Source organism: Steroidobacter sp. (assembly GCF_036402275.1).
GTDB lineage: Bacteria > Pseudomonadota > Gammaproteobacteria > Steroidobacterales > Steroidobacteraceae > Steroidobacter.
Genome location: NZ_DASWTF010000011.1, coordinates 1 through 55,553, shown reverse-complemented (window position 1 = coordinate 55,553; position 55,553 = coordinate 1). Strand labels below are relative to the sequence as shown.

The 55,553-nt window shown below is 62.6% G+C and carries 55 protein-coding genes and 1 pseudogene (1 of these 56 running past the window's edge); 22 read left to right on the top strand and 34 right to left on the bottom strand.

All coding sequences use genetic code 11. From position 1 onward, the window contains the following. The 3 genes in view from VGD45_RS04155 to VGD45_RS04145 are tightly spaced (at most 8 nt apart) and all read right to left on the bottom strand, a layout consistent with a single transcriptional unit that may run on beyond the window. On the bottom strand, positions 1-535 hold the 5' portion of the coding sequence (locus VGD45_RS04155) for an ABC transporter permease (protein WP_331154005.1). Its footprint begins 623 nt before the window's first position; only the first 535 of its 1,158 coding nucleotides appear in the window; the start codon lies at positions 533-535; its stop codon lies off the left edge, out of view. An 8-nt stretch (positions 536-543) separates the two neighbouring features. Beyond that, on the bottom strand, positions 544-1,236 hold the full coding sequence (locus VGD45_RS04150; RefSeq protein WP_331154004.1) for an ABC transporter ATP-binding protein: 693 nt from the start codon (positions 1,234-1,236) through the stop codon (positions 544-546). Positions 1,237-1,240: 4 nt separating this feature from the next. After that, a complete protein-coding gene (locus VGD45_RS04145) occupies positions 1,241-2,482 on the bottom strand; it encodes an efflux RND transporter periplasmic adaptor subunit (protein WP_331154003.1) in 1,242 nt (413 codons plus the stop codon). Between the two features lie 256 nt (positions 2,483-2,738). On the opposite strand from VGD45_RS04145, the gene VGD45_RS04140 reads away from it, so the two are divergent. From VGD45_RS04140 to VGD45_RS04125, 4 genes are read left to right on the top strand one after another with little or no spacing between them, the layout of a single operon-like run. Further along, positions 2,739-3,890, top strand: a complete 1,152-nt coding sequence (locus VGD45_RS04140) for an efflux RND transporter periplasmic adaptor subunit (RefSeq protein ID WP_331154002.1) — start codon at positions 2,739-2,741, stop codon at positions 3,888-3,890. Then, entirely contained in the window at positions 3,887-4,567 is a 681-nt protein-coding gene (locus VGD45_RS04135; protein ID WP_331154001.1) for an ABC transporter ATP-binding protein, read from the top strand. Before VGD45_RS04140 ends, VGD45_RS04135 begins: the two co-directional genes overlap by 4 nt. Positions 4,568-4,594: 27 nt before the next feature. Then, the gene (locus VGD45_RS04130; protein WP_331154000.1) at positions 4,595-5,806 is read left to right on the top strand and encodes an ABC transporter permease; all 1,212 of its coding nucleotides are present in this window, start codon (positions 4,595-4,597) and stop codon (positions 5,804-5,806) included. Continuing rightward, a complete protein-coding gene (locus VGD45_RS04125) occupies positions 5,806-7,005 on the top strand; it encodes an ABC transporter permease (protein WP_331153999.1) in 1,200 nt (399 codons plus the stop codon). The genes VGD45_RS04130 and VGD45_RS04125 overlap by 1 nt, the downstream gene beginning before the upstream one ends. Before the next feature lie 33 nt (positions 7,006-7,038). Here the strand turns inward: VGD45_RS04125 and VGD45_RS04120 are convergent, their stop codons facing one another. Beyond that, positions 7,039-8,163 carry a sensor histidine kinase gene (locus VGD45_RS04120; protein ID WP_331153998.1) on the bottom strand — a complete coding sequence of 375 codons (1,125 nt, stop codon included), beginning with the start codon at positions 8,161-8,163 and terminating at the stop codon, positions 7,039-7,041. Positions 8,164-8,289: 126 nt separating this feature from the next. Here VGD45_RS04120 and VGD45_RS04115 point away from each other — a divergent pair, with 126 nt between their 5' ends. The 4 genes from VGD45_RS04115 to VGD45_RS04100 all read left to right on the top strand — a co-directional run bounded on the left by VGD45_RS04115 (position 8,290) and on the right by VGD45_RS04100 (position 15,215). Next, a complete protein-coding gene (locus tag VGD45_RS04115) occupies positions 8,290-9,216 on the top strand; it encodes a TetR/AcrR family transcriptional regulator (protein ID WP_331153997.1) in 927 nt (308 codons plus the stop codon). Between the two features lie 132 nt (positions 9,217-9,348). Next, on the top strand, positions 9,349-10,536 hold the full coding sequence (locus VGD45_RS04110) for an efflux RND transporter periplasmic adaptor subunit (RefSeq protein WP_331153996.1): 1,188 nt from the start codon (positions 9,349-9,351) through the stop codon (positions 10,534-10,536). Continuing rightward, complete coding sequence (locus VGD45_RS04105) at positions 10,533-13,706, top strand: multidrug efflux RND transporter permease subunit (RefSeq protein WP_331153995.1); 3,174 nt, start codon at positions 10,533-10,535, stop codon at positions 13,704-13,706. Before VGD45_RS04110 ends, VGD45_RS04105 begins: the two co-directional genes overlap by 4 nt. 12 nt (positions 13,707-13,718) lie before the next feature. Further along, complete coding sequence (locus tag VGD45_RS04100; protein ID WP_331153994.1) at positions 13,719-15,215, top strand: efflux transporter outer membrane subunit; 1,497 nt, start codon at positions 13,719-13,721, stop codon at positions 15,213-15,215. Here the strand turns inward: VGD45_RS04100 and VGD45_RS04095 are convergent. Further along, positions 15,212-17,623: a putative bifunctional diguanylate cyclase/phosphodiesterase gene (locus tag VGD45_RS04095; RefSeq protein WP_331153993.1), complete on the bottom strand. Its 2,412-nt coding sequence runs from the start codon at positions 17,621-17,623 to the stop codon at positions 15,212-15,214. The two genes, VGD45_RS04100 and VGD45_RS04095, sit on opposite strands and share 4 nt — an antisense overlap. A gap of 201 nt (positions 17,624-17,824) precedes the next feature. Between VGD45_RS04095 and VGD45_RS04090 the strand changes: the two genes are divergently transcribed. Then, entirely contained in the window at positions 17,825-19,597 is a 1,773-nt protein-coding gene (locus tag VGD45_RS04090) for a serine hydrolase domain-containing protein (protein WP_331153992.1), read from the top strand. Between the two features lie 116 nt (positions 19,598-19,713). Further along, a complete protein-coding gene (locus tag VGD45_RS04085) occupies positions 19,714-20,040 on the top strand; it encodes a hypothetical protein (RefSeq protein WP_331153991.1) in 327 nt (108 codons plus the stop codon). Between the two features lie 5 nt (positions 20,041-20,045). Here the strand turns inward: VGD45_RS04085 and VGD45_RS04080 are convergent, their stop codons facing one another. The 4 genes from VGD45_RS04080 to VGD45_RS04065 all read right to left on the bottom strand — a co-directional run bounded on the left by VGD45_RS04080 (position 20,046) and on the right by VGD45_RS04065 (position 23,610). Beyond that, entirely contained in the window at positions 20,046-21,137 is a 1,092-nt protein-coding gene (locus VGD45_RS04080) for a serine hydrolase domain-containing protein (protein WP_331153990.1), read from the bottom strand. Positions 21,138-21,184: 47 nt separating this feature from the next. Further along, complete coding sequence (locus VGD45_RS04075; protein WP_331153989.1) at positions 21,185-22,216, bottom strand: LacI family DNA-binding transcriptional regulator; 1,032 nt, start codon at positions 22,214-22,216, stop codon at positions 21,185-21,187. A 32-nt stretch (positions 22,217-22,248) separates the two neighbouring features. Next, the gene (locus VGD45_RS04070) at positions 22,249-23,160 is read right to left on the bottom strand and encodes an alpha/beta hydrolase (RefSeq protein ID WP_331153988.1); all 912 of its coding nucleotides are present in this window, start codon (positions 23,158-23,160) and stop codon (positions 22,249-22,251) included. A gap of 84 nt (positions 23,161-23,244) precedes the next feature. Beyond that, positions 23,245-23,610, bottom strand: coding sequence for a cupin domain-containing protein (locus VGD45_RS04065; RefSeq protein ID WP_331153987.1), 366 nt, complete (start codon positions 23,608-23,610; stop codon positions 23,245-23,247). 163 nt (positions 23,611-23,773) lie between these two features. Between VGD45_RS04065 and VGD45_RS04060 the strand changes: the two genes are divergently transcribed. Next, on the top strand, positions 23,774-24,502 hold the full coding sequence (locus tag VGD45_RS04060; protein WP_331153986.1) for a YceI family protein: 729 nt from the start codon (positions 23,774-23,776) through the stop codon (positions 24,500-24,502). 97 nt (positions 24,503-24,599) lie between these two features. Next, a complete protein-coding gene (locus VGD45_RS04055) occupies positions 24,600-25,373 on the top strand; it encodes an outer membrane beta-barrel protein (protein ID WP_331153985.1) in 774 nt (257 codons plus the stop codon). A gap of 1 nt (position 25,374) precedes the next feature. Here VGD45_RS04055 and VGD45_RS04050 read toward each other — a convergent pair whose 3' ends face one another. The 6 genes from VGD45_RS04050 to VGD45_RS04025 all read right to left on the bottom strand — a co-directional run bounded on the left by VGD45_RS04050 (position 25,375) and on the right by VGD45_RS04025 (position 30,254). Further along, on the bottom strand, positions 25,375-26,508 hold the full coding sequence (locus tag VGD45_RS04050) for a dipeptidase (RefSeq protein ID WP_331153984.1): 1,134 nt from the start codon (positions 26,506-26,508) through the stop codon (positions 25,375-25,377). Between the two features lie 30 nt (positions 26,509-26,538). After that, entirely contained in the window at positions 26,539-27,021 is a 483-nt protein-coding gene (locus VGD45_RS04045; protein WP_331153983.1) for a GNAT family N-acetyltransferase, read from the bottom strand. 5 nt (positions 27,022-27,026) lie between these two features. Next, the gene (locus VGD45_RS04040; RefSeq protein WP_331153982.1) at positions 27,027-27,545 is read right to left on the bottom strand and encodes a GNAT family N-acetyltransferase; all 519 of its coding nucleotides are present in this window, start codon (positions 27,543-27,545) and stop codon (positions 27,027-27,029) included. Positions 27,546-27,548: 3 nt separating this feature from the next. Further along, positions 27,549-28,310, bottom strand: coding sequence for an ABC transporter permease (locus VGD45_RS04035; RefSeq protein ID WP_331153981.1), 762 nt, complete (start codon positions 28,308-28,310; stop codon positions 27,549-27,551). Then, complete coding sequence (locus tag VGD45_RS04030; RefSeq protein WP_331153980.1) at positions 28,307-29,230, bottom strand: ABC transporter ATP-binding protein; 924 nt, start codon at positions 29,228-29,230, stop codon at positions 28,307-28,309. Before VGD45_RS04030 ends, VGD45_RS04035 begins: the two co-directional genes overlap by 4 nt. A gap of 109 nt (positions 29,231-29,339) precedes the next feature. Next, entirely contained in the window at positions 29,340-30,254 is a 915-nt protein-coding gene (locus tag VGD45_RS04025) for a DMT family transporter (protein WP_331153979.1), read from the bottom strand. A 109-nt stretch (positions 30,255-30,363) separates the two neighbouring features. Between VGD45_RS04025 and rocF the strand changes: the two genes are divergently transcribed. Further along, positions 30,364-31,296: an arginase gene (gene rocF, locus VGD45_RS04020; RefSeq protein ID WP_349263211.1), complete on the top strand. Its 933-nt coding sequence runs from the start codon at positions 30,364-30,366 to the stop codon at positions 31,294-31,296. Positions 31,297-31,306: 10 nt separating this feature from the next. Next, positions 31,307-32,347 (top strand): cytochrome D1 domain-containing protein, encoded by a 1,041-nt coding sequence (locus VGD45_RS04015; protein WP_331153977.1) that lies wholly within the window; start codon positions 31,307-31,309, stop codon positions 32,345-32,347. Here the strand turns inward: VGD45_RS04015 and VGD45_RS04010 are convergent, their stop codons facing one another. The 5 genes from VGD45_RS04010 to VGD45_RS03990 form a co-directional block, all read right to left on the bottom strand. Next, positions 32,348-33,028, bottom strand: coding sequence for an SOS response-associated peptidase (locus VGD45_RS04010; protein WP_331153976.1), 681 nt, complete (start codon positions 33,026-33,028; stop codon positions 32,348-32,350). It lies immediately after the preceding gene. A 144-nt stretch (positions 33,029-33,172) separates the two neighbouring features. Then, complete coding sequence (locus tag VGD45_RS04005; RefSeq protein WP_331153975.1) at positions 33,173-33,673, bottom strand: metallophosphoesterase family protein; 501 nt, start codon at positions 33,671-33,673, stop codon at positions 33,173-33,175. 145 nt (positions 33,674-33,818) lie between these two features. Then, positions 33,819-35,423: an RDD family protein gene (locus tag VGD45_RS04000; protein ID WP_331153974.1), complete on the bottom strand. Its 1,605-nt coding sequence runs from the start codon at positions 35,421-35,423 to the stop codon at positions 33,819-33,821. Positions 35,424-35,442: 19 nt separating this feature from the next. Beyond that, the gene (locus VGD45_RS03995) at positions 35,443-35,904 is read right to left on the bottom strand and encodes a hypothetical protein (protein WP_331153973.1); all 462 of its coding nucleotides are present in this window, start codon (positions 35,902-35,904) and stop codon (positions 35,443-35,445) included. Between the two features lie 11 nt (positions 35,905-35,915). Beyond that, positions 35,916-36,482: a sigma-70 family RNA polymerase sigma factor gene (locus tag VGD45_RS03990; RefSeq protein WP_331153972.1), complete on the bottom strand. Its 567-nt coding sequence runs from the start codon at positions 36,480-36,482 to the stop codon at positions 35,916-35,918. Positions 36,483-36,640: 158 nt separating this feature from the next. Between VGD45_RS03990 and VGD45_RS03985 the strand changes: the two genes are divergently transcribed. Next, positions 36,641-37,921, top strand: a complete 1,281-nt coding sequence (locus VGD45_RS03985; RefSeq protein WP_331153971.1) for a fimbria/pilus outer membrane usher protein — start codon at positions 36,641-36,643, stop codon at positions 37,919-37,921. Between the two features lie 13 nt (positions 37,922-37,934). On the opposite strand, the gene VGD45_RS03980 is transcribed toward VGD45_RS03985, so the two are convergent. Continuing rightward, the gene (locus tag VGD45_RS03980; protein WP_331153970.1) at positions 37,935-38,675 is read right to left on the bottom strand and encodes a DUF4159 domain-containing protein; all 741 of its coding nucleotides are present in this window, start codon (positions 38,673-38,675) and stop codon (positions 37,935-37,937) included. A 208-nt stretch (positions 38,676-38,883) separates the two neighbouring features. Here VGD45_RS03980 and VGD45_RS03975 point away from each other — a divergent pair, with 208 nt between their 5' ends. Beyond that, on the top strand, positions 38,884-39,762 hold the full coding sequence (locus VGD45_RS03975; RefSeq protein ID WP_331153969.1) for an acyltransferase: 879 nt from the start codon (positions 38,884-38,886) through the stop codon (positions 39,760-39,762). A 1-nt stretch (position 39,763) separates the two neighbouring features. Here the strand turns inward: VGD45_RS03975 and VGD45_RS03970 are convergent, their stop codons facing one another. Next, the gene (locus VGD45_RS03970; RefSeq protein ID WP_331153968.1) at positions 39,764-40,048 is read right to left on the bottom strand and encodes a UBP-type zinc finger domain-containing protein; all 285 of its coding nucleotides are present in this window, start codon (positions 40,046-40,048) and stop codon (positions 39,764-39,766) included. 49 nt (positions 40,049-40,097) lie between these two features. Between VGD45_RS03970 and VGD45_RS03965 the strand changes: the two genes are divergently transcribed. After that, the gene (locus VGD45_RS03965) at positions 40,098-40,493 is read left to right on the top strand and encodes a GFA family protein (RefSeq protein ID WP_331153967.1); all 396 of its coding nucleotides are present in this window, start codon (positions 40,098-40,100) and stop codon (positions 40,491-40,493) included. Here the strand turns inward: VGD45_RS03965 and VGD45_RS03960 are convergent. From VGD45_RS03960 to VGD45_RS03935, 6 genes and pseudogenes are all read right to left on the bottom strand, one after another. Next, positions 40,490-40,831: an NIPSNAP family protein gene (locus VGD45_RS03960; protein ID WP_331153966.1), complete on the bottom strand. Its 342-nt coding sequence runs from the start codon at positions 40,829-40,831 to the stop codon at positions 40,490-40,492. The genes VGD45_RS03965 and VGD45_RS03960 overlap by 4 nt on opposite strands. A gap of 128 nt (positions 40,832-40,959) precedes the next feature. Beyond that, a complete protein-coding gene (locus tag VGD45_RS03955) occupies positions 40,960-41,535 on the bottom strand; it encodes an RT0821/Lpp0805 family surface protein (protein ID WP_331153965.1) in 576 nt (191 codons plus the stop codon). A 174-nt stretch (positions 41,536-41,709) separates the two neighbouring features. Beyond that, positions 41,710-42,579: a formylglycine-generating enzyme family protein gene (locus VGD45_RS03950; protein WP_331153964.1), complete on the bottom strand. Its 870-nt coding sequence runs from the start codon at positions 42,577-42,579 to the stop codon at positions 41,710-41,712. A gap of 106 nt (positions 42,580-42,685) precedes the next feature. Beyond that, a complete protein-coding gene (locus tag VGD45_RS03945) occupies positions 42,686-43,141 on the bottom strand; it encodes a PEP-CTERM sorting domain-containing protein (protein WP_331153963.1) in 456 nt (151 codons plus the stop codon). A gap of 273 nt (positions 43,142-43,414) precedes the next feature. Next, positions 43,415-43,498 (bottom strand): annotated as a pseudogene (locus VGD45_RS34045) (PEP-CTERM sorting domain-containing protein); the annotation flags it as partial. Positions 43,499-44,182: 684 nt separating this feature from the next. After that, on the bottom strand, positions 44,183-44,866 hold the full coding sequence (locus VGD45_RS03935; RefSeq protein ID WP_331153961.1) for a GNAT family N-acetyltransferase: 684 nt from the start codon (positions 44,864-44,866) through the stop codon (positions 44,183-44,185). 62 nt (positions 44,867-44,928) lie between these two features. Here VGD45_RS03935 and VGD45_RS03930 point away from each other — a divergent pair, with 62 nt between their 5' ends. Next, a complete protein-coding gene (locus VGD45_RS03930; RefSeq protein ID WP_331153960.1) occupies positions 44,929-45,390 on the top strand; it encodes a Rid family detoxifying hydrolase in 462 nt (153 codons plus the stop codon). A gap of 55 nt (positions 45,391-45,445) precedes the next feature. Here VGD45_RS03930 and VGD45_RS03925 read toward each other — a convergent pair whose 3' ends face one another. Further along, complete coding sequence (locus VGD45_RS03925) at positions 45,446-48,673, bottom strand: amidohydrolase family protein (RefSeq protein ID WP_331153959.1); 3,228 nt, start codon at positions 48,671-48,673, stop codon at positions 45,446-45,448. Positions 48,674-48,814: 141 nt separating this feature from the next. Between VGD45_RS03925 and purT the strand changes: the two genes are divergently transcribed. After that, positions 48,815-50,005, top strand: coding sequence for a formate-dependent phosphoribosylglycinamide formyltransferase (gene purT / locus VGD45_RS03920; protein ID WP_331153958.1), 1,191 nt, complete (start codon positions 48,815-48,817; stop codon positions 50,003-50,005). Here the strand turns inward: purT and VGD45_RS03915 are convergent. Beyond that, the gene (locus tag VGD45_RS03915; RefSeq protein WP_331153957.1) at positions 50,002-50,742 is read right to left on the bottom strand and encodes an EcsC family protein; all 741 of its coding nucleotides are present in this window, start codon (positions 50,740-50,742) and stop codon (positions 50,002-50,004) included. The genes purT and VGD45_RS03915 overlap by 4 nt on opposite strands. 131 nt (positions 50,743-50,873) lie before the next feature. On the opposite strand from VGD45_RS03915, the gene VGD45_RS03910 reads away from it, so the two are divergent. The 3 genes from VGD45_RS03910 to VGD45_RS03900 all read left to right on the top strand — a co-directional run bounded on the left by VGD45_RS03910 (position 50,874) and on the right by VGD45_RS03900 (position 52,506). Further along, positions 50,874-51,356, top strand: a complete 483-nt coding sequence (locus VGD45_RS03910) for a nuclear transport factor 2 family protein (protein WP_331153956.1) — start codon at positions 50,874-50,876, stop codon at positions 51,354-51,356. Positions 51,357-51,454: 98 nt separating this feature from the next. Continuing rightward, on the top strand, positions 51,455-52,015 hold the full coding sequence (locus VGD45_RS03905) for a DUF6644 family protein (RefSeq protein ID WP_331153955.1): 561 nt from the start codon (positions 51,455-51,457) through the stop codon (positions 52,013-52,015). Positions 52,016-52,029: 14 nt separating this feature from the next. Continuing rightward, complete coding sequence (locus VGD45_RS03900) at positions 52,030-52,506, top strand: DUF6644 family protein (protein ID WP_331153954.1); 477 nt, start codon at positions 52,030-52,032, stop codon at positions 52,504-52,506. A gap of 100 nt (positions 52,507-52,606) precedes the next feature. On the opposite strand, the gene VGD45_RS03895 is transcribed toward VGD45_RS03900, so the two are convergent. The 4 genes from VGD45_RS03895 to VGD45_RS03880 form a co-directional block, all read right to left on the bottom strand. After that, entirely contained in the window at positions 52,607-52,744 is a 138-nt protein-coding gene (locus tag VGD45_RS03895; protein WP_331153953.1) for a hypothetical protein, read from the bottom strand. Between the two features lie 3 nt (positions 52,745-52,747). After that, positions 52,748-53,191 carry a DUF6152 family protein gene (locus VGD45_RS03890; protein WP_331153952.1) on the bottom strand — a complete coding sequence of 148 codons (444 nt, stop codon included), beginning with the start codon at positions 53,189-53,191 and terminating at the stop codon, positions 52,748-52,750. A 40-nt stretch (positions 53,192-53,231) separates the two neighbouring features. After that, positions 53,232-54,119, bottom strand: a complete 888-nt coding sequence (locus VGD45_RS03885; RefSeq protein ID WP_331153951.1) for a hypothetical protein — start codon at positions 54,117-54,119, stop codon at positions 53,232-53,234. A gap of 374 nt (positions 54,120-54,493) precedes the next feature. Further along, on the bottom strand, positions 54,494-55,553 hold a 1,060-nt coding region (locus VGD45_RS03880; protein ID WP_331153950.1), incomplete at its 5' end, for an aldose epimerase family protein.

The window sequence follows — 55,553 nt, the reverse complement described above, 5'->3', positions numbered from 1 at the left end:
CGTAGATGCCGGCGATCTTCATCGGCCAGACGTTGCCGCCGTTGTCCTTCCGGGTCCATACGTTGGAGCGCATCGGAACGGTGTCGCCCACCTTCCAGTTGAAGCGCTGGGCGACCAACTTGCCCACGATGGCGCTGCCACGATCCTGCAGAAACGCTTGTTTCTGTTCCGGCGGCAGCTTGTATTCGCTGTACACCTCGAAGAAGGTCGGCGCTTCGATGGCGAAGGTCGCCAGCTGATTGCGATCTTCCTGATACACGCCGCCGAACCAGTCCTGCGACGAGGCGACCACCACGCCGTCGACGCCCTTGATGCGGTTCAAATAGGCGAGCGGCAACGATTGCACAAACGAAGTCTTGTGCATGGTGATCAAGCGATCGAGGCCGGCCAGCTCGGGGCTGCCCGTCAGCGCGATGCGCAGCGTCTGCATCAGGCCGAACAGTAGAAACGCGACGACGATCGAAGCCAACGTGAGACTGGTGCGCAAGCGCTTGCGCCCCAGGTTGGCCCACAGCAAGGGTAGATATTTGAACATGGGATCCCCTAGGCCGCGGCTTCCTGGCCGAGCTGACCCTTGTTCAGATGCAGAACGTGCTTGGCGCGAGCCGCGGCGTGCGGATCGTGCGTCACCATGATGATGGTCTTGCCCTGCTGCTGATTCAAAGCCTGCAACAGATCCAGAATCTCGTCGCCCGACTTGCGATCGAGATCGCCGGTGGGCTCGTCACACAGCAGCAGCGTGGGATCGGAAACGATGGCGCGTGCGATGCCGACGCGTTGTTCCTGACCGCCCGACAACTCGCGCGGCTTGTGATGAGCGCGTTCGCTGAGGCCGACCAGCTTCAGCGCGGCGTTCGCGCGTTTCTTGCGTTCCGCCGCCGGCAGCTTGGTCAGCAGTAACGGCAGCTCGACGTTGCGTTCGGCAGTCAACACCGGCAGCAAGTTGTACATCTGGAACACGAACCCGACATGGTTCGCGCGCCACCGGCCCAGATCGCCATCGGTCATCGAGTCCGTACGCTGACCCGCGATCTCGATGCTGCCCGCCGTCGGCCGGTCGATGCCGCCGATCAGATTGAGCAGGGTGGACTTGCCGGAGCCCGACGGGCCCATCAACGCCAGAAAATCTCCCTTGGGAATGTCCAGGTCGAGGGCGTGCAGCACGTGCACCGTCTCCGCGCCTCGCTTGTAATCCTTCGCTACTCCGCGCAGTCGAACCAATGCTTCATCGGCCATCGTGTTACTCCACTTTTTTCTTGACCGGCGCGCCCTCGGCGAGCCCGTCGACCGGTTTCCCCACAAGGACGTCGCCGCCGGCGATTCCCGACAATACTTCCGTCTGTCCGTTACGTTCGCCGCCGGTGCGGACCGCGACCCGTTCCACTGAATCGTCGCGCACACGCCAGACGAAGGTCGTGTCGCCGTCTTTCATGATCGCTTCGGTCGGCACCCGCACCGCCGGCTGCGCGGCCGCCGTCTGAGGCTGGCCGGCGCGATCGTCCAGGAAGCTCACCTTCACACCCATGTCCGGCAGGATGCGCGGATCCAGCTGATCGAAGCCGATGCGCACGCGCACCGTGGCCTTCTGGCGATCGGCGGTGGGCACGATGTTGATGACGTGACAGGGGATGGTCCAATCCGGATACGCATCCAGCACGGCTTCGGCTTTTTGTCCGGCTTTGACGCGATTGATGAAAGCCTCGTTCACGTCCACTTCAATCTCTCGCGAATCCATGTCAACCACTGTCGCGATTCCGGTGCGCGTGAAGCCGCCGCCAGCGGAAATGGGTGAAATCATTTCGCCGGGCTGCGCATCTTTCGAAACCACGACGCCGTCGAACGGCGCGCGCACCACCAAATCGTCCAGATCCTGCTTGCGAACGCGCACGCTGCTCTGTGCGACTTTCACTTCGCTCCTCAGTGCTTCCAGTCGCGCCTTGAGCGCGCCCACTTCGGCGTCCGCCGCATCCAGGGCCTGCTCGCTGACGAGCTTGTCGGCGCGCAATTGCTGCGTCCTTCGCAAGTTGCGTTCAGCTTCCGCCAGACGCACTTCGACTTCCTGCAGATTCTTGGTGGTCGCCTCCAACTGGCGTTCGGCGAGATCGAGCTGGGGACGCGTGGTCGTCTCGTCCAGGCGCGCCAGCAGCTGACCTTCCTTGACCTCCATGCCTTCCTCGATCAGCACTTCGGCGACCTTGCCCGTGACTTTGGCCGACACCGTGGCCTGGCGTCGCGCCACGACATAACCGGAAGCATTCAGCACCGCGCCGGCGGAGCTGCCGCCGCCAGCAGTGGCCGCAGCGGTGACTGTTTCCACTTCGATGGCGTTATCACGCAACAGGGCGTATGCCGCCGCCACTGCCGCCAGCACCAGGACGGCGGCAATGAACCATTTGTACACGCCACCTTGGCGATTGTTACGAGCGGGTTCCGGGCTGCGTTCGATACGGAGGCTGTCGAGTGCGTTCTGATCGAATGACATGGAAGCCTTCAGTCCTTTAGCAACGGCGCGCGTAGCGAACGACGGCGCAGTCATTGATATATGCGTGATAGCCGATGCCGGAGGCCGGCAGGCGAAGGGATTCTAATCCCCCGGGCGGGTGGAAGTAAGGCGCGTCGGTGAAAAGCCGTGGGACGCCGGTGAGTTGGGACCGGGACTTGGCTAGTATCGCCGGGTGACTGCGATATCTGCGCTACGTGGCGAGCTTGACCTCGATGCGTGACAGGGACCTGTACATATGAAACGACGCACCTCTTATATCTTGGGTGTCGTCGTGCTGGTGGCGATCGCGATCGGCGTGCTGGCCAGTCGGCCCGATCCCGTGGCCGTGGAAACTGCAACCGTGACCCGCGGCCGCGTGGCCGAAACAGTGACCAACACGCGGGCCGGCACCATCAAGGCTTGCCAGCGCGCGCGGCTCGCGCCGCCATCCGGTGGGCAGATTGCGAAACTGCCGGTAAAAAAAGGCGATCGCGTGCAGGCCGGCCAGGTGCTGCTCGAGCTGTGGAACGAGGATGTCCGCGCTGAATTGAGTCTGGCTGAACGTGATGCCGTGGCCGCGCATGCTCGCGCCGAAGAGGCTTGTGTCGCCGCGGCGGTTGCGAAAAAAGAGTCCGAGCGGTTGTCGGCTCTGGTGGATCGCAGCCTGGTCGCCATCGACACCGCCGAAAAAGCCCAAGGCGAAGCCGACAGTCGTGCGGCGGCCTGCCGCGCGGCCACGCAAAACATCAAAGTCTCGCAGGCGCGGATCGAGCAGGCGAAGGCGTCGATGGAGCGCACGCTGTTGCGCGCGCCGTTCGCCGGCATCGTTGCCGAAATCAATGGTGAGATCGGCGAGTTTGTCACGCCGTCGCCTGTCGGTATTCCGACACCGCCCGCGGTCGACGTTGTCGATACCAGCTGTATCTATGTGACAGCACCCATCGACGAGGTCGATGCGCCTCGCATTCGCGAAGGAATGCCCGCACGAGTGTCGCTCGATGCCTTCCGGGATCGAACCTTTTCTGCGCGCGTGCGTCGAGTGGCTCCCTATGTATTAGATGTGGAGAAACAGGCGCGCACCGTCGAGATCGAAGCCGAACTCCAAGACATCCAATCGGCCACGCTGCTGCCTGGGTACAGCGCGGATGTGGAAGTGATTCTGCAGGAACGGCCCGACGCGCTGAGAATTCCCGCGCGCGCGCTCATCGATGGCAAGCGAGTCTTCGTTTATGACGCCGGTGACGAACGCGTGCTCGCACGCGACGTACAAACCGGCCTGCGAAATTGGGAGTACGTCGAGATCACGGGTGGGTTGCAGGAGGGCGATCAGGTGGTCACCACGATCGATCGCGAAGGACTGACGGACGGCGCGCGGGCCGACATGGTCCGTTCGGCGGCGAGGCCATGATCGAGCTGAGAAACATCTGCCGTCACTTTCAGATGGGCGACCAGGAGGTGCGTGCGCTCGACGAGGTGAGCGCGCGTATCGATCCCGGCGAGTACGTGTCGATCATGGGGCCGTCGGGGTCGGGCAAGTCCACTCTGTTGAATGTGCTTGGGCTGCTCGATCGCCCTACGTCCGGGACTTATCTGCTGGACGGTCGCGAGACCACGTCGTTGAACGACGAGGAACTGGCTCATACGCGGGCGCGCAAGATCGGGTTCATCTTTCAATCGTTTCATCTGATCCCGCGGCTGACGGCGTTCGAGAATGTCGAACTGCCGCTGGTGCTGGCCGGTGTCGCGCCTGACGTTCGGCGGCCGCGAGTACAGGAGTTGCTCGAGAGTTTGAGTCTGGAGAGTCGCGCGAGGCATCGGCCGAATGAGCTGTCCGGCGGGCAACGGCAGCGTGTCGCCATCGCGCGCGCGATGGTCATGCAGCCAGCGGTGCTGCTCGCCGACGAGCCGACTGGCAATCTGGATCACGTGTCGGGTGCGGAAGTGCTGGCCGCGATCGAGGGGTTGAATGCCAGGGGCATCACGTTGCTGGTGGTCACGCACGACGCCGAGGTAGCGGATCGCGCACGCCGGCATATAAGGATGAGAGACGGAAGAGTGGTTGAGGACATTAACGGCGCTGCGTAGACATGATGAGGTAGTGGCGATCAAGCCATGCGCTTTCGCGATTTGATTCAGCTGTCGCTCGATTCCGCACTTCGCGCTCGCATGCGAAGCATCATGCTGCTGCTTGCGATGAGCATCGGCGTGGCGGCGGTCATCGCGCTCACTTCCTTGGGCGAAGGAGCGCGACGTTATGTAGCAGGTGAGTTCCAGTCGCTGGGAACGCGGCTGGTCGTGGTCATTCCCGGGCGTTCCGAAACCGGCGGCGTAGCGCCTGGTCTGCTCGCCGGCGAAACGCCGCGAGATCTCACATTGTCGGATGCGCTCGCCGTGCAACGCCTTCCCGGCGTCGAGCGCGTTGCGCCGCTCGTCATTGGATCAGCGCCGGTATCTTCCGGGGCACTGGAGCGTGAGGCGCCCGTGATGGGGTCGAGCGCGGATCTGTTGCCCGTGCATGGCTTTCGCCTTGCGAGAGGTCAGTTCCTCCCGCCGGGCGAGTTGAGCCGCGACACAGCCGTCGCCGTCATCGGCGCCAACATCGCTCGCGAATTGTTTCCAGGGCGCGACGCCATCGGCGGGAACGTCCGCATCGGCGATCGACGCTTCCGAGTCATCGGCGTGCTCGGCGATCAAGGCCGCATGATCGGCATGGACTCGCAAGAGTTGGTGATCATTCCGGTGAGCGCGGCTCAAGCACTCTTCAACTCAGAATCGTTGTTCCGTTTGTTGATTCAGGCGCGAACGCGGGACGACATGTTTCGCGTGCGGTCTGCGACCATCGAAGCCATCAAGCTGCGGCATCAGGGTGAAGAGGACGTGACCGTCATCACGCAGGATGCGCTGCTCGCGACGTTCGATCGCATCTTCACCGCGCTGACGCTCACATTGGCGGGCATCGCATCCATCAGCCTCGCCGTGGCGGGCGTGCTGATCATGAACGTGATGCTCGTGTCCGTGAGTCAGCGCACCAGCGAAGTGGGCTTGCTCAAGGCCATCGGCGCAACGCGCCGCCAAATTACCGCGCTGTTTCTAACGGAGGCGATTCTTTTGTCCGTAGCGGGCGCGGCGGCTGGTCTGCTCGTGGGACTTGGGGTGGATTGGATCGTAGGAAACATCTACCCGGCGCTGCCTTTGAGTCCGCCCGTGTGGGCGATCGTGCTGGCCCTTGTGGTCGCCATCCTCAGCGGCGTGGTGTTTGGATTGATGCCAGCGCGGCGCGCCGCGCGTCTTGATCCAGTGGCTGCCTTGGCGGGGCGACGCTAATGCGTTTCGCGGATCTGGTGCGGCTCACGACGGGCTCGGTACGAGCCCACCGGTTGCGTGCCGCGCTGACCGCGTTGGGAATCGGTATCGGCGTGACGGCCGTCGTGCTGCTCACGTCGATTGGCGAAGGCGTGCATCGGTTCGTCGTGTCCGAATTCACCCAGTTCGGGACGAACATTATCAGTGTCACCCCTGGCAAGACGCAGACCATGGGCGGTTCGATTGGCTCGCTCGGCAATGTGCGGCCACTGACGGTCGAAGATGCAGAGGCGCTGCGCCGTGCCCCGCATGTGCTGACGACGAATGCGATGATGCAGGGGAATGCGGAAGTGGAGGCGCTGGGGCGCAAGCGGCGGACCACGGTGTATGGTGTCGGTTCGTCGTTCGCGGAGGCGTTTCGTTTCGAAGTGGCGATCGGAGAGTTTCTGCCACCGGATGATCCGCGTGCGCCGCGCAGCCTTTCTGTGCTTGGAAGCAAGATGAATCGCGAGTTGTTTCGAGGCGAGAGCGCGTTGGGGAAGACGATTCGCGTCGGCGGGCAGCGTTATCGAGTGGCGGGTGTGATGAAGCCGAAGGGCACGACGCTCGGGTTCGATCTGGATGACACGGTTTACATTCCCACAGCGAAGTCGCTGGAGTTGTTCGATCGGGATAGCGTGTTCGAGATTCAGTTGCGGCACGCGGAAGGCGTGTCGGTGGAGGAAGTGGTCACTGGCGTACGGCGCATCATGATTGCGCGGCATGGCGATGAGGATTTCACGATCACGACGCAGCAGCAGATGCTGGATACGCTCGGCTCGGTCCTGGGTGTTCTTACATTCGCGGTCGGGGCGCTCGGGAGCATTTCTTTGCTGGTCGGTGGCGTGGGGATATTCACGATCATGACGATCGGCGTGAGTGAGCGGACGGCGGAGATCGGATTGCTTCGCGCGCTCGGGGCACAAAAGAATCAGGTGTTGCGGGTGTTTCTTTCCGAAGCGGTGGTGTTGTCGGCGCTCGGCGGCGTCGCCGGGCTCGCCGCGGGGCTGGGTATCGCGGCGGCGCTCGATATCGCCGTGCCGGCGCTGCCGGTGAGTTATTCGCCGATGTTTATTATTGCGTCGGAGTCGCTGGCGATCGCGGTCGGGCTGGTGGCTGGAATATTGCCGGCGATACGAGCAGCGGGACTAGAGCCGGTTGAGGCGCTTAGAACGGACTGAAGACCCTCACCCCTAGCGCCCGCCGAGCAATGCTTACGCCAGCGCCCGCTGCATCAAGAGAAACTGCTCCGTGATCGGTGACGTGGGCATGGTGAAGTAGAAGACGGCGCCGTCGCCGGGTTTGCCTTCGGCCCAGATGCGGCCGCCGTGGCGGTCAATAATTCGGGCGACGGTGGCGAGGCCGACGCCGGTGCCTTCGAAGTCGGCGGCGCCGTGCAGGCGTTGGAAAGGTTTGAAGAGTTTTTGTTCGTGCGCCATGTCGAAGCCGGCGCCGTTGTCGCGGACGAATAACGTGGCCATCGAGCCGTGCTGCGACTGGCCGATCTCGATGCGCGGGTGCTCGGTCCGCGAGGTGAATTTCCATGCGTTGGCCAGCAGGTTGATGAACAGGTCGTTGATGAGCCGCCGGTCGCCGTGGACGGCCATGCCGGGTTGAATTTCGACTTCGACGTTGCGCGAGGGATCCTTCTGACGCAGATCCTGGATGATGCTTTCCGCCAGCGCGCTGACATCGATGATTTCTCGATGCAAGGTGTGTCGCGAGATCCGCGAAAGCACCAGCAGTGCGTCGATGAGCTCCGACATCTGCTTCACGCTGCCTTGAATGCGCGTGAGACGCCGCCGCTGTTCCTCGGTCGCGTTAGGCAACGACAACTCCAGCAAGCCAGCTTGACCCGCGATCGTCGTCAACGGCGAGCGTAGATCATGTGAAACGGAGGCGGTAAACGCCTCGAGCTCGCGATTCGCACGAGCCAGCGACTCGTTAGCGTCGCGCAGCTGCCGTTGGCTCGGCACCGACAGAATCAGCGGCAGGGAACGCCACAACAGAATAGCTGTCGGCACCGAAGCAGCGGCCGTGATCACTTTGAGCACGCCTTCGAGCCAGTAAGCGGTGTGCCACACATTCCACACATTCATGACGTGCGTCAGCCCGCACGCGACGATGAACACGCCGAAGCACACCAGCAGCCAATTGAACGGCAAGTCCCGGCGACGGCGAGCCACATGCAGCAGCACGAAAGGAATCGCGAAGTACGCCATCGCGATCAGGATGTCGGAGATGACGTGCATCCAGAGGATGCCCGGAGTCCACATATAGCAGTGTCCGTGTGGCAGGAATTGATCGCCGCTAAACCAGGACACGTCGGTGTCGGGCATGCGTGCTCCTACATTTTATCTGGTCGCAAGGAGACCGATGCCCTTGCGCGAGCGGGCCGCATTGTAAGCCGCGCACGGTCGCAGATCGGCGGAGATGAACTTTCGCCCCCCAGGTGTCGCAAAAGCATGACCTCGCTCGTCTTCATTTCGACATTCAATGCCGGGCTCGCACCGACGGAGATTTACGCAAGCCCTCGGACTGTGCGGCCGGCTTTCGACGCTTGCGAACTGGTACTTTACGAAGCCCGGTTTCGCTGTTTGGATGGTTTAGAAAAACTGACGGGACCTGACTGGCACGCAACGATGGCACAGACCTGTATTCAATTTTCTAAACGAAGCACGGATTGCGCGAAGGCGCGCGGCCGGCGGCTTCGCAGCATTGCAGGTATGAAATGGCCGGCAACGCATGCCGGAAAGTTATTACAAACTGTACCGGCTGGACGGTATATTCACCGTCCAGTCGGTACAGCGAGGTTGGGTACGATGGTCGAGTTGGCCTCCAACACAATCAGCCCGGCCCGCGAGCGGATCCTCGAAGCGGCCGAACGAGTTGTCGGTGAGGTCGGCGCGGCGCGCATGACGCTGGATGGCGTGGCGCAGGCGGCGGGTGTGAGCAAAGGTGGGCTGCTCTACCACTTTCCTTCCAAGGAATCGCTGCTCGGCGCGCTGGCCAAGCGCTATGTGGAGAGCATGACCGACTGTGTGCAGCAGGCGAAGAACGGCACCGGCGAAACCGGCGACCGCGATCTCAAGGCCTGCATTCTGGGCATTCTCGAGCAGCAGCCCCGCGCCAAGATCGTTGGCATGGGCGCTGCGCTGTTCGCTGCCGCTGCCAACGATCTGACGCTCCTCGAAGTCATTCGCGAGAGGATCGCTCAGTACACCAGGCAGCTGGAGAGCAGCGATGTGGATTTCGCACGTGCCGCGGTGGTTACGCTGGCGATCGATGGACTGATGATGCGCGAGTCGTTGCGCATCTCGTGTTTCACCGAGGAGCAGCGTGAACGCGTGGTGCAGCAGCTGTTGCAGATCGCCGATGAGGCATATCGCTGAGGCAGTGGGTCTCGGTCTGACCCGGTAGTTGTAAGGAAGCCGGACTCCCGTCCAAAAGTCACCCGTTTCAGTCCCCGAGCGACCTGGTCGCTCGCGGCCACGTATTCGAGATTCGTCGTCAGGTAGACGCATATGAACGTCATTCGCTCGTCTTTTGTGAGATCCCTGGTTGCCATCGCTGTCACATCGGTGTTGCTCGCCGGCTGTGGCGGCGGTCAGCAGCAGCAACACGCGCCGCCGCCGCCGGAAGTCACCGTGCAGACGGTGGAGCGCAATCCAGTGCCGCTGGATCTGACCTACACCGCGCGCACGGTTGGCTCACGTGAAGTGGAAGTGCGTGCCCGCGTCGGCGGCATCGTGCTGAAGCGTCGTTATGAAGAAGGCGGGCCGGTGAAGCAGGGCCAGCCGTTGTTTCTGATCGATCCGGAGCCGGTGCGTGCGCGCCTGGCGTCGGCGCGTGCCGAAGTTGCCGTCGCGAAGGCGCGTCTGGAAGAAGCCCGTCGTCAGCACGATCGCGTGTTGCCGTTGTTCGAGAAGAACGCGGTCAGCCAGAGCCGTCGTGACGAAGTGGTGTCGGCTTTCGAGGTGGCGCAAGCCACGCTCGCGGCCGCCGAGTCGGCGAAGCGCATGGCGGAGCTCGATCTCGAGTACACCGACGTCCGTGCGCCGATTTCCGGATTGTCCAGCCGCGAAGTCGTGTCCGAAGGCAGCCTCGTGTCCACCGAGCAGAGCTCCAGCCTGCTGACCAGGATCGTGCAGGTGGATCCTTTATATGTGGAGTTCTCGGTGCCCGAGGCCGAGGCGGCCATGATCCGCGGCTCGCTGGCGCCGGCGAACAAGGCGAGCGCGCCGACGGTGCGACTCGTGCTCGAGAGCGGCCAGGAATATCCCGAGACCGCGAAGATCACGTTCGTGGATAACGCCGTCGATGTGAACTCCGGCACCGTGCGCGTGCGCGCCGTGCTGAAGAACCCGGAGGCGCAGCTGATTCCGGGACAGTTCATTCGTGCGCGTGTCGACGGCGTGTTGTTGAGCAACGTCGTCGCCGTGCCGCGCAAGGCTGTCATGTCGAGCGCCCAGGGTCAGTTCATCTGGATCGTCAATGGCGAACAGAAAGTCGAGTTCCGTCCGGTGCAGATCGGCCGCTCGATGGGCAACAACATCATCGTCACCGAAGGCCTCGCGCCCGGCGATCGTTACATCGTCGAAGGCGTGCTGAAGGTGCAGCCCGGCATCCAGGTGAGCGCCGTGTCGGTGGACGCAGCATCCAAGCAAGCTGAGCAGCAGCCGGCCGCGCAGGCGAGCAAGGAGACTGCATGATTTCCAAGTTCTTTATCACGCGGCCGATCTTTGCCTGCGTCATCTCGGCGTTCATCGTGATCGCCGGGTTGGGCGGCATGATCTCGCTGCCCATCTCTGCCTATCCCGACATCATTCCGCCGTCGGTGACGGTGGCCGCCACCTATCCGGGCGCGACCGCCGAAACCATTGCCTCCACGGTGGCCGCGCCGCTGGAAAAGGAAATCAACGGCGTCGAAGGCATGCTGTACATGAGCTCGGTGAACTCGGGCAACGGCACGCTGATGATCACGGTCACGTTCAACATCGGCACCGATCCCGACATGAACGCGGTCAACGTCAACAACCGCATTCAGGCGGCGGTGCCGCGGTTGCCTGAAGAAGTGCGCCGGCAGGGCGTGGTGGTGCGCAAGGCGTCGACCACGTTCCTGCAGATCGTGTCGGTGCATTCGCCGGACAACAGCGTCGACATGCTCACCCTCAGCAGCTATGTCACGTTGAACGTCGTCGACGAGTTGCGCCGTATTCCCGGCATCGGCGACGTCATGATGTGGGGTCAGGATTATTCCATTCGCATCTGGATGCAGCCGGACAAGCTCGCGCAGCTCGGGCTGACGCCGTCCGATGTGGCAGCGGCCGTGCGCCAGCAGAACTCGCAGTACGCCGCGGGTCAGGTCGGCGTCGAGCCGGTCAGCGAACAGGTCGACTTCACCTATGCGGTGACGGCGCAAGGTCGTCTGCAGGAACCCGAAGAGTTCGAGCAGATCGTCGTGCACACCACCGAGGCCGGCGGCATCGTGCGCTTGAAGGACGTCGCTCGCGTCGAGCTCGGCGCGCAGATGTATAACAACCAGGCGACCATCGACGGCCAGCGCGCCGTGATGATGGCGCTGGTGCTGCAGCCAGGCGCGAACGCGCTCGAGACCGGCAACGCCGTGCAGGAGCGGCTGGCCGAGTTGTCGAAGGACTTCCCGAAGGGCATGGCTTATTCCATTCCGTACGACACCATCCAATACGTGAAGGTGTCGATCAAGGAAGTGGTCAAGACGCTGCTCGAAGCCATGGTGCTGGTGTTCTTCGTGGTGCTGCTGTTCCTGCAGAACTGGCGCGCCACCATTATTCCGATGCTGGCGGTGCCGGTGTCGCTGGTCGGCACGTTCGCGGCCATGCACTTGTTCGGCTTCTCCATCAACATGCTGACGTTGTTCGGCATGGTGCTGGCCATCGGCATCGTGGTCGACGACGCCATCGTGGTGCTCGAGAACGTCGAGCGCATCATGACCACCGAGAACCTGCCCGCCCCGCAGGCGACTGAAAAGGCGATGGAAGAGGTGACCCGGCCGGTCATCGCCATCGTGCTGGTGCTGACCGCGGTGTTCCTGCCGGTCGCGTTCCTCGGCGGGCTGGTCGGCGAAATGTATAAACAGTTCGCCGTGACCATCTCGGTGTCGGTGGTGATCTCGGGCTTCGTCGCCCTGACGCTGACGCCGGCGCTGTGCGCACTGCTGTTGAAGCACGATCACGTCGTGCAGAACCGATTCCTGCTCGGCTTCAACAACTGGTTCCAGCGCGTGACGCATCGTTATGAGAACGGCGTGCGCTTCGTCATGAAGCGCGCCGCCATGGCGGCGGGCATCTTCGTCGTCATGATCGTCGCGGTGGTTGGATTGTTCCGCGCGCTGCCGACCTCGCTTGCACCGTCCGAAGACCAGGGCTACGTGTTCGTCATCGGCTTCCTGCAGGATGCTGCATCGTTGGATCGCACGGTGAAGTCCATCGAGACCGTGGCGGGCGAAGTGCGCAACCACCCTGCCGTCGCGAACGCCGTGGCAGTGTCGGGCATGGATCCGCTGACGCAGGCGATGAAGACCAACAGCGGCATCATCTGGTTGCCGATGAAGCCTTGGGACGAGCGTAAGAGCGACGATCTGTCGCCGAGCGCGCTCGTTGGCGCGGTGTTCGGCGCCGGCGCCAAGATCAAGGACGGCTTCTTCTTCGCGGTGGAGCCGCCGCCCATCGAAGGTTTGTCGATGACCGGCGGTTTCGAGGCTTACATCCAGTCGCGCGGTAGCGGCTCGATCAAGGATCTCGAAGCCGTCACGCAGAAGCTGGTGGGCGAAGCAAACAAGCGTCCGGAGCTGGCAGGCACCCAGACCACGTTCAGCGCCAGCGTGCCCCAGATGCGCATCGATCTGGATCGCGAGAAAGCGATGACCCTGGGTGTGGACGTTGGCCAGGTCTTCGAAACATTGCAGAGCACGTTCGGTGCGCTGTACGTGAACGACTTCAACCGCAACGGCCGTGTGTATCAAGTGCAGTTGCAGTCGGAGCCGCGCTTCCGTGCTTATCCGGAAGATATTCGCAACGTGTATGTGCGTTCGAACAGGGGCGAGCTGGTGCCGCTCACCGCGCTGGCCAGCATCCGTGAAGTGACCGGCGCGGAAATCGTCGAGCGCTTCAACGCGTTTACCGCGGCGAAGGTCATGGGCGGCGCGGCGCCGGGTTACAGCTCGGGCGACGCTCTGAGAGCGATCGAAGAAGTGGCCGAGCAGACGTTGCCGCAAGGCTATGCGTTGGCCTTCACCGGCACGGCTTATCAAGAAAAGGTCAGCGGCGGCGCTTCGCAGGGCGTGTATCTGCTCGGCGTGCTGATGGTGTTTCTGATTCTCGCGGCGCAGTTCGAGCGCTGGACGTTGCCGGTGGCGGTGATTCTGGCCGTGCCGTTCGCCGCGTTCGGTGCGTTCCTGGCGGTGTACGCGCGCGGCCTCGCGAACGACATTTATTTCCAGATCGGCATGCTCACGCTGATCGGTCTGGCGGCGAAGAACGCCATTCTGATCGTCGAGTTCGCGCTGATGAAGTATCACGAAGGCATGGGGTTGATGGACGCGGCCATCGAAGGCGCGAAGCTGCGCTTCCGGCCCATCATCATGACTTCGCTGGCGCTGATCTTCGGCGTGCTGCCGCTGGCTATCAGCACGGGCGCGGGCGCCAACAGCCGTCATTCGCTCGGCACGAGCGTGATCGGCGGCATGCTGGCGGCGACGTTCATCGCGACGTTGTTCGTGCCGCTGTTCTTCAAATGGATCGCCGGCGCCAAGGGCGGCGAGGCTTATGACGACGAGCATGGCAAGGGCAAGCCGCACGGCGGCGTCGAGCCCAAGCCGGCCGCTCCCAGGGAATCGAATTAGGGAGTCGAATTGATGAGTGCTGAGCGAATGAACAAGCAAGTAATAAGAACCACGGCCCGGGTGACGTTGACGGCGGCGATTGCCGCCGTCCTCGGCGGCTGCTTTGTTACGAAAGTGGATCCGCAAAAGCCGGAAATGCCGTTGCCGGACGCGTTGCCGACGCTGACTTCACCGACGGCACAACCGGCGGCGGCTACGCCGCTGCCGAATCCGTGGTGGACGTTGTTTGGCGACGCCAGGCTGAACGAGCTCATCGTGGAGGCGTTGAAACACAATCCCGATGCGCAGATCGCCGCGGCCCGCGTGATGGAGGCGCGCTCGTTTCTGCGCATCACCAACGCGGATCGGCTGCCGACCGTGAATCTGGAAGGCGACGTCACGCGCTCCAAGCAAAGCGAAGCGTCGTTGGCGCAGCAGGGCTTCGGAGACATTCCCGGCTTCCAGACGCACCAGACTCTATACACGGTGCAGGGCACGGTCGCGTATGAGCTCGATCTGTGGGGCAAGTATCAGCGTGCGTCCGAGTCCGCGCGTGCGCAGTTGTTGGAGAGCGAGTATGGACGTGAAGCCACAAAGCTCAGCCTCACTGGTGAAGTGACCCGCGTTTATTTCTCGCTGATTGCGGCCGCCGAGCAGTTGGCGCGAGGGCGCGATACGTTGAAGTCACGCGAGGAAGCGCAGGACCTGGAAAAGCTGCGCTTCGATTCGGGTGAAAGCGACGAGTTCACGTTCAAGCGCGCCGAAGCGGATGCCGCGGCGACGCGCGTTTCCACGCGACAGCTCGAACTACAAGTGGTCCAGCTCACTAACGCGCTTGGCGTGCTGTTGGGTCGCTCGCCCAAGGCGCTGGTCGACGAGGCCATCACCGTGCAGGGCGTGAGCTTGCCGGCGCCGGTGCAATTGCCGGCCGCGTTGCCGTCGTCAGTGATGGAACAACGTCCGGATATCGGCGCGGCCGAAGCGGCGCTCAATGCGTCAGCGGCGGACATCGGCGTCGCGCGCGCTCAGCTGTTTCCTAGCATCAGCATCACGGGCGCGTTGGGCTCGGTGAGCCCGGAGTTGGACGATCTGTTCACGGGGCCGGCGAAAGCGTGGTCCGCGACTGGCGGCATTCTGCAACCCATCTTTCAGGGCGGCCGGCTGCGAGCGAATGTTTCTCGCGCCGAAGCTTTGAGAGAGCAGCGCAAGGCCGAATACGCGCGTACCGTGCAACAAGCCTTTCGCGAAGTGCTAGATACTTTGCAGGGACAGTCGCTCATCGCCGGCGTGCGCGAAGCGAACGACCAACAGGTGGCGGCGCTGTCGCGCGCCACGGAGTTGGCCGAGTTGCGTTACGCGCAGGGCGACATCGCTTATCTGGAGCTGCTGGACGTTCGTCGCGGGCTATATCAGGCCCAGATCGATCTGGTCGCGGCTCAGCGCGACGCGCTGCTGAACACGGTCGATCTCGCGCTGGCAGTGGGCGGTGGACTTGGCGATCAAGCTGAGCCATTGACAGCACGGCGCTAAATCTTGCGCAAGGATCCGGTGCGAAGCACCGTGATCTTGCTGGAAGTCTCTTCCGGGGACATGACGCGCTTGGGCGTCGTTCCCCAGGGAGAGTGGCGCAGCCATTCTTCTAATTCCTTGGCCGGGATCGGCCGGCTCATGAAATACCCCTGCGCCTGATCGCATCCGAACAGGCGCAGGGTTCGCAGATCCACCTCGTCCTCCACACCTTCGGCGACCACCTTCAATCCCAGGCTGTGGCCCAGATCGATGGTGGACCGCACGATGGTCGCCGTCGTCGCGTCGTTCATCTGCTTGATGAACGAGCGGTCGATCTTCAACTCCTGTACCGGCAGCCGGGCGATGTAGCTGAGCGAGGAATAACCCGTGCCGTAGTCGTCGATCGACAACTGCACGCCCAGATCGTGCAGGCGTTCCAGCACCCGCTGCGAATGAGCTGGATCTTCCATGAAACCGCTCTCGGTGATTTCCAGGCACAGCAGCCATGCCGGCGTGCCGTAACGGTCCAGCAGTTTCTCGATCAGATCCGGCAGCTCGCGGTTGAGCAGGTCACGCGCCGAGATGTTCACTGACACCCGTAGCGACAGGCCCTGGGCGCGCCACTGCTCGCATTGTTGAATGGCTTGTTCCAGCACCCAGCGAGTCAGCGTCTTGATGTAGCCGGTGTGCTCGGCGAACGGAATGAAATCCCCCGGCGGCACGAAGCCGCGTCGCGGATGTTCCCAACGCAACAGGGCCTCGACGCCCTCGATCATGGAAGACCCGAGCCCGATCTTTGGCTGGTAGTACACCCGCAGCTGCTTACCTTCCAACGCCTGACGGATCTCGCTGAGCAACGACAGATGCTGCTGTTGGTGAGTGTCGTAACTCGCGTCATAAACGGCGTGGCCGCTCTTGTTCCGTTTGGCCACATACATCGCGATGTCGGCGTTGCGCAGCAGCTTGCTGCTGTTCTCGCCGTGCTCGGGGAAGTGGGCGATGCCGATGCTGCTGCCGACGTCGAGCGGCTGATCCTCGTAGCGAATGGGCTGCTCCAGCGCATGCTGAATCTTTAGCGCCACCTTGGTCACATAGCGCTCGTCCACGTTCTCCAGCAGGATCGCGAACTCGTCGCCGCCGAGCCGCGCGATCGTATCCGCTTGGCGCAGCAGCCCGCTCAAGCGCAGCGCGACTTCGCGCAAGACGTGATCGCCCACGCCGTGACCGAGCGAATCGTTGACGTACTTGAAGCGGTCCAGATCCATGATCAGGACACTCAGCGTCCGGCCAGTGCGATTCGCGTTTTCGATGGCGTGCTCGAGTCGGTCGTGAAACAGCGCGCGATTGGGCAAGGAGGTGAGCGTGTCGCGGTAAGCGAGTCGCAGAATCTCTTTCTCGCGCTCCGCGATACCTTCGCGCATGTGGTTGAGACTGTGGGCGAGTGCGCCGATCTCATCGGAGCGCGACAGCTGCACGGGTTTCGAGTAGTCGCCGTCCTGAATGCGCGCAGCGGCTTTGGTGAGCTGAGTGATGGGTCGTGTGATGCTCAGGGCAATCGCCACCGCGCCGCCGATCGACAGAAGCGTGCTGATCACGCCGAGCGCGGCCAACGTTCGTTGCAGCTGATTGAACGCAGCCACCGCCGTGGCTACCGAACGCTGCAGCACTGCCACAACAGCACGGTCGCCATGCTCCTCGAATGTAATCACGCGCAGTTGTTGCTCGTCATCGTCCGAGCCGATGGAATGAACCAGCGCTGCACTGGGCAGAGCGGGCAGTTCGGCGGCCAGTGCAGTCGCGGATGTTCCCAAAGTCGATGCAAGCACTCGCCACTGAGCATCGCGTTCGTGTCGATCGAGGAAAGACACTTGCAGCGAGGTGAGTTGCTGCAGCTCCGAGACCACTTTGTCGTCGATCACGTAACCGACGGCAATCCAGGCCATGGGCGAGGGCGCCAGCACGGGCACGACCGCGAGCTGATAAGCGCGGCCGTTGACGATCTCGATGGACGAAGCGCCGCCTTCGTCCGCGGCTCGCTCGATCAATTGAGGGAATTCGAAGGCGCGGCCGCGTCGGTCGCCGGCGTCGGCGATCACGCGGTGATCCAGCGACACCAGCAAAGTCATGTCGGCCCTGATGCGTCGACCGTGATTGGTCAGTACGGAGGCGATGGTGTCTTGATCGTCGCTGGCGATGGCTTCACGCAGTGCGTAGTCCGCCGCCATTACGCGCGCGGTTTGCGTCAGTCGCTCGCGATTCTGTTCCAGCAAGCGCGCGAAGACGCGCTCGCCCACCGCCAGCTCCGCGTCGATTTTTTCTCGCGCGTTGATCGAGTTGGCGGAACTGACGACGGCATAGGCAACGACCTGAACTACCGCCAGGAGCGCGACGACGAAGACGATGATGCGAGTGCGTAAGCGTCGGATCATGAGGCTGCTGGCCCAACCGGCGACGGGTGTCGAACACGAAGGACGAGCCTACGCATTGCCGTTATCGACAAGTGTTAACCCCCTCACAGCTGGGGTCTCCCCGTAGTTCGATCGCATTGCTTCTGACCGGTCGCGACGCCGGCTTGGGCTTTTTCTGTTTGCGATTTGCGGCTGGTATCGCAAACATTACCAAGCGCAGCCATGTTCGTTGCAGAAAATACAATAGAAACATTCCGTGCGCGCGTAACAAAGCGTTTTTCGCGATCGGCACGCGAGCTGCATATCTTTCCCCGGTCGTTTTTCTTACGGGGGCTCGGACCTTTCCGAGACGGGAAGCGTTGTTTGCATCGCGCACCAACTACAGCGCGAGAACCATGCGAGGGGATACGAATGCGCGTCATGTCGCGAGAGCCAGCTAACTCTCGTTCAGAATTTTTTCGCCGCTGCCGCCTGGTAGCGATCAGCGTCGCGTCAGTGTTAGCCGTGGCCGCGTGCGGCGGCGGTGGTGGCGGCGGTGACGATGGTGGTGGAGGCGGCGGAGGTGGCGGAGGAGGCGGAGGAGGCGGAGGTGGAGGAGGTGGCGGCACTAATGCTCCTCCGACGGTGCAAGCCGGCACCGATCAAACAATCGAGTGGCCAGTCGCCACCGCTCAGTTGACGGGCTCGGCGACCGACGATTCAACCACCTCGACACTCACCTATACGTGGAGTGCGACCAGCGGCCCCAGCGGCGTCACCTTCGGTTCGGCGAATGCCGCGGCCACGAGTGTGACATTCCCATCCGCCGGCAGCTATGTACTGACGTTATCGGTAAGCGATGGCACCGCGAGCGGTACTGACACCGTCGCTGTCACTGTGAATCCAGCGGTGTATCCAGCTTCGGACGTCGCGGACGATACTCAAGATCATGGTTGGGCGCGAGTCAACGCGGCGGCGGATGTTGGCATGAGCCAGGCGCTGCTCGATCAAGCGGCGACATACGCGTCGACCAGCGGCACCGTCAATCCGGCCGACAATGCCGGCATGATCGTGCGTCGTGGCCGCATCGTGCGTTCGTGGGGCGACATCGATGCGCGCTACGACATGAAGTCGACCACCAAATCGATCGGCGGCATCGCGCTCGGGCTGGCGATCGATGGCGGCAATGTCGCGCTGAGCGATCTCGCGCAGAGCCGGTTGCCGAACGTCGGCAATCCCACGGCCAATCGGCCCGATTATCTGTCGCAGATTACGATCCTGCACCTGGCCACTCACACGGCGGGCTTCGCCAAGCCGGGTGGCTACGTCGATCAGCTTTATCAGCCCGGCACGACCTGGTTCTATTCGGATGCGGGCTTGAACTGGCTGGCCGAATTGCTCACGGCCCAACTCAGTCAGGACCTGTCTCCGCTGTTGGGAACGCGTGTGTGGAGCGCGATCGGCCTGAACTACTCCTCCGGTCCCGCGGGCGGTGGATCGCTGTCGGACCTGCACTGGCGCGACAACCAGCTGCGAGATCAGACGGGTAAACCGATACACAACCGCGAGCTCGCGTCCGGCATCTTCGCCAACGCCAATGCGATGGCGCGCGTGGGCCTGTTGTTCCTTCGCAAGGGCGTGTGGGCCAACGATCAACGCATCCTGTCGGAATCGTTCGTGGACACCGTGCGCACGCCGCCGGCAGCGAACGCTGCGCTAGCCAATCCGGATCCGACGAATTTCCCGATGGCCACCACCAACTATGGCGTGTTGTGGTGGACCAATGCGAACGGCCAGCTGCCGAACGTGCCGCGCGATGCGTATTGGGCCTGGGGCTTGGGCGATAGTCTGATCGTCGTGATCCCAAGTCTGGATATCGTGGCGGTGCGCGCAGGCACCCAAGCCGCTCCCGGTTCTTCGTTGGGCTCGCGTGTGTGGAACGATGACGACTGGAATGGCGACTACGCGGTGCTGGCGCCGTTCCTCGATCCGATCGTCCAGTCGGTCACTCCTTGAGTCGCGCAGGGTGAGACTCGATGGCGCGCGCCCGAGGATATCGGCGCGCGCCATTGACGTCCCGGCGCAAGGGTAAACCCCCGGCCTGACCCGATCCCTCTTGCAGGAGGACGGCGATGGCTGATGACGATGCTCTTTTCGCCACTGCCGAGCAGTGGGCGGCGATGACGTTCGCACCGGTCCTGATCGATCCAGACAAGTTCGGACCCTCTTGGGAGCAGGCGCGCGGCGCCGTCGCGCGGACTGCAATCTCCCTGCTGCGCTTCGATGACCGGGAGCTCACGCGTTTCTTCATGGAGCAGGCGGAGCCCCTGCACGAAGCCTTGGAGGTGCACGCCGGTCTGGAGCGGGAGATCGATTATCTGAAGACGCACGTCGAGGCATTGGAGATGACGGCGACTCGCATGCTATGCGTCGCGTCTCGCTGCGCGGCGCTGAAATAAAACATTCAGGCCGGCTGGCGGCGGCGATAGTGCACGGTGACCGCGAGCAGCAGCAGCGACATTCCCAATAATCCGCCGAAGGCCCATTGAAAGTCCCTGCGCAGTAACAGCGAAGGCTTGGGGGCCACATAGTCCTGGCCCGCCAGCACCGACTCGATCACGCCGCGAATCTCTCTGCCGGGCGTGGTCTCACCGTTAGACAGGATGACGATCGCACGCCGCTGTTTTGGATATAGCGTCAGCAGCGCGGAAAAGCCGTGGGTCCTCACAGCATGGTGTGGCAGCCAGTCGTCGTCACGACGTTCCAGTTGCCATCCCAGCGCCGCGGCCGTGCCTTCACGCTCGCCGTCGCGCTGATGTTCGATCATCGTTTCGTACGAGGCGGTTTCGAGCAGCGAAGGATCGCGACTCACGTGCAGCGCCGCCCAGCGAGTGATATCGGCGATGCTCGCCGAGAGCCCCGTGCTCGGCAGGGAAGCTTCGTCCCACGGATAGCGTGCCGCGCGACGTACGAAGACGCGGCCGACGTGAGGCCAGGCGACGTTGACGTTCACCAGAGGTATGCCGAACGTGCTCTCAACCATGCCTGCCGGTTTCAGCACGTGCGACTGCATGTACTGCAGATACTTTTGTCGGGAGGCGGCTTCGATGATTGCCCCGAGGGCATTGAAAGCAGCGTCCTCGCTCGTCAGCAACTGCATGACGGTCACGGGAGAGTCGGCGATCGAATCGCCGAGTCCCAGTTCGCCGCGTTCCGCCAGTTGCATGACCGCCGTGGCGGTCAGCGTTTTGGTGATGGATGCGACATGAAACAGCGTGTGTGCATTGACCGGCTCGTCGGTCATGGTGTCGCGCACCCCGAAGCCGCGGATGTACACGGCCTCGCCATTTTCAACGATGCCGATCGCCAGCCCCGGAATGCCGAAGTTCTGCAGGATGCTCTCCATCGAGAGATCCAGCGCATAGACTCGATCGGGCGTGAGCTGGGGCAGCGGATCGGCGAGCGGCGCGCCTTCCTGAGCGTGCGCGGACCAAATGCCGGATGTCGCGCCGAGCGCGAGCATCGTCAGCAATTTAGCGCCCTGGCGGCTCCGCATCGAATGCAATCCATGATTCCGTGGACGTTTGACCCAAAGCTGGGGCCTTATTTGACTCTCGCATTGGGCGCCACCGCCGTGGAATCCCGGCGCACCAGGGTATGCGCCAGCCGCGCCGGCTTGGGCGCATTGCCGGATAACAACATTTCCAGCAGCAGGTCGGCCGCGCGATAGGCCAATTGATAGGTCGGCTGGCAGATGGTCGTCAGCGGCGGCCATACAGTGCGTGCGATGGCTGCATCGTCGAAGCCTGCGACCGACAATTGCGAGGGAACGGCGACACCCATTTCGTGGGCCGCCATGAGCGCGCCGGCGGCCATGTCGTCGTTGCCCGCGAAAATCGCCGTCGGCCGTTTTGGTAACGCCAGTAACTGACGCGTCATTTCCAGGCCGGAATCGAACAGGAAATCGCCCTGGCGCACATACTCCGGCACATACGGAATCTTGTGATTCTTCAGGGCGGCTTTGTAACCGCGCAGCCGCTCGCCGCTGGCGAAGTGGCCGGGGCGGCCGATGATGAAACCGATGCTGCGATGGCCGAGGCCGATCAGGTACTCCGTCATTTCGCGGGCCGCCGCTTCGTCATCGATGTCCACGTAGGGCGAGCGATGTTTGATTTCGTTCGGAGCGATGCGCACGAACGGCAGCGCCTGGGCGTCGAGTGCGCGGATCAGTTCCGCGGATTCGCTCAACGGCGGGGCGACGATCAGGCCGTCCAGGTGGGTCTGGTTGGCGAAGGTCAGGATGTCCTGCATCACCTCTTCGGTGCGGCCGGCCACTTCATGCAACAACAGCAGGAACTTGGCTTCACGACAGCGCGCCAGGGCGCCGCGCTGGACCTCGATGGTGTAGTTGGCGCTGGGGTTGTCATAGACCAGCCCGACCAGATAGGAGCGGCGGCTGGCTAGGCTGCGGGCGGACAGGCTCGGGTGATAGTTCAGCCGTTTGACGGCGGCGAGCACCTGCGCGCGGGTTTCTTCGCGAACGTTGGGTTCGTTATTGAGAACCCGCGACACTGTTTTAATCGCGACGCCGGCGGCCTTGGCGACGTCGTTGATGCTTGTTCTGCGCCCGGACATGGGCGCGATGGTAGCCCAGTTCGTAGTCCAGTTCAGCGTCGGATGAGGGTGGCCTCCGCCTTTCGTTCGGTCAGCTTCGGGCGGGCCTGGCGCAGGTACAGGTCGAGGAAGTCGATACCGTTGTCCACGGGGCGGTCGACCATGAACGTGCTCAGATGCTCCAGGCCGCGCATCAGGTACAGCTCGGCGGGGATGCCGTTGGCGTTCAGCGCGTCGTACATGGCATGGGCGTTGTTGTCGCCCACGGTGATGTCGAAGGTGCCGTGATACAGGAACATTGGCGGATCGTCCTTGCTCACCAGCGCCAGCGGCGAGGCTTCGCGCCACAGTCCGGGGTTTTCATCGTAAGACACGCCAGTCAGGCCGTTGGTCAGCTCGCCGCTCTTGTAATAACGGATATCCACGGGGGTGCCGCCAGCCACGACGGCCTGCACGCGCGTGCCTTCCACGAACCACTTATCGTCCGGGCTGGTGACGCCGGCCAATGCCGCAAGGTGGGCGCCGGCCGAGTAACCCCAGGTGCCGATGCGGTTCTTCAGCACGTTCAAATCGGAAGCATGCGCGCGCAGCCAGAGCACTGCCTGCTGCACGTCCTGGAGCTGCGCGGGGAAATGCCACTGCGGGGCGAAGCGGTAAGACATGTTCAATACGACGTAACCGCGCTCGGCCACCCGCTGGGAAATCTCGTTCATGTCCTCCCGCGACCGGCCTTCCCAGCCGCCGCCATGGATCATGATCACCCCAGGAAACGGCCCGTTGCCCGCCGGTTTATACAAGTCCGCCTTGAGCTCCTGCGGCCAGCCCGCCGGGGTGTAGACGAAATCCCGGGTCACCGTCACATCCACCGGCCCCACCGACCCGATCCGCGCATTGCTCGGCCGCCCCTCGTGCGAGGCGCAGCCAGTCAACAACAGGGCAGAAGCCAGCAACGCATGCCTGATCATGAGACCCCACCTTTCCTGCTCTTTCGCGTGGCTCTTCGCGGCCCTGGCGGTTTTGGAGGCAGGCGGGCCCGTGGCGCCTGAATGCTAAATCCAGACGTCGTTCTGGGCGGTGTGGGCACCGCCGGCGTTGCCGGTGTTGACGACGCCTTTGGGTTCGACCAGCAGGACTTTGCATTCGGCGGGGGCGTAGGGCTGGTGCTCGACGCCTTTGGGGACGACGTAGAGCTCGCCGGCGCGGAGGGGGATTTCACGGTCGCGGAAGCGAAGGATCATTTCGCCTTCGATGACGATGAAGACTTCGTCGGTATCGGCGTGCTGGTGCCAGACGAATTCGCCGCGCAGACGGACCAGTTTGAACTGGTAGTCGTTCATTTCGGCGATCACCTTGGGGCTCCAGGGCTCGCTGAAGCGCGCGAATTTGTCTTGGAAATTGATGGCTGTGGGCTGCATGTGGCCGATCATCCGCCGGGTCGGGGGCGGTCGCCAAGCGGCAGTTGCCCGGCGGGGCGGCGGCACAGTCGATAATAAAAAAAAGCGCACCCCCGCTGTCGGCCAGGCGGTCGCTGGGGCGTCTTTCAAGCAACCATTGGGGCTTACAAGCGAGGGACGATCGATGAACAGATTGCTCGTATTGGGTTTGTTTGCGGCCTTGGCCGGGTGCGCGCCGAAGCAGGAAGCGGCGAAGGAGCCTGCCACGCAGGCGGCGGCGCCTGCACCGGTGCCCGCACCGGCGGAGGAGCCGGTGGATGTGCCGGCGGGGGCGTACACGATCGATCAGTCGCATACCAGCGTCCTGTTCCGCGTCGATCACCTGGGCTTTTCCAATTACACGGCGCGTTTCAAGAAGGCGACGGCGCAACTGCAGTTCGATCCGAACAACCTCGCGGCGTCCAGCGTCACGGTGGCCGTGGATGCGAAGTCGCTGGAGACGGACTATCCCGATGTGGCCAAAGTGGATTTCAACGCCGAGCTGCTGGGCGAGGGATGGTTGAACGCCGCGAAGTTTCCGGAAATCACATTCCGCTCCGTCAGCGTCGAGCCCACGGGCGCGCGCACGATGCGTATCAACGGTGAATTGACTCTGCGGGGTGTCACGAAGCCCATGGTGTTGGAAGCGAAGTTCAACGGCGGCTACGCGGGCCATCCCATGGACCCGAACGCGCGCATCGGTTTCTCCGCCACCGGCGTGCTCAATCGCTCTGACTTCGGCATCACTTACGGCATTCCCTCGCCCGGCTCGAAGTTCGGCGTGAGCGATGCGGTGAATGTGATCATCGAGACCGAGTTCTCCGGTCCGCCTTGGAACAAGCCCGCGGAAACGGAAGGCGGTCCAGCCCAGTAGATAAACAAAGTAAAATAACGACGCACATCGATCTGAACCTGACGTACGATTGCGCCACCTCGGCGGGTGCAATCGTACGATGTCAGGGAGCAAACAAATGGATCGAAGGTTCCGATGTGCGGCCGTGTCGGCGATGTTTGTTATTTCGCTGAGTTGTGAAATCAGTGAAGCCGCCGATCCAGGGTTCTATGTCGGCGCCGCCGCCGGTCGCAGCGAACAGCGATTGGATCAGGAGGCAGGCGTCGCGCCGCTTCCGATCTCCGTGCTGACGCCGCCGGACGGCGGTTTCAATCCGAGCCCGTTTCCGCCGGGCCCGGTGCCCTGTTGTGGCGGCCCTGTCTACGGCGCCGTCCCGCTGGAAGGTGACATTTCCGCCGACGAGGTCGACGTCGGCTGGAATTTCGCGCTGGGCTATCGCGTCAACGAATATTTCGCGGCGGAGTTGGCCTACGTCGATGCCGGCGAGGCCTCGCTCACCGAACGGTATTCAAGCCCCGCAACAGGTTCGTTTCCAGCCACCCAGCTCAACCTCAACTACCGCGTGCGTTCGCGCGGCCCGGCAGTCTCGTTGCTGGGCTCGCTGCCGCTCACTACGAGTTGGGAAGTGTTCGTCCGCGGCGGGGTGTTCTTTGCCTCACAGGAAGTCGAGTCGAGAACGTCCCTCGCTGTTGGCACGGCGTCGAACGCCCGGCAGATCGCACGCGATTACAGCGACGAGGTCGTCTCCGCCGGCGCGGGTGTGCAATGGGCGTTCCTGCCGCGCTGGACGGCGAGGCTCGAATACCAGCGCACCGACGACCTGAAGTCGAACGACATCATGGGCGAAAGTCGCCTGGATCAAGCCTCGCTCAGCGTGCTGTTCGGGCTGTAACTCAGCCCCGCCACACTTCGGAGAACACGCGCAGCAGATTGCGGCCGAGGATCTTCTCGATGCGTGTGGCGCTGTGGCCTCGGTCGGCGAGCATCTGTCCCAATGTTTCCAGCCGGCGCGGCGTGTTGAGGTCGTTGGCGAACAGATAACCGTCCTCGGTCTCGCCGGGCGCGGCGATGCCGGCTTCCTTGCGGCGACGAGTGGTGTCGGCGAAGGTGTCTTTATATTTCTGATCGAGCACCGCCGGCGAAATGGTGCCGTCGGTGCCGATGGAGACATGATCTTCGCCGGCGACATTGATCATGTGATCGAGATGTCGGATCACGTCCGCGGCGGTCGGCTGCTTGCCGCCGCTCAAATAGGGCATGAAGAACACACCCGACACGCCGCCTTTATCTGCGACGGCGCGCAGCTCTTCATCCGTGCGATGACGCGGATGCTCGATCACAGCCGCGCAGCCGGTATGGGTGAATGCGACGGGTTGTTTCGAAGCTTTGATTGCGTCCGCCGACGTCTGCCGGCCGCAGTGGCTCAGATCGACCAGAATGTTGAGCGAGTTGAGACGTTCGATGGCTTCGACACCGGTGCGGCTCAAGCCCGCATTGGCCGGCTCCATGCAGCCGTCGCCGAGCAGATTGCGACGATTGTAGGTTGGCTGCACCACGCGCAGCCCGAGTTGATGCAAATCTTCCAGCAGGTCGAGATCGCTCTCGAACGCGACGCCGTCCTGCACGCCGTAAATCAATCCCGTGCGTTTGGCTTTCTTGGCCGCTGCGATATCCGCCGCTTTGCGCACGCTGGCGAAGGTATCTGGGTGTCGCGCGATCTCGCGATCCATATCGAGCATGCTCCGGACCGCTTCTTTGAATGCTTCATCCTGAGTCATCGTGCCGACCGCGCCGACGGTCACGAGCACCGCCGCCAATCCGCTATCGCGCACATCCTTCAAGTGCGCATCGGTGAGCGGCTGGCCCGGCTCGGCCGTGATGCTTCCTGGCCCGCCCAGTCCGTCGATCACGATCGAGTCCCGATAGCCTTTCCAACTCGCGGCCTGCGCCCAGCGCATCGGCAGCGTCATCGCGGCGGCGCCGCTGGCGATCAACAAGGCACGGCGGGACAGAGTGGGCGCGGTCATTCACACAGCTCCAGTGTAACGGTCAGAATTTCACTCCGACGCGAGCTCGATGGCAAAGGTTGGAAGCAGCCGCCCGGGAATGCTCCCCGACTCTCGAGTCCCGGTGAGTACGCCGCCAGCGGCGACATAAAACGCGGTCGCGTTCGGATCGCCCTGGATGATCATCCGCCGAGCGCCGAGTCCAGTGGCCGCCAGCTTCGCATGTTCGATCAATTTCCTGCCCAGACCGCGGCCGATGAAGTGAGGCTCGACGAACAGCGAGTCGAGCTCGACCTCCGTCGCCGTCAGCAGCTTCAATGCATAGAAGCCCACCGGCGCGCCATCGACCTCCAGTACCGTGAAGCTCATGTCGGCCGACTCGATCTGTTCGACGCGATAACTCAGCTCATTCCGAACCGCGGCGAGGAACTCTGCGGAGTAGCCCCAATGGGCTTTGGATCTGAGCGCCAGATCGCTGAGCAGCCGCGCTTCATCCGGACGGGCGGGGCGCACGGTGTAAGCGAGCTCGGCCATGCCGATCAGCGCAGGCCGCGGCTCATGACAAAATCACGCTGCACTTCGTCGCCGAGCTTGAAGGTTTTGTCGGCGACGTGGTTGAAACTGCATTTCTGATAGAAAGCGATGGCGCGAGGATTGCCGTCCCACACGCCCAGCCACAACACACCAGCGCCCAACTCGGTAGCGCGCGCGACGAGGTCGTCCATGAGGCGGTAGGCGAGACCGGTGCCGTGAAGACTCGCGTCGACGTAGAAGCGAAGGATCTCGATACCGCGAGCATCTTCCATGGAAGGGCAAGGCGCGTCGAGAATCAACTGCGCGAAAGCGACGAGCTGGCCGTCTCGCTCGACGATCCAGCTTTCACGACGCGGGTCCTCGATCTCCGCCCGCTGAATGGGTTCGCCGAACGATTTCTCACAGTGCGCCTGCATGTTCTCAGGCGTGTTGAAGCGCGTGTAAGTATCGCGAAACGTTTTTTCCGCGAGCACGGCGAGCGTTTTCGCATCCTGCGCGGTGGCGCGACGAGTTCGGGTAAGCATGGGTTAGTTCTTCAGTCGATAGCCCGTTTTGAAAATCCACCAGATCACGATCAGGCACGCGGTCATGAACAGCAAGGTCATGAACAGACTCAAGCCCACGGCCACGTCGGACACGCCGTAGAAACTCCAGCGGAAGCCGCTGATCAGATACACCACCGGATTGAACAGCGCGACCTTCTGCCAGAACGGCGGCAGCATGCTGATGGAGTAGAAACTGCCGCCGAGGAACGCCAGCGGCGTGACCACCATGATGGGTACGATCTGCAGTTTCTCCCAGCCGCTCGCCCACACGCCGATGATGAAACCGAACAGACTGAAGGTGAGCGAGGTGAGCACCAGGAACGACACCATCCACAACGGATGCTCGATGCTGAAAGGCACGAACAGCCGCGCCGTCGCCAGAATCACCAGGCCGAGCATCATGGACTTGGTCGCCGCCGCGCCCACATAGCCGATGACGATTTCCATCGCCGAGATCGGCGCCGACAGCACTTCGTAGATCGTGCCCGAGTAGCGCGGCATATAAATGCCGAAGGACGCGTTGGAAATACTCTCGGTGAGCACCGACAGCATGATCAAGCCGGGCACGATGAACGCGCCATAGCTCACGCCTTCGATCTCCGCCATGCGCGAGCCGATAGCGGCTCCGAACACGACGAAATATAGCGAGGTGGAAATCACCGGCGACAGCAGGCTCTGCACCAGCGTGCGAAACCAGCGGGCCAGCTCGAAACGGTAAATGGCGCTGATACCGTACGTGTTCATCGTTTGTGCACCAGGCTGACGAAAATTTCTTCCAGCGAGCTTTCGCTGGTATGCAGGTCTTTGAAGTCGATGCCGAGCTCGTTCAGCTGTCGCAACAGGCTGGCGATGCCGGTGGCGTCGGCCTGCGTATCGAAGGTGTAGATGAGCTCCGTGCCGTCCGCCGACAGCTCCAGCTGCCGGTTCGCGAGCTGCGACGGCACCTGATGCAGCGGCGTCTGCAAATGCAGCGTCAATTGTTTGCGGCCGAGCTTGCGCATCAGCACGCTCTTGTCTTCGACCAGGATGATCTCGCCTTTGCTGATGACGCCGATGCGGTCGGCCATCTCTTCGGCCTCTTCGATGTAGTGCGTGGTGAGAATGATGGTGACGCCGCTGGCGCGCAGGGCCCGCACCATCTCCCACATGTCACGTCGCAGCTCGACGTCGACGCCGGCGGTGGGCTCGTCCAGAAACAGAATCTGAGGCTCGTGCGATAGCGCCTTCGCGATCATCACGCGACGTTTCATGCCGCCCGACAAGGCGAGAATGGTGCTGTCCTTCTTGTCCCACAGCGACAGATCCTTCAGCACCTTTTCCAGATAAGCGGGATTGGGTGGTTTGCCGAACAGCCCGCGACTGAAATTCACCGTGGCCCAGACGCTTTCGAACGCATCGCTGGTGAGCTCTTGCGGCACCAGACCGATCTTGGAGCGCGCGGCCCGGAAGTCTTTGCGGATGTCGTGGCCATCGGCGGTGACGGTGCCGGAGGTGGCGTTGACGATGCCGCAGATGATGCTGATCAGCGTGGTCTTGCCGGCCCCGTTCGGCCCGAGCAGTGCAAAGATTTCACCGCGGCGGATCTCGAGGTCCACGCCCTTCAGGGCCTGGAACCCCGACGCGTAGGTCTTGACCAGGTTGTTGACCGAGATGATGGACTGCACGCAGGCTCCGATGCATTCGAGGCGAAGCGCGCATTATAGAGAGTTCGGCCCCGCCGCCGATGCACGGCGCAATTTCCGCTCTGTCACGAATGCCAAAAAAATAGAGGGGTCAGCGAGTGGGCTTTCCATGCCCCCGGGCCAGCAGCCCGACACCCGTCACGACCAGTGCGGTTCCGGCGGCGATCCAGGCATTGAACGGCTCATGCAGGATCAGCACGCTCAGCGCCACCGTCGACATGGGCCCGATCATGCCGATCTGCGCCGTGAGACCCGCGCCGATGCGCTCCAGCGCCATCATGGTGATCAACACCGGCACGAAGGTGCAAAGAACCGCATTGAGCACCGACAGCCACACCACCGGCGCCGCCACGAACATGGCCGAGGCCGGCTTCAGAATAAAGAACTGCGCGATACACAGCACGCAGGCGATGCTGGTCGCGATTCCCGTGACGCGTAATGCGCCGAGGCGTCGCACCGCCTCGCCGCTGTATACCAAATAAATGGCGTAGCTGACGGCGCTGCCAAACACCAGCAGCGCGCCGAGCGCGATGTCCGGGCCGGTTTGCACGTCGTGGCCGAACACGAGCAGCACACCCATATAACTGACGCTCAGCGCCAGCCATTGCCGGCGCGTAACCGTCGTCTTGAACAGCAGCTTGCCCGCCAGCAACACGATGGTGGGATTCAGATAAAGAATCAGCCGTTCCAGATTGGCGCTGATGTACTGCAAGCCCGCGAAATCTAAAAAGCTCGCCAGGTAATAGCCACAAAACCCGAGACCGGTCAGTGTGCGCCAGTCCCGTGCGGTCAACGCCGGCTTGCCCCGCCCCGCCCACCATGCCAGCGTCAGAAACAGCGGCATCGCGAACAACATGCGGTACATGATCGTTGTCACTGCATCGACGTTGTAGCGATAAGCCAGCTTGACGATGATGGCTTTGCAGGAAAACGCGATGGCGCCGGCGGCCGCCAGCATCATGCCAGTCAGTAATTCACGCCGCGGAACTGCGGCAGAAGCGTTCATGGGCTGGAGTACAATCGGATGGCGCGGCCGGGGGTGACGAGCTGCGGATTCTAACGAGAGGACCAGGATCATGAGCACGCATTTCGCGGCGGCTGATTCGTCGTTGACGATGGCTCAGACCAAAAGAACGGTTGCGTTGATCGGTGCGCCGACCGACACCGGCGCGAGCGATCGCGGCTCATCGATGGGGCCGGAAGCGTTGCGCGTGGCGGGTCTGCGAGAAGCGCTGGTGGGCCGCGGCCTCCAGGTCATCGATCGCGGCAATCTCAATGGCCCAGGCAATCCCTGGCAGCAACCCGTCGACGGTTATCGGCATCTGGCCGAAGTCACCGAATGGAACCGGCTGGTCCACGATGCAATGTATGCAATGCTGAAGGACGGCCACTTGCCGATCCTGCTGGGCGGCGATCACTGTCTCGGCATCGGTTCGATCAGCGCCGTCGCACGCTACTGTCGCGAGCATGACAAGAAACTGCGCGTGTTCTGGCTCGACGCGCACGCCGACTTCAACACTCGCGAGCTTTCACCGAGCGGTAATATTCATGGCATGCCCGTGGCTTGCTTGTGCGGCTTCGGCCCGCCGCAACTGACCGAGCTGAGTGGCCAGAAGCCCGCGATCGATCCCTCGTGGATTCGGCAGATCGGCATTCGCAGCGTCGATCCGCCGGAGAAACGTTTCGTGCACGAGCAAGGCCTGGAAGTATTCGACATGCGTTACATCGACGAAGTCGGCATGCGCCAGACCATGGAACAGGCGCTGCTCGATCTGGATGACGACACGCATTTGCACGTGAGCTTCGACGTCGACTTCCTCGATCCGGAGATCGCGCCGGGCGTGGCCACGACCATTCCTGGCGGTCCGTCGTATCGCGAAGCGCAGCTGTGCATGGAAATGATCGCGGACACCGGCCGCTTGAGCTCGCTGGACGTGATGGAATTGAATCCGGCGCTGGACGTGCGCAACAAGACCGCGCTGCTGGCGGTGGATCTGATCGAATCGCTGTTCGGCAAGAGCACGCTGATGCGCCGTGCCGCCCCCTGATGGAGACAATATGAAACACCTGGTCTGGACGTCGTTCTTATCCTGCGTCGCTGGTGTCGCTGCGGCTGCGCCGACGGGCACGCTGCTCGTGCTCAACAAATCCGACGACACCGTGTCGTTCATCGATCTGGCGACGAACGAGGTCAAGGCCACGCTGCCCACGGGCGACGGCCCGCACGAAGTCGCAGTGTCGGCCGACGGCAAGACGGCAGTGATCGCCAATTACGGCGACTCCGCGAATCCAGGCAAAACGCTGACCGTCGTCGATGTGCCAGGTAAGAAAGCGCTGCGAACCATCGACCTAGGCGATTACCGCCGGCCGCATGGCATCGTGTGGCTGCAAGGCGATGAAGTGGCAGTCACAGTCGAAGCCAGCAAAGCGTTGCTCGTCGTCGGCGTGAACGAAGGCAAGGTGAAACATGCGATTCCCACCGATCAGGTGGGCTCGCACATGGTGGCCGTGAGTCCGAAACATCGTCGTGCGTTCACCGCCAACATCGGCTCGGGCTCGACCACAGCGATCGATCTTTCCACTCACAAGCGCATCGCCGATATCGTCACCGGTCGCGGCGCCGAGGGCATCGCGGTCGCGCCGGACGGCAGTGAAGTATGGGTGACCAATCGCGACGCCAACACGGTGTCGATCGTCGATCCAGCTACGTTGAAGATCACGGCGACGTTGCAGCCCGGCGAGGTTCCCATTCGAGTGAAGTTCACGGGGGACGGCACGCGCGCGCTCATTTCCAATGCGAAGTCGGGAGATGTCGCGGTCTTCGATACCGTGACCAAGAAAAAGATCACGAGCATTCCCATGCAAAAGGAAGGCGAGCAGCTGCCGCGCAACGACTCGCGCCCCATGGTGTCGCAGTTTGGCAGTGGGCCCGTGCCCGTCGGCATTCTGATGCCGGAGTCGCTGTCGCTCGCGTTCGTCGCGAACACCAATGCGGACACGATCACGGTGATCGATCTGAGCTCGCTCAAGATCGTGAATCGTTTGAAAGCGGGCCGCGAGCCGGATGGGCTCGGCTATACGCCGCTGGCGGTTTATTGATCAGCCGAACAGCACCGGCCGGATCAACTGCTCGTCGTTGTATTTTAGCGAGTTGATCCGCGGGCTCACGGCGTGCGCCACCATTCTTTCTTGCGGATAAGTTCGTAGTAGCGATCGCGCGCGAGCAGTGGAGCCACGCAACCACTGCTCGTATTCGTCACGATGCAGAATGGCCGGCATTTGCCGGGACGTATTGTGAACGTCGGCCAGCAGATCGTTCGGTTTCACCGTGAGCAGCGCGCAGCCTTCGATCACGTCATCTTCGTCCTTGTTCACGGTCCGATCCCAGATCGCGGCCACGCCGAATACTGAACGATTCACCAGTCGCGCGAAGTAAGGCTGCAGATATTGCTGCGTGGTGAGTTGCCACCCGTAGAAGCCAGAGAGCGGCACGATGCATCGCTGGCCGCGCCACCACGCGCCGCTGAACGCCTTGTTGCGATCGAGCTCGTCGCTCGGCGCGTTGGTCGTGCATGCCTTGACCGGATCGCCTTCGGCCCAGTCGGGAATCAAACCCCAACGCATCATCACGCCTTCTGCTTCGCCCTCGTGCAGCCGCACGATCGGTACGTTGTTGCGGGTGGAAACATTGAAGCTGGGCTCGAAACGCCACCACGCACGCAGCTGCGGAAACTCACGTTCCACGGCGGCTTGATTGGCGATGACGAATCGTTCACACATGGTCCATCGAGAATAGGTCGGCGCCTACGATAGAAATGTGACCTGGCGCAGATTCTCCAGCGACCAGGGCCGCGTTCAGGATCGGCGCCAAATATTCGCACCGACATCGAAACTGACATTGTTTCCAACGCGAATTGCGCCGCCTCAGCCGGGCAGACGCAACTCGATGATTTCGGCGCGCACCGCTGTGTCAGTCACATATAGGCGGGCCAGCGCGATGGGTAAGCGAAAGCGGCGCGGACCGATGCTGCCGGGATTCAGAAACAACACGCCTTCGCGTTCATCGATCACCGGCTTATGCGAATGACCGCTGATCACCACGTCGATTCCCGCCGCCGCGGGGCTCAGGTCGATCTGCGCCAGGTCGTGCAACACATGAATGGAATGGCCGCGAACCTCGATCAGCAACGATTCAGGAATCGCCTCGGCCCAGGCGCCTTTGTCGTTGTTGCCGCGGACGGCACTGACGGGCGCAAGGGATTGCAACTTTTCCAGCACGTGCGGCGAGCCGATGTCGCCGGCGTGAATGATTCGTTCGACGTCGACGAGGTGTTTCAGCGCCTCGGGGCGGAGCAGGCCGTGAGTGTCGGAGACCACGCCGATGACGGTCTGGCCGGGCGTGTCGGCGGCGATCGAGGATTCCATTGACTCTTCAGCAGGCGCGTTCAGCAAACTGGGGCGACGTATCGCCACTCTAAACGCGCCGCCACAGGGTCGCCAGCTGAGGAATTAACCAGCTGGAAGTGCCTGATGAACCAACGAATGATGAATATGAACGGTCGCAGGTTCATCAGGTGAGCGGCTGACTTCTCGGCACGCGCACCACCACCGTGCCGGCGATCTTGTCATGCCACGTCTGGCGATTGTCGTCGAACACCATCCAGAGGAAGCCGAGGCCGAGCGGGAAGAACGACAGGAAACATCCCAGCGCTCGCACGATGGAGGTTTCCCAGGTGATGTCACGCCCGTCCGTCCGCACCACGCGCAAGTTGCAAATGATGCCGCCGATGGTTGTGCCTCGCAGTTTCCACATCACCGCGCCGTAACCGGCCAGCACCACCAGGAAGACATGATCGAGCGGTTCGAGCACGTTCACGATCACGGCGATCAGTATTGCGTCGAGCGCGAGAGCACCCATGCGAATCCAGAAGCCAGCACGGGGCATGCCCGTCAATTCGATATTGCTGGGGGTCGATGGCGGCGGAACCGCCGTGCCGTCGACGGCGACATCGGGCGCCGCACCGGCACTGGCGCCGGACATGCTTCCGACCGGCGCTGCAGCCGGCGCGTAATTCGCGCGCATCGCGAGTATCAACGTGTACACAACAGCGCCGAATCCCAGCAGACCGATCAAGTTGAACGCGATGAACCCGAACACGGGCACTACATACAAGAGCAGGGCGAGCAGCCCGCCGATCAGCACGGCGAAGGCGAGGTGGCTGAACGCGCCGATGCCGGCGAAGCGAGTGATGCGTCGGCCGATCGTGGCGAGCACGACCGCCTTACCGAACAAACTGGCGCAGAATATCCCGAGCAGCAGAAACGGCACGAGCGGGGCGCCCACGATGGTGATTGCCACGAGAGTGATCAGCACCGGTGCGAACAGCGCGGCGAGCACGGATGCGAGCACGGTCTGCGCCGGCCGCTCTTCCAACGTCGTGACACAGCGTTGCATGCCCTGATCGAACATCACGGCCAGCAGCACATACAAAGCGAGGAAGCCGGCCGCGAGCCACCACGCCCACGCCAGGCTGGACTCGAACGCCAGCGGTCGGCCGTACAGCAGCGCGTGCTCGAACCAGGGTTTGAGCCATTCGAAACGACCGAAGTGCTGACCGAACGAAATCTGTTGTTGCGGACCATGCACGACAGCGGCGGGATCGCGCGTGACGGTGCCGCCTACGGAGACCAGTTCGCCATGCACGATGGCGTTGGGGCCGAGCTGGACGTTACCCATCATCGCCAGTACGTCCTCACGGACCTCAGCGTTCACATACACGTCGCCGAAAATCGCGACGACAGCCTCGCCGACCGGGCCGGTCGCCGATGCATTACCAAAGATGGCCACCACCGCTTCACCCACTTCGCCGGCGGAGGACGCCGAGCCGAAGATGGAGATCACCGAATCCGCATATTCACCGGCCGGCAGCGAGGAATCGTCGCCGATGTGCACGATGACGTTTTCGTGCCGATTCTCGAAGCGACGCTCAGCTCTGTCGAGGCGACGCTCGGCGGTATCGGCCTCTCGTTCGGCGCGCTCGACTTCGAGCTGCGGTTCCGCAGGCTCCGCTGGCGGCGCGGGTGGTGCGGGTGGTTCCTGCGCGAGAGCCAAGTGCGCGCCGCCGACACTGGCGAGCAGCGCGATCAGTATCCATTTGTGAAACAAACGATTCATACGGAACACCAGGCCCTCGTCAACGGGGCACATACAACGTTCGGTAGGCAGCCGCGCTGACGCCGAACAACGTGAGATACAACGCTCCGAGCACGCTCAGTCCGCCGTAAATCCACAGCGACGGCAGGTCGCGCAGCACGGCGCCGATGGTGGAGAGCAACGAAGGAATCCAGGCGACGCTGGCGAATAGCGAGGCTCCGCGGGTGGCCGGATCGAGCGGATCGATGATCAACGCCGTGGCGTCGAGCCCGGCCTTCGCGAAACCGACCGAGGCGATCAGGAACAGCAGGCGCACTGCCACGGGCCAGCCGGCGAAGCTGTCGCGCCACCACGGCGCTGCCGCGCGCTGTGCGATCGCTGCCATCACCTTATCTTCGAAGCCGGCAGGCGCACGTCGCAGCGGTTGGTCGCGCAGCGCCTTGTCGATCAGGCGTTCGAGTTGCTGTTCGCGAGGCTCGTTCGGATGCATGGGAGTGTTCATGATGGCGGCCTCTAGAAACATTCCGCCGTGAGACCGCGGGCAGCGAGATTCTTCGCCATGGCGGCGCGCGCCCGCAGGATGTCGATTTTCACTTTCGATAACGAAATGCCGAGCTGCTGGGCGATCTCTTCATAGGACATTTCCTCGAAGTGATACAGCACCAGCGGCAGCCGGCGATGATCGGGCAATTGGTTCAGGGTCTCGGCGACGATGGCGCGCCGGCTGTCCGCATCCATGTCGACGGCGTCGCCTTCCGGCTGCGGGATGTCCATGTCCGTATCGTCATCGTCGTCGGCGGAGCGCATCTCGGAAAAGAACCGCCAGCGACGGCGATAGCGCGTGGCATGGTTGAGCGCGAGATTGCGCGCCACGGTCTTTAGCCAGCCGCCTGCCGAGGGGCTGGTCTGCAACTGCGCGAAGTTCTCGTAGGCTTTCAGGAACACCTGCTGGGCGATGTCTTCGGCCGGGCCGTCGCGGCCGGTGATCCGCGCGGCGGTGCTGAAGACCATGTCCTGATAAGCACGCATGAAGCTTGCGAAGTCGTCCTGGCGCGGAGTGTCCGGGGGTTGCCTTGCCACGGTGATGTCGTCGTTTAGCTTTAGAACACCGCGCCAGCCGGGAAGTTACAGGTCCAAGAATCTGCCCAGAATCCGTATCTTAGCCGACCCTGTCGGTCGCATGCCGACAGGGCGCCACTGATGGTCAGTGGCTCGGAGGCTACATAAAATGGCCGCCGATGACTTCGACGATACGGACTATCTCCATCCTGTTTTCCGCCCTGGCGCTCGTGGCCTGCGCCGCGCCCCAGGTGAGCGAGCCCGAGACCGTGGCGGTGCGCGCCACCTCGCTGAACCCGTCGTATTCGTCCGTCAACGCTCAGATTCTGAGCGACGCCGCCAAGATCGACTCCAGCTTTACGGCCACTCTGGATCCCGAAGTGGGCGTCGATACCGTGACCCGGCTGCAGTCTTCGTACACCCAGGAAGTGGGTGACGAGAGTCTGCGCGTCGGCGATGCCGTCAGCAGCGTGGGGATGTGGGGGACCTCGGTCCGTTACGGCGGCATGCAGTTCGGCACGAGTTCCGAGACTCGGGCGGATGTCATTGCTTCGAACCGAATGGCGACCGCCGGCATGGCGGTGTTGCCGACGGTGGCCGATGCGCTATTCGCCTCCGCCAGCGATGCGGGCTCGAACCTCGGCCAGCAAAATCTTTCCGTCGACCGCTCGCTCCCGTCCGGTGGTCAGGGTTGGAACCTCGCCGTGCAGGATGCGCTCGGGCACTCGCAGTCCATCGCCGCGCCGATGATCGCCCGGACGCGCCTGGTCGAAGAAGGGTGCTCGGATTTTTCGGTGGGCATCGGCAAGGTGCGCGAGGACTATGCGCTGACCAGTAATTCTTACGGCCCGATGTTCGCCAACACCACGGTCGCGTGCGGCGCGCCGTTGGGCTTCACCGTCGAAGGACACGGCGAGTACCTGGCTGACGAAGTGACCGCGCTGGGCTTCGGCGTGGCGCGTCAGTTCGGATCGTTGGGCACCGCTTCCGTCGCCTTCGCTCAGAGCAACGATGTGAGCGGCGCGTCCGGCTGGATGTCGAAGGTGGGCTTCGATCACAGCAACTCAATGTTCAATCTGATGGTGCGCTCACGCTTTCAGAGCCGCGAGTTCCGCGACATCGGCAGCATGGCGCTGACCGATCCCATCATGCAGCGTGATCTGGCGAGCGTCGGTGTGAATGTCACCGAAAGGGCCAGCCTGTCGGTGGCCTATGCGACGCAAACCACCTGGGCGCGCGAACGGACCAACCTCATCGCCCTGAAACAAAGCATGGGCGTGGGTCGCGGCACCATGTCCATGAGCGCCGGCCATTCGCTGGAAGACAACTTCGGCTCGTCGGTGTTTATTTCTTACAAGCGGCCGTTCGGCGGCATCAAGCCCTGGTCGCGCCGCGTGGCGGACGAAATCGAAGAGCTGGACCTGCAGTTGCCCCAATCGATGCAGTCGGTCGACAACTAACCGGACCATCGGTTTAGTGCGTCATCGCGTACAAAATATAGTTGATGGCGTACTTGTACGCGCGCGTCGTGTACTGCAGTGAATATTCAGGGACGTCGGCGTGTTCCCAGGCGTCGCCGAGGTCCATGTTGAAGTTGATCATCACCATCAGCCGGCCGTCGTCGTCGTAGATGCCGCGCCACTGCGGCGTGAAGCCGTCCCGCTCGTAGTTGCGGCCGCTGTACAGCGACTGGATGCCCGGAATCTGAATGTGCTCTTCCAGGTCGTAAGCGACGTGGAAGACGGCGTCGTCGGGCGGCACGTCGACGATGGCGCGGTCCGGGAAAATTCGATGCATGCCTTCGATGAAGCCGGCCCATTCGAGGCTGCCGTGAAAGTCGTCCACCATCAGGAAGCCGCCGCGTAACAAGTACTCACGCAGGCGCGCGATTTCCTCGTCGGTCAGCGCCCAGTGACCCACTTCGACAGCGTAGATCCAGGGATAGTCGAACAGCGACTCGTCCATGATGCTCAGGTAATGGCCACTCTCGGCGGTGTCGATGCGCGTCAGGCGCTTGATGCCCCGGATCAGGTGCATCTCGGCGTCGGGAAAGTCGGTCAGCCAGCGCTCGCGACCGCCGAACAGGGTGGTGCCGATGTACTGCATGCGGACGAACTGGAATTCGGCGTGCGGCCGGAGAGTCTCGGTGGGACTCGAGTCGGAGCTCAAGGCCGCCACGGGAATCGCGATCAGTGCGACCAGCCGCCAGGCCATTCCTCGGCCGCTCAGGGCCCGAAGGACTCGCCGGAACAGGGCTGGCGACGAAGGAGGGGGCATGCGAAGCACCATGGCATCAACCGCCGGCTCTGGCAATGGGGTAGCCGTCGACCGGCCGGCGGACGCGAAACGAGGCCGGGAAAATCGCCACACCCGCCACATCTATGTATGCTGCGCGCGCCTTACCGGGCGACAGAGTTGGGCGATGAGCTGGTTAAGAATCGCGTTCGGCACGCTGCTCCTGACGACGAATACCCTTTTACATGTGCCGCCGCTGCTGCTGGTGGCGCTGGTGAAGGCCATTGCGCCGTTGCGGCCGGTCCGCCGGGTCTGCGACGGTGTGCTGATGGCGATCGCCGCGAGCTGGATCGGGATCAACACCACTTTGATCCGCTGGTTCACCCGCACGCGCTTCGTGGTCGATATCGATGCCCGTCTGCAGCCCGACGGCCATTACCTCGTGCTGGCGAATCATCAGACCTGGGTGGACATCCCGGTGCTGCAGGCTGCCCTGAATCGGCGCGTGCCGCTGCTGCGTTTCTTTCTGAAGAGCCAGCTGTTCTGGGTGCCGTTGCTGGGGCTGGCGTGGTGGGCGCTCGACTTCCCCTTCATGAAGCGCTACTCGCGGCAGCAGCTCGAAAAGCGGCCTGAGCTGGCCGGGCGAGACATCGCCGCCACGCGCCGGGCGTGCGCCAAGTTCATGCACATTCCCGTCGCGGTCATGAATTTCGTGGAGGGCACGCGCTTCACGACGGCCAAGCATGCTCAGCAGTCATCGCCGTTCGCGCATCTGCTCAAGCCCAAGGCCGGTGGCGTCGCGTTCGTGCTCGACGCCATGGGGCGAGCTTTGCATTCCATTCTGGACGTGACCATCGTCTATCCCGACGGTCGCCCGACCATGCTGGATCTGTTCGCGAACCGCTTACGCGAGGTGCGGGTGACGATTCGCGAGCGGCCGATTCCGGCCGAGCTGCTCGAAGGCGATTATCAGAACGATCCGGCGTTTCGCGAGCGGGTGCAGGCCTGGCTGAACGATCTGTGGGGTGAGAAGGATCGGCTGATTACTCAGCAGCGGGCTGTGTGAGCTAGCGGAGATACGGCAGTACTTCGCGAGGCAGGCGAACGGCTTCTTCGTCGACGAAACACCAGGCCCAGCGCTCGTCCGGCTCGAACGACGCCATCACCGGATGCTGGGTCTGGTGGAAATGCCTGGTGGCGTGGCGATTGGGCGAGCTGTCACAACAGCCCACGTGGCCGCAGCTCAAGCACAGGCGCAGATGCACCCACGTGCCGCCCATCTTCAGGCACTCCTCGCAACCCTGCGCCTTCGGCGGCAGCGGCTTGACGGCGCCAATGTGTTCGCATGACATGCTCGATCTCCCGGTGGAATGCCAACGATACTGCACAGGAGCAGCCGTCATGACAACTCGCCTCGCCACTTGCAACTGCGGCCAACTCAAAGTGCGCACCGAAGGCGAACCTGTTCGCGTCTCCGTGTGCCATTGCCTCGCCTGTCAGCGGCGCTCCGGCAGCGTATTCGCCATGCAGGCACGCTTCGAACGGCCGAACGTGAGTGTCGAGGGGCAGATCAAGCAGTGGGTGCGCGTCACCGATTCAGGCAATCGGTGCATTCACAATTTCTGCCCCGAGTGTGGCGCGACGGTGTTCTATCAATTGCACACGGCGCCCGATGTGTTTGCCGTCCCCGTCGGGGCCTTCGCCGATCCAACGTTCCCCGAGCCGAAGTTCTCGGTCTACGAAGAGAGGAAACATTCGTGGGTCCGCATGCCCGAGTCGGCGGAGTGCTCGTTCTAAGGCTGAGTAGACTGCCGCAAGTCCTCGATCGCGGCCGGCGATAGCCACAGCACGGTGTTCATATAATTTTCGATCAGCGACAGGATGGCTTCGCGCGGCCCTCGTCGCCACGCGTCGGAGCCATAGAAGGCGTCCTGGCGGGTGCGCAGGTCGTTCAAGTCGTCGTACGCGCGAATCAGAAAATAAGTGTCGGATTCGTGCGCCGATGGACCGAACGCTACGACATCCGTCTGCCATTCACGCAGTAGCGGCACGGCGCGTTTGTCGAATGCTTCATGAAACGCGGCGGTCGCGCCGGGCTTGAGTTTGTAGGAGCGGATTTCGACGAGTCGCTTCATGGCGGCGCTTCCTCGCGGCCCATGCTACGTCGCTGGCGGACAGCGTCGAGTTCAAAAACGGACAATCCAAAGCAAACGGGCCCGGCGCATGGCGCCAGGCCCGTTCGGGAGAGGTTCGTAGTTCGGGATCAGCCCATGCGCCAGACGCCGCTGCTGTCGCGGCAGGCGCGGCCTTCGGAGGATTTGCTCTTCTTGCCTTCGCTGGCCTTGAGTTTGAAACGGCGGCAGTTCTTCGAGTCCTTGCTGCTCAGAGCGAGCGGCGTGAGCACGTACGAGACGTGAGTGCGATCGTTGACCCAGCTCACGCTGCGGCCGGGTTCGGCGAGCTCGAGCGCGTGGCCGAAGCAGCCGCGATCGCCTTCGTCGAGGTCTTCGCCGATCTCACGGCCGATCAGGCCGCCGAGCACGGTACCCGCGATGATGGCCACGGTGCGGCCGGTGCCATCGCCGATCTGCGATCCGATCACCCCGCCCGCGACGGCCCCGACGACGGTGCCAATCGCCTTGCGATTGCACGAGCCCTCGCGCACGCCGTAATCGTATTCCCATTCGCCGCCGGTATAGCCGACATAGCGAGGATCATGTTTCTTGCGCCAGCCGTGCGCCTTCGCGTGATCTGGCGGATCGCTCAGCGCAGGTGCGCTCGACAAAATCGACGCGCAGAGCAGGGCGACGAAAACAGGTTTGAACAAACGAGTGAACATGGTGCGCCTTTAGTGCGTGTAGTAGTCGCGGCCGGGGGCGCATCATAGCAGGCGTTTTCGGCGTGCAGCTGCTGTCGCTATTCGCCGAATGAGCGATCGCGTTGTGTTGGCAATGGCGCGTGCATCCACCCCTAAGCAGTTACGTCTTTTGTGACGTGGATCATGGCGGCGAGCTTACTCCGCAAGTCGAAACCCGACAGTGAAATAGCCTTGATCCTGCGGACCACGAAGACGGAAACGTTCTTCGAGAAATTCGCCGGCGTCGCCGTACGAGCCGCCGCGGACGACGTGGTAGCCAGGCGTCGGACATGAGTTGCGAGCATCGCCATTCGCAGGTGCGCCGTTGTAATCGGCGTGATAGCAGTCCTGCTGCCATTCCCACACGTTACCGCGAATGTCGTGCAGTCCATGTTTGTCGGCGGGGAAGCTGCCGATGGGCGCAGTCTGGACCCATGTGTCAGCGCCCTCAGTCTTGCCGCCGCAGCACTCGATTTTGCCGATGTTTGCGACGTCGTGCGTGACGGAGCCGTTGCCGAGATTGGCCGTGGTCGCGATGTATTCCCACTCGGCTTCGGACGGCAGTCGATAATGACGGCCGGTCTTGCGGTTCAACCAAGCGATATAGGCTTGCGTGTCACGCCAGCTGACGCAGACGACGGGATGATTCTCCGGTTGGGCAAAGCCGGGATTGGCCCAGTTGCGTTCGGGATCGATGAACCAGCTCGTGCTTTCGTTGTAGACATTGCACTTGCGCTCGGAGACGTAACCCGTCTCTTGCGTGAAGGCGCGAAACTCGCCCAATGTGACTTCGTGCTTGGCGACTTTGAAGGGCTGTTCGATAGTGACGGTGTGCGTGGGGCCGTCGATCTCGCCGTAACCTCGATCCACGGTCTTGCCCATTTGAAACGAGCCCGCTGGTACGGTGACCATCTCCGGGCAAGTGGCGCATTCTTTGTTATCTGCCGCCGCGATGTGCGAGGCCGTGGCCAGCCACAAAATCGCACCGGAACCTGCCCAAAACTGCGCGCTGTATCGACCGATCATCGACGTCTCCCCTAAAAGCGTCGACGTCGATCTTATGCACATGCGCCGCGTGCAACCGGCGCGTTATCGGTGTCCGTCGGTGATCGAGGCGCACCGGGCGCGCGAATCAGCTTCGCTTGCGACGCCGCGCCAGTCCGACTCCCATCAATGCGATACCCAGCAGCGCCAGCGTGCCGGGCTCGGGCACGGTTTTCGGCGGCGAAACTCCGAACAGCTTGATGTGCGACAGCCGACCATCACGGTCGGTGAGTTTGACGAAGCGCCAGTCGCCACTGGAGAGCAGCGGGTTCAAGAAGTACACGAACCAATGATCGAGCTTCTCGCCGCCGACGGGCTGGACCGCGATGGTGAGCTGATTCAGGTGCGTGTCGACTGAGAATATTCCTTCCGCGATGTCGGTGAGGTCCGCGGCCAGACAGGCGCGGATTTCGGCGGCGTCCATCGCTACGTGGTTGGCGGAAGCTTCCTTGCATAGCACGGGCACCGCGCCTACCGCCGTCGTGAAACAAAACGCCATGAGCGCTAGCGCGCTCGCGCCCAGGCCCATCGATGTGACTTTCATGAAGTGCTCCAGTGAACGTTACAACTGGAGATAGGCAAGCGGCGTGCCGAACAAATAACTGCTTGATCCGCTGCAGTTCATGCGGAGCAGCGTGAAAAATCCTGTAAATCCCCTCGCCATGGACATAATCCAGCGCGTTTGCCGATCGATGGCGGCAATATTTCCACGGTGGGCGCTGCTTATGTTTTATCGTTCGGAAGGCGCAGCTCAAATAAAAAAGCCCCGCCCGGAGTGCGGGCGAGGCTCAGTTCATCGACAAGCTTCGTTGTTCTATCAGGCTTGCTTGCGACGGCGGGCGACGCCGGCGCCGAGCAGACCGAGGCCCAGCAGCGCCAGGGTGCCTGGCTCGGGCACGTTGGTGCTGGGCGAGCCGCCATACAGCTGGACGTGCGACAAGCCGCCGCCGCGACCGAACACGTTCACGAAATCCCAACTGCCGGTGGCGATCAGTGGGTTCAACAGATACACGAACCACTCATCGGGCCGGTTGCCGGTGCCGAACTTGAAGCCGATGGCGATCTCGTCCCAGCTGTCCCACAGGCTGGCGTCCAGGGTGAACGTGCCGGTGGTGCCGTTCTGGGTATAACTGGCGGATCCGATGCCGACCAGACCCGAGCCCAGACCGTCGGTGGTCAGGAAGTCGTCCGTCGCCGGATTGCCGTTGATGTTGCCCACGCCGCCGCCCAAGCACTCGGACACCAGCGACGTATCCACGTACATGTGATTGACCGTCGAGTCGTCGCACAGCAGTGGCACCGCGCCCGCCGACCCCGCAAAAGAAAATGCCGCTAGCGCGAGGGCGAGTGCGCCGAGGCTTGTTGATTTGACACTCATCGAGAACTCCAGTGATCGATTCAGGTTAAACACAGGCAAGGGTCATGCCCGGTAAGTTAACCATTTGATCCTGTGAGTATCTTCGGTAGCGAACGGGTAGATCGTGTAAATCTTTTCGCCAGCGCCCTGCGTGGAGCGCTTAGGGGAAACGCTGCATTTTTGAGAGCGCGCTCGTTGCCGTTACAACGAGCGGCACAGCTTCGTTACTTACGTGCGCTTCAGTAACCACAGCGGCAACGTCGCTCGATCCTCGAACCCGAGTCTCGTATAGAGAGCACGCGCGCGAGCGTTGGTTTCGTTCACGTGCAGGAACGGGGTGATGCCCCGTTTGAGTTGTCTGGCGACGATGAGATTGATCAATCGAGCCGCATAGCCCCGCCCGGTGAAGTTCGGGTGAGTGCACACGGCGCTGATTTCTTCATAGCCGTGCAGCTTCATGCGCTCGCCGGCCATGGCGGCGAAGTGCGAGCCCTCGCGGATGGCGAAGTACTCGCCCATCTCGGGCGTCCGCCGCCGGAAGTATCCAGGGAACACCAACGCCGTGAGCGCAAGCATGTCCGGTGTATCGGTTTCCGACAGCGGCACGATGCCGCTCGCATCCTCTTCGGGCGCGGGCGCGTCCGTTCGCCACACCATCTGCACGATGTTGCCGGTGGCGAGCAGTTCCCAACCTGCGTCGAGCTTGGGAGTGACGCTGACGATGTTGACGATCTCGCTCGGCGCGACCAGTTCAGCCAATGCACGCGCGGCCTCGGCGCTCGGCTCTGGCGTAGCCATGAAGGGCGCCACTTCGGCGGGATAGCGTTTGGCGATCGGACCGCCGATCGCGAAGTGAGATTGCGCGGAGATCAGGGCGGACCAGATCGGGTTGTTCAAGGCGTCCGGGTTCATGGCGGGATTTTATCGCGGGGGCTAAGCTGTCGGCCGTCCAACGATAACACCAGGGGCCTCGCATGCTGATTCGAACCCTCTTCGCCGCATTGGCCATATCGACCGCGGCGAGCGCCGGAGCTGCCGACAAGCCGCAGTTCCTGAATTCACCGCGCGCGGCGGAGCTGGATCGGCCGTTCTCGGAAGCGGTGCGGGCCGGCGACTTTCTGTTTTTATCGGGAGCGATCGGCGAGGATCCCGCCACCGGCAAGCTGCCGCCGGGCGGCATTCAGCCAGAAGCGCGCCAGACGTTGACCAACGTGAAGCGCGTGCTCGAAGCCAACGGCGCGTCGCTCAGCGACGTGGTGAAGTGCACCGTGTTCCTGGCGGACATCGCCGAGTGGCCGACGTTCAACACCATTTACCGCGAGTTCTTCAAGAAGCCGTTTCCGGCGCGCAGTGCGTTGGCCGCCAGTGGTCTTGCGATGAATGCACGTGTCGAGCTCGAATGCATCGCCTACGTGCCGCAGAAACCCACCCGCTGATTCTTGTTCGTGAGCCGGCCGCAGCGATCGCCGCTGCGGCCGGAACAGTTCCCTATTATTTTTGCCAGTACAGCGGCGCAAGCTGATGCTTGCCCGTGACGCGCTCGGCGAGCGTGCCACCCTCGTAGACGCGACCATTCAAAATCACGTAAGCAATGTCGTCCGTGACGCGGATGTCCTCGAGCGGGTTGCCGTCGAGAACCAGCAGATCCGCGAGCTTGCCGGCTTCGATGGTGCCGAGGTCCTTGTCGAGCCCCATGTAGCGCGCCGGGTTGATGGTTGCCGTCTGCAGCGCCTGCATGGGTGACATGCCGCCCAGCACGAAGCCCCACATTTCCCAATGCGAGCCCAGGCCTTCGCGCTGACCGTGCGCGCCGATGTGCACCGACACGCCCATTTCCATGAGCCGTTTGGCGTTGGCGGCCGAGTCGATCACCGGCTGGTAATCGGTCTTCGGCGCCATCTGTCGTCGCACCGAACGAGGCTGCACGACGTGCGGCGGCACGAACTTGGACAGCAGCGGATGCGCCCACACCTCCGACTCCTGATAGAACAGGAACTCGGCGCCGGGGCCGCCGTACGTCACGACCAGCGTCGGCGTGTAGCCCACGCCCGTGCGCGGCCAGAACTGCAACACATCGTCATAGAAACGTTGCGGCGGGTTGTTGTGCTCCAGTCCCGTGTTGCCATCCGCGATGAGCGTCATGTCCATCGGGTACAACGAACCGCCTTCGGCGACCACCATCAGGCCGTTCTCGCGCGCGGCGGTGACTACCATCTGTCGCTGATCGCGACGCGGCTGGTTGTAGTTTTTGACGGAAATGGCGCCTTGAGCTTTGAGACGCTGAATGTGATGACGCGCGTCTTCGATGTTCTCAATGCTCGCCAATCCTTCCGAGCGCGCGCCGTAGACGACGTCGCCGGTTGAGAAGATGCGAGGCGCGAGCACGATGCCGGCGCGTTGATACTCGGCGGCAGCGAAAATCTCGGTGGCGTTATTGGAAGGATCGTGAATCGTCGTGACGCCCAGGCCGAGATGCGCGAGCGCTGACCAGTTCTGCTGAGGAATGATGTCGTCCACGCCTTGCGGGCCATGCGCGTGAATGTCGATCAATCCGGGCATCACTGTTTTGCCGGCGAGATCGAATTTCTGGGCGTCTGCAGGAATCTGCACGGCATTGCCGGCGCCGACCGCCGTGATGCGATTGTCGCGGATCACGATCACGCCGTTGTCGATGACCTGATCGCCGTTCATGGTGACGATGCGAGCGCCAGTGAGCGCAACCGCGCCAGTCGGTTTGTCGGCCGGGCGCGAGCTGCTGAGATTCGCGATGCGCTGACCGTACACCGGCGTCGGCTCGACACCATTGCCGGCCGCGGTTTTTGCGAACAGCGTGGTCATCTCGCCGCGATACAAGTCGGGGCCGAGCGTCCAGGTGAGCGTGTCGCCGTCCGTCCAGTTCAAGTAGTCACCGCCAACTTCAGATGCGCGAAGCACGCGAACTGACTTGGTCTGCGGCGACAGGTCCAGCTGACCGCCCGGTGGCATCGGCACCACGTACACGTGGAAGTTCTCGCGGAAGGCGAGGTATTCCCCGCTCGGCGAGATTTCGATGCGGCTCGCATAGTTCGAGCGCGCATGCACGCGGCGGTCCTGGCCTTCAGCATCGACGCTGACGAATTGGTGCGCGGGTTCGGCTTCTTTGGCCGGATCTGCATCTTCCGTGTAGTAGATGCGATCCGAGCCATCGACGAAGTGAGGATTGCGACCTGTGTCGGTGAGCTTGTGCAGTTCGCCGCCCGCCGTGGGTACACGATACAAGCCAGGCTCGATGGACCACGCAGCTGAGGTGAGTCCGCCGCCCGTCGCGCGTTGCACGACGATCGCGTCGCCCTTCGGTGTGAAACGCGGCTGGTAATAGTGGCCCGGCTGCTTGGTCACAGCGCGAGACTTGCCGCCGCCCGCGCCTACGACGTGAATTTCGCCGAGTGTCGCGTCGGTCCAGCGCACGAACACGATCTGCTTGCCATCGCGCGACCACGAAGGAAACAGCTCGAACGCGTTACCGGCGTCGGTGGTGAGCTGACGCGGCGCGCCGCCGTTCACGTCTCGAACAAACAGCCGACCGAACGATTCATAGACTACGCGCTGACCGTTCGGCGACACGGTCGCGAAACGAACCATGCGTGATTGCACTTGATCTGGAGCGACGTCCACTGGGAAACGCGGCGGAGCGATGGAGGCGCGCGAGCCCGTGACGTGGAACGGAATGTCCTGCACCGTCTGAGTCGCGATATCCAGCCGCTTGATCCCGCCGCCGGCCCACAACACGAGCGATTTGCTGTCGGGCATCCAGTCCATGCGCGGATACAAGCCGTTCACCGCCCACGTTTCCTGCATGTCGCGGTCGAGATCGGCGTACAGCAGTTTGATCTCGCCCGAGCGCAGGTCTTGAGTGTACAGCGCGGTCTTCAGCGCTTCCGGCGTGCGCAGGCGACGAATGAATGCGAGGTAACGTCCATCAGGTGAAGGCGTCGGCCGCACGGCCCCGCCGGCGCCGCTGACTGCCGAAGAAGTCTCGCCGCTCGCCAGCTCGACGCGCTTGATCGCGAACACCTGGTTGTTCACGTCCTGCGCGTAGGCGAAGCGATCGCCCGGCGTGGCGTTCTGCGTGTAGTAGAGATATTTGCCATCCGGCGAGAAGGTCGGCTCGCCCAGTTCCTTTTGATAATCCTCGTTGGGACGTTTGACGACCTGCACGCCGTCGCCGCCGTCGAGGTTGTAGAACCAGATCTCGCCGGTGCCCAGCGAGCGGCGCGTGGTGAAGTGTTTGCGACCGGCGATGTAGCGCCCGTTCGGGTGCCAGGCCGGATCGTTCAACAAGCGAAAATTTTCCTTGGTGAGCTGGCGCGGCGCATTGCCATTGCGATCCATCAGCCAAAGGTTGTCGCCGCCGGCGCGGTCGGACGTGAACACGATGGTGTTGCCGTCGGGCGAGTAGCGCGGCTGCATGTCCCACGCCATGCCGGAAGTGAGCGCCTTGGCCTCGCCGCCGGCGATGGGCAGTTCGTAGATGTCGCCTAGCAGGTCGAACAGCACACGGCTGCCGTCGGGGCTCACGTCCACGCTCATCCACGTGCCCGAGCGGACATCGATGGGAATCTCGCGGCGCTCGCCCGGCGGCGCGTTCACGTCCCAGGTTTTCTTGGCTTCTTCCGCGGCGTTCGCGGCAACGGCGAGCGTGACGAGCACCGTTCCCAGCAACAAGCGTGAACGAGACATGATCATCCCTTTGCTGACGAAAGCGGGGAAGACTAATGAGCCGCTGCCTGGGCCGCAATGTGCTTTGCTAATGGCCGGTTGTATGCAATCCGCATCCGTCCGATACTGCCGGTCCTTCCCATCCTCCTTCGAGTCTTTCCCGTGACTACCTTAGGTACGCCCCTGTCGCCCTCGGCCACCCGCGTCATGCTGCTCGGCTCCGGCGAGCTGGGTAAGGAAGTCGTGATCGAGCTGCAGCGTTTTGGCTGCGAAGTGATCGCCGTGGATCGCTATCCCAACGCGCCCGCCATGCAAGTGGCGCATCGCTCGCACGTGATCAACATGCTCGATCCCGCGGCCCTGCGCCAGGTGGTCGAGCTCGAACGGCCGCGGCTCATCGTGCCGGAGATCGAAGCGATCGCGACGCCGGCGTTGCTGGAGCTGGAGAAGGAGGGCTTCACCGTGGTGCCGACGGCGCGCGCGGCGCGACTCACCATGGATCGCGAAGGGATTCGCCGCCTCGCGGCCGAGCAGTTGCAGCTGAAGACATCGCCGTATCGATTCGCCGATACCGAAGAAGAGTATCGCCAAGCCGTTCGTGACATCGGCATGCCTTGCGTGGTGAAGCCGGTGATGAGCTCCTCGGGCAAGGGCCAGAGCACGGTGCGCACCGAAGCCGACATCCCGCACGCTTGGAAATATTCGCAGCAGGGTGGCCGCGCCGGCGGCGGGCGCATCATCGTCGAAGGTTTCATCAAGTTCGATTTCGAGATCACATTGCTGACGGTGCGTCACAACGGACAAACCAGCTTCTGCGCGCCCATCGGCCATTTGCAGATCGACGGCGACTATCGCGAGTCGTGGCAGCCGCAGCCGATGAGCGACGCCGCGCTGAAGGAGTCACAGCGCATCGCTCATGCGGTGACGGAGAACCTCGGCGGCAATGGCATTTTCGGTGTCGAGTTGTTCGTGGCCGGCGATGAGATTTACTTCAGCGAGGTCTCGCCGCGGCCGCACGACACGGGGTTGGTGACGTTGATCTCGCAGGATCTGTCGGAGTTCGCGCTGCACGCGCGAGCGATCTTGGGGCTGCCGATTCCTGTTATTCGACAGAACGGACCGTCGGCGTCGTGCGCGCTGCTGGTCGAAGGCGAGTCGAACAATGTTCGCTTCGAGAATGTCGAGCGCGCGCTTACGCAGCCTGACACGGCGGTGCGGTTGTTTGGCAAACCGGAAGTGCATGGCCATCGCCGAATGGGCGTGTCCCTCGCGCTCGGCGCGAGCATCGATGAAGCACGCGCCAAGGCGAGGGCGATGACGCAGGCGCTGCTCGAGGGCGTGCGGCTCTCTTAACCGGCCTCGGGCAGAGCGGGGCGCTCGAACCAGCGCATTCGATAGGCGTTCATCGCGGTCAAGCCGAGCTTCTTCAGCAGACGGTTGTTCACGATCACGCCCACAGGGGCGCCGACGATGGGCAATAGCTGCGCCAGCTTGGCGAGGTCGATGTAGTCGCGATACTCCTGCTGGAATTTTCGCCAGTCGAACCCGTCCATGGAATTCGGCAGGGTCGAGCTCTGCTCGTGCCAGCGCTGCATCTTGCGATACACGTCGGCGCGATGGGCGTCGCTGGAGAAGGCGAGCTGGAAGACGTGCAGCAGGTACAAACGTTCGCGATAGTCCTCGCCGGAGAAGCCGTACAGCGCGGCGATCTCGAATAACAACTTGAGCTTGATGCTCAACAACAGCGGAAAATCCGCGAGGCCGAGCAGGAAACCGCCTGCGCCAGTGATGCCGCCCTCGACTGCCGCAGTCTTCCGATACCGATCGACGGCGGCGCGCACGCGAGCTTCGCGATCTTCGAGGCTGCCTTCGAGCAACGGCGGCGACGCAGTGAAGTTCGAGCCGCTCAGCACGGCCTGCGTCATTTGTTTGATCACCGCCGTGATGCTGGCGTGGACTTTTTCCGGAATGTAGCTGTTGATCTTGCGCTGAACGCCGCTGGTCGCGCGGTTCCACAGGCCGGGCCCGCGCTGCATTTCATGCTGCCACTGGCGGAGCTCTTCCAGAGCCTGGGTGTCGTAGGCGCTCATTAGGTGACGATGCCGCGTTTGTTTCCACTGTGCAAGATCGAGCTGAAGAATTGCACGTCGCGTCCACCTTTGCGACAGCGGCGATTAAGATGCGCAAACCGAGAGACTCACTACAGCAACAAGGACATCTCATGAACACACGGGCGCGCATCCTTTCACACGCGGCGGCGTTGGCCGCCTTCGCTTTCGGCGCTGTGTCGGCGCAGGCGGCGGATCTCACGACTCAGGACTACATCGATATCGAGCAGCTGTACGCCACGTACAACCACGCCATCGACAGCGGCGACGGCGAAGCCTGGGCGGCGACCTTCACGCCCGATGGCTCATTCAATACCCTCAAGGGCAAGGATGCGCTGGTGGGCTTCATCAAGAACTGGCGCGAGAAAAGAAATGGCGCGAACCGCCGCCACTGGAACACCAACCTGCGCATCACGCCGTCGGACGAAGGCGCGAACGCTGTGGTGATGCTGATGCTGCTCGATGTGGGCACGCAGCCGCCGTCCATCGTGAGCACCGGTCAATACACCGACGTTCTGGTAAAAACCCCGAACGGCTGGCGGTTCAAGTCCCGCGTGGTCAAGGGCGACGCGCCGCCCGCGCCAGCGAAATCCTGACGACTTCACCGGGCGTGGACAGACATTGATACTTCTTATCTGCCCACGCCCATCGCCCCGTCTAGAATGAAAATCGTCATCGGGGGGAGTCGAACCGCGTGAATTCGGCGTTATTGCAATTCGCTGAGTGGCTGGCCGCGAGCTCTTTCAGCGTCGGGCTGCACGAATCTTTTTATCTGTATAACTGGATCGAGACCACGCATGTCATGACGCTGATGCTCAGCCTCGGCATGCTGGCAGTCATCGACCTGCGCATGCTGGGCGTGGCGTTCGCGAACGTGCCGGCGTCGAAGATCGCCGAGCGGCTCGATAAGCCGATGCTGATCGGCTTCACGATCATGTTCATCACCGGCGTCCTGCTTTTCACCGCGATTCCGGTGCGGACGACGCAAAGCATCTGGTTCCGTCTCAAGATGCTGTTGCTGATCGCAGCCGCCATCAACGCGTGGCTGTTCCGCGGTTACATGCTTGCCGCCAAGAATTCCTGGGATCTTGAAGCGGTAGCGCCCCGCCGCGCGCGCGTGGCTGCGGGTCTGTCACTGGCGCTGTGGGCCGGCGTCATCGTCACGGGCCGCTTCATCGCGTACGACTGGTTCGACTGCGGCGGCGACAACCCCGCCTTCATCGACTGGGCCGCCGGCTGCGTCGTTGCCGAATAGAGGACCGCCCACCCATGTTGCTGTCATTTTTCGAATGGCTGGAAGCATCGCCGCTCGGCGTCTTCATGAAAGACCTGCCCGCGACGTTCGCCATCGTCGAGGCCGTGCACCTGATGGGCCTGGCCTTGCTCGGCGGCACGGTGCTCGCTCAGGACCTGCGGTTGCTCAATGTCATCTTGAAGGATGTGCCGTCGAACGTGGTGACTGAGCAGGCGCATCGCTGGTTCAAAGTGGGCCTGTGGACTCTGTTGCTCACCGGCGTGCCAATGCTCGCTGGCGTAGCGACCAAGTGTTATCACAACCCGTTCTATTGGACGAAGATGATCGCGCTCGCGATCGGCATCCTGTTCGTATTCACACTGAAGCAACCCTTACTTCGCAGTGACCATGCTTCGCTCAAGCCGGCGACGTTGAAGCTCATGGCTGTTGCTTCGATGTCCGTATGGTTCCTGGTCGCCGCCTCCGGTCGTTGGATCGGATTCTCCGGCTAACAGCCGGCGTCATCGGCGAGACGGCAAGGTCGCCGTCTTCTTCCCGTGGAAAACTTCTTGGAGTGATGCGGCCCGTGAGAACCATGGGCCGCGATATGGCTCAGCCGTAAGCCAGCCGCAACGTCTCAATGACGTCGCTGATCTGCACGAGCCAGTAGACAAGAGAGGCGAGCACAATCGCGCCAGAGACTCCCAGCGCGATTTTTTCACGAGTGCTCAAAGTAGCAACCGCGTTCATCGATTACTTTTCAGTCTCATCCGAGCCGTCCTTCGGCGCGCCGGTGCCCGACGAGCCCATGAACAGCTTACGGCCATCCGGGAAGGTCACGTCGCGGCCGTTGGCGCGGCACTTCGGTTTGCACAGCGCGTCCTTCGACTGATAACCGCGCACAACGATTTCAGTGCCGATCTTCAGCGAGTCCTTGGTGATGCCCCGGCGCAGCAGCGTGTTGGGCGTGCCGCCTTCGACCATCCAGGCTTCGGTCGTGCCGTCGGGCTTCTTGTGATCGATGTGGATCCACGCGTGTGGGTTGATCCATTCGATGCGGGTGACGTTGCCGCGCAGGTTCACCGGGCGGTTGGCGTCGAACTCGGCGGCGAAGGCGTGGTGGGCGAGGGCGACGGCGCTGCCGAGCAGGGTGCTGACGGCGGCGGCGCCGGCGGCGATGAGTAGTTTGGTACGCATGTGTTCCTGTCCTTATAAAAACTGGCTACTGGGCCTGAAGCTACTTCTTGACCGGCGGCGGAGCGCCTTCGGTCGCGGGCTTCTTGCGCAGATGGCCGTACATCAGCTCTTCGACGAACTCCACACACTTGAACTGCATCAACTGAGCATTCGGCTCCACGCGGCGATACAGCGGCATGCCGATCTTCCACGGGCGAGTGAAGGTCTCGGGGTCTTCGATGGTGGCTTCATACCACAGGTGATCCGGGCCACGCTGCGTGTAGCGCTCGGTCACTTTCAACCTATCGCTGTGGTGATTGCCGGAGCGATCGAACCAGGTTTGATCGTTGAAGCCAGTGACTTCCACCACCAGCGTGTCGCCGTCCCACTTGCCCACCGACTGGCCCATCCAGGAGTCCGCCGGCGGCGGGCCTGGATCTTTCATATAAATGTTCCGGACCGCGCCGGCGTATTCGTAAGCGAAGAACAGATGTTCGGTCTTGTCCTCGCTCTGGCTCTGGAAGATCTGGAACGGATACGGCATGTAAGTGGCGCGCGGCACGCCCGGCAGGTAGCACTTGATCTCGGGATCGAGCTCCAGCCAGTTCTTCTGGTTTTCCTTTTTCTTGGCCAGCGCCGCCGGCGTGTACGGAATCGCGTCGCCTTCGACGACGCCGAGCCCCGCGGGCACGGAGCCCACAGCACCCAATGCCACGACCTGCGGTGCAGGCACGGGCACGAACTGACCGGGAACCATCGCCATGGCGGCGCGCGCGGCGTGCGGTTCCAGATCGTAGTTGGCGGAATTGATGACCTGCCAGATGCCGTTCAGATCCGGCTTGCCGTCCTTGGTGCGCGGGCCCTTGTTTGCAGGTTGGGCCGCGACGGCGGCGGAAGCAACGCAGATAGCAAGCGCCGTTGCAATCGCGCGCGACAGTACGCTTCTCATTAAGTGAGTCTCCCCCGTGAGTTGCGAGGGATCAAACAATGCCCGCTAGGGGGCTGTCAATGAACGCCGTGTCAAGAAAAATCGGCGCGACTAGTTATATTGTCGAAAGCGGCCGAGGCCCTTTCGACACGCCCGGCAAGAGGCGCGACTCTTGCCGGGCTACCGCGCCGATTCATCCGATTCTCATGTGAAGAGAAGTCAAGATTCCGCTGTGCGCGACGTTGCGCGTACGCCCTCCGGGCTCCCTCGCAAGGAAGGAATTTTTTATTAGCCCCTTCGGGGGTAATACGTCCAACCGGAAGGATTGATTACTCGCCGGGGAAAGGCGCCGCTGACCAGAAGAGTTGGGCAGCGGCGCCTTGCTAGACCCACATTCAGCGCACGCTGAATGTATAGACCGTCTTGCTGTTGTATTCCTCACCGGGACGCAACACCGTGCTGGGAAATTCCGGCTGATTCGGCGAATCGGGGAAATGCTGGGTCTCCAGGCAGAAGCCGCTGTGCTTGACGTAGGGCTTGCCGGATTTGGCGGCCAGTTTGTCGTCCAGGAAATTGCCGGTATAGAACTGCACGCCTGGCTCCGTGGTGTGCACTTCCATCACTCGGCGCGTGGTCGGCTCCGATACGCGGGCCGCGAGTGTCAGGCCCGGCTCTTTGCGCCGGAGCACGAAGTTGTGATCGATGCCGCCGGCGATCTTGATCTGCTCGTTATCGACGTTGACGCGGTCGGCGAGCTTCACTTTGTTACGAAAGTCGAACGGCGTATCCGTCACCGGCGCGAGCTTGCCGGTGGGAATGAGTCGCTTATCGACCGGCGTATATTCGTTCGCATAGATCGTGAACTCGTGGCCCAGCACGTCGCCGTTGCCGTCGCCGGCGAGATTGAAATAAGCGTGCTGGGTGAGGTTGACCACCGTGGGCTTGTCCGTGGTCGCGTGATAATCGAACGACAGCTCATTCTTGTCGGTGAGCGTATACGTCACGCGCGTCTGCAGATTGCCAGGGAACCCTTCCTCGCCGTCCTTGCTGGTGTACGTGAAGATCACGCCCACCGAATCTTCCTTTTCGAACGGTTCGGCCTGCCACACCACTTTGTCGAAACCCTTCACGCCGCCGTGCAGAGTGTTCGGGCCGTCGTTCTTGGGCAGATTGAAGGTCTGGTCGTCGATCTTGAACTGGCCCTTGCCGATGCGATTGCCATAGCGGCCGATGATGGCGCCGAAGTACGGCGGGTTCTTGAGATAGTCGTCGAACGACTTCAGACCCAAAGTGATATCGCTGACCTTGCCGGAGCCATCCGGCACCAGCAGCGCGGTGATGATGCCGCCGTAGTTGGTGGCGCGGACTTCCATGCCGTTGGCGTTGACCATGGTGAACAAGTCAACGGCGGTGCCATCGGGCAGCGTGCCGAACGGCGCCTTGCTGACGGTGTTC

Excerpts from the sequence above, each read along its gene's own strand:
- VGD45_RS04150 (WP_331154004.1), bottom strand. The coding sequence starts at position 1,236 with ATGGCCGATGAAGCATTGGTTCGACTGCGCGGAGTAGCGAAGGATTAC.
- VGD45_RS04145 (WP_331154003.1), bottom strand. The coding sequence starts at position 2,482 with ATGTCATTCGATCAGAACGCACTCGACAGCCTCCGTATCGAACGCAGC.
- VGD45_RS04140 (WP_331154002.1), top strand. The coding sequence starts at position 2,739 with ATGAAACGACGCACCTCTTATATCTTGGGTGTCGTCGTGCTGGTGGCG.
- VGD45_RS04135 (WP_331154001.1), top strand. The coding sequence starts at position 3,887 with ATGATCGAGCTGAGAAACATCTGCCGTCACTTTCAGATGGGCGACCAG.
- VGD45_RS04130 (WP_331154000.1), top strand. The coding sequence starts at position 4,595 with ATGCGCTTTCGCGATTTGATTCAGCTGTCGCTCGATTCCGCACTTCGC.
- VGD45_RS04125 (WP_331153999.1), top strand. The coding sequence starts at position 5,806 with ATGCGTTTCGCGGATCTGGTGCGGCTCACGACGGGCTCGGTACGAGCC.
- VGD45_RS04120 (WP_331153998.1), bottom strand. The coding sequence starts at position 8,163 with ATGCCCGACACCGACGTGTCCTGGTTTAGCGGCGATCAATTCCTGCCA.
- VGD45_RS04115 (WP_331153997.1), top strand. The coding sequence starts at position 8,290 with ATGACCTCGCTCGTCTTCATTTCGACATTCAATGCCGGGCTCGCACCG.
- VGD45_RS04110 (WP_331153996.1), top strand. The coding sequence starts at position 9,349 with ATGAACGTCATTCGCTCGTCTTTTGTGAGATCCCTGGTTGCCATCGCT.
- VGD45_RS04105 (WP_331153995.1), top strand. The coding sequence starts at position 10,533 with ATGATTTCCAAGTTCTTTATCACGCGGCCGATCTTTGCCTGCGTCATC.
- VGD45_RS04100 (WP_331153994.1), top strand. The coding sequence starts at position 13,719 with ATGAGTGCTGAGCGAATGAACAAGCAAGTAATAAGAACCACGGCCCGG.
- VGD45_RS04095 (WP_331153993.1), bottom strand. The coding sequence starts at position 17,623 with ATGATCCGACGCTTACGCACTCGCATCATCGTCTTCGTCGTCGCGCTC.
- VGD45_RS04090 (WP_331153992.1), top strand. The coding sequence starts at position 17,825 with ATGTTCGTTGCAGAAAATACAATAGAAACATTCCGTGCGCGCGTAACA.
- VGD45_RS04085 (WP_331153991.1), top strand. The coding sequence starts at position 19,714 with ATGGCTGATGACGATGCTCTTTTCGCCACTGCCGAGCAGTGGGCGGCG.
- VGD45_RS04080 (WP_331153990.1), bottom strand. The coding sequence starts at position 21,137 with ATGCGGAGCCGCCAGGGCGCTAAATTGCTGACGATGCTCGCGCTCGGC.
- VGD45_RS04075 (WP_331153989.1), bottom strand. The coding sequence starts at position 22,216 with ATGTCCGGGCGCAGAACAAGCATCAACGACGTCGCCAAGGCCGCCGGC.
- VGD45_RS04070 (WP_331153988.1), bottom strand. The coding sequence starts at position 23,160 with ATGATCAGGCATGCGTTGCTGGCTTCTGCCCTGTTGTTGACTGGCTGC.
- VGD45_RS04065 (WP_331153987.1), bottom strand. The coding sequence starts at position 23,610 with ATGCAGCCCACAGCCATCAATTTCCAAGACAAATTCGCGCGCTTCAGC.
- VGD45_RS04060 (WP_331153986.1), top strand. The coding sequence starts at position 23,774 with ATGAACAGATTGCTCGTATTGGGTTTGTTTGCGGCCTTGGCCGGGTGC.
- VGD45_RS04055 (WP_331153985.1), top strand. The coding sequence starts at position 24,600 with ATGGATCGAAGGTTCCGATGTGCGGCCGTGTCGGCGATGTTTGTTATT.
- VGD45_RS04050 (WP_331153984.1), bottom strand. The coding sequence starts at position 26,508 with ATGACCGCGCCCACTCTGTCCCGCCGTGCCTTGTTGATCGCCAGCGGC.
- VGD45_RS04045 (WP_331153983.1), bottom strand. The coding sequence starts at position 27,021 with ATGGCCGAGCTCGCTTACACCGTGCGCCCCGCCCGTCCGGATGAAGCG.
- VGD45_RS04040 (WP_331153982.1), bottom strand. The coding sequence starts at position 27,545 with ATGCTTACCCGAACTCGTCGCGCCACCGCGCAGGATGCGAAAACGCTC.
- VGD45_RS04035 (WP_331153981.1), bottom strand. The coding sequence starts at position 28,310 with ATGAACACGTACGGTATCAGCGCCATTTACCGTTTCGAGCTGGCCCGC.
- VGD45_RS04025 (WP_331153979.1), bottom strand. The coding sequence starts at position 30,254 with ATGAACGCTTCTGCCGCAGTTCCGCGGCGTGAATTACTGACTGGCATG.
- rocF (WP_349263211.1), top strand. The coding sequence starts at position 30,364 with ATGGCTCAGACCAAAAGAACGGTTGCGTTGATCGGTGCGCCGACCGAC.
- VGD45_RS04015 (WP_331153977.1), top strand. The coding sequence starts at position 31,307 with ATGAAACACCTGGTCTGGACGTCGTTCTTATCCTGCGTCGCTGGTGTC.
- VGD45_RS04010 (WP_331153976.1), bottom strand. The coding sequence starts at position 33,028 with ATGTGTGAACGATTCGTCATCGCCAATCAAGCCGCCGTGGAACGTGAG.
- VGD45_RS04005 (WP_331153975.1), bottom strand. The coding sequence starts at position 33,673 with ATGGAATCCTCGATCGCCGCCGACACGCCCGGCCAGACCGTCATCGGC.
- VGD45_RS04000 (WP_331153974.1), bottom strand. The coding sequence starts at position 35,423 with ATGAATCGTTTGTTTCACAAATGGATACTGATCGCGCTGCTCGCCAGT.
- VGD45_RS03995 (WP_331153973.1), bottom strand. The coding sequence starts at position 35,904 with ATGAACACTCCCATGCATCCGAACGAGCCTCGCGAACAGCAACTCGAA.
- VGD45_RS03985 (WP_331153971.1), top strand. The coding sequence starts at position 36,641 with ATGACTTCGACGATACGGACTATCTCCATCCTGTTTTCCGCCCTGGCG.
- VGD45_RS03980 (WP_331153970.1), bottom strand. The coding sequence starts at position 38,675 with ATGGCCTGGCGGCTGGTCGCACTGATCGCGATTCCCGTGGCGGCCTTG.
- VGD45_RS03975 (WP_331153969.1), top strand. The coding sequence starts at position 38,884 with ATGAGCTGGTTAAGAATCGCGTTCGGCACGCTGCTCCTGACGACGAAT.
- VGD45_RS03970 (WP_331153968.1), bottom strand. The coding sequence starts at position 40,048 with ATGTCATGCGAACACATTGGCGCCGTCAAGCCGCTGCCGCCGAAGGCG.
- VGD45_RS03965 (WP_331153967.1), top strand. The coding sequence starts at position 40,098 with ATGACAACTCGCCTCGCCACTTGCAACTGCGGCCAACTCAAAGTGCGC.
- VGD45_RS03960 (WP_331153966.1), bottom strand. The coding sequence starts at position 40,831 with ATGAAGCGACTCGTCGAAATCCGCTCCTACAAACTCAAGCCCGGCGCG.
- VGD45_RS03955 (WP_331153965.1), bottom strand. The coding sequence starts at position 41,535 with ATGTTCACTCGTTTGTTCAAACCTGTTTTCGTCGCCCTGCTCTGCGCG.
- VGD45_RS03950 (WP_331153964.1), bottom strand. The coding sequence starts at position 42,579 with ATGATCGGTCGATACAGCGCGCAGTTTTGGGCAGGTTCCGGTGCGATT.
- VGD45_RS03945 (WP_331153963.1), bottom strand. The coding sequence starts at position 43,141 with ATGAAAGTCACATCGATGGGCCTGGGCGCGAGCGCGCTAGCGCTCATG.
- VGD45_RS03935 (WP_331153961.1), bottom strand. The coding sequence starts at position 44,866 with ATGAACCCGGACGCCTTGAACAACCCGATCTGGTCCGCCCTGATCTCC.
- VGD45_RS03930 (WP_331153960.1), top strand. The coding sequence starts at position 44,929 with ATGCTGATTCGAACCCTCTTCGCCGCATTGGCCATATCGACCGCGGCG.
- VGD45_RS03925 (WP_331153959.1), bottom strand. The coding sequence starts at position 48,673 with ATGTCTCGTTCACGCTTGTTGCTGGGAACGGTGCTCGTCACGCTCGCC.
- VGD45_RS03915 (WP_331153957.1), bottom strand. The coding sequence starts at position 50,742 with ATGAGCGCCTACGACACCCAGGCTCTGGAAGAGCTCCGCCAGTGGCAG.
- VGD45_RS03910 (WP_331153956.1), top strand. The coding sequence starts at position 50,874 with ATGAACACACGGGCGCGCATCCTTTCACACGCGGCGGCGTTGGCCGCC.
- VGD45_RS03900 (WP_331153954.1), top strand. The coding sequence starts at position 52,030 with ATGTTGCTGTCATTTTTCGAATGGCTGGAAGCATCGCCGCTCGGCGTC.
- VGD45_RS03895 (WP_331153953.1), bottom strand. The coding sequence starts at position 52,744 with ATGAACGCGGTTGCTACTTTGAGCACTCGTGAAAAAATCGCGCTGGGA.
- VGD45_RS03890 (WP_331153952.1), bottom strand. The coding sequence starts at position 53,191 with ATGCGTACCAAACTACTCATCGCCGCCGGCGCCGCCGCCGTCAGCACC.
- VGD45_RS03885 (WP_331153951.1), bottom strand. The coding sequence starts at position 54,119 with ATGAGAAGCGTACTGTCGCGCGCGATTGCAACGGCGCTTGCTATCTGC.